The sequence below is a fragment of the Ohtaekwangia kribbensis genome, from assembly GCF_042676245.1.
In the GTDB taxonomy this organism is placed as follows: domain Bacteria; phylum Bacteroidota; class Bacteroidia; order Cytophagales; family Cyclobacteriaceae; genus Ohtaekwangia; species Ohtaekwangia kribbensis.
This window is the reverse complement of sequence record NZ_JBHTKA010000001.1, coordinates 807400-865070: the sequence shown is the minus strand read 5'-3', so window position 1 is coordinate 865070 and position 57671 is coordinate 807400. Positions and strand designations below refer to the sequence as shown.

The following is a 57671-nucleotide window of genomic DNA, read 5'->3' as shown; positions in this document are numbered from 1 at the left end:
TCAGTTTGTATCAACGCTGCAGAACGACAATGCAGAAGTAGTAAAGAATTACTTTCAGCTTTCTTCAACCGAGCAGAAAAAATATATTGAGGGACTACTCGTAGATTTTGCAAAATACCTGCAGCAACAACGCAACGATGACCTGCAACTGGTGCAAACACAGCTGAAAGCGCTGGAGCAGAACACCGACATTTTCAAGCAGGAAACCGAACAGATACTAACCAGTATCATTACCACGGTGAATGGTGCTGAAGTAAAAGAAACGAAGTATTGATGATCCGGTATATATACCGATAAAGAAAAAATGAACAGACAATTAGATAATTCAAGGAATATGAAATCGATTATTCAAGTATGGATGAGCAGTGTGTTGGTGCTGGTGATCGGGGCTCACGTTGCAACCGCGCAGAAGATTGATGACGAGCGCATGAGACGGGATATAAGCGTAGCTGAAAATGTGCTGGGTACATTGATCAAACAACAATTCAGCAATCAGCGTACATTCTTTCAGTTAGAGATAAAAGGAAATTACCAGCAGGGATACGGTGTGACTTTTTCACTGCCTGCGGATTATACTACTCCGATAGCCTTCACGCTCGGCTCTGGCAATGGTGTGGTGGTATATAGCGATGAGTTTGAAGAGCCCGCTACTATTGATATACGCGGTAGCGAAGATGGCAGTGACGACCGCGCAGTGGTGAACGGCAGAAACACCTATAAGCTGAAAGAGAAGACAAAGGGCAGAACCCGTGGTGTTGACATGGACAGCATCCGCGATGCATACAACCTGAAAGTGATTGAAGCTGCAAAAGAATTTATACTCGATTACAGTGACATGATCTCACAGCTTGGTCCTCAGGAAAGAATCGTAGTAACGAACCAGGGCAACCAGCCGCGCGCATGGGTAGGTCAGTACTTCAACGCACCGAACCGTACGCACCTTTCCATTGAAGCATTGAAGTCAGATATAGCACAGTATAAAGCCGGCAAGCTGACGCGTGTACAGGCTGACGCGAAGATTAAAGTGGTGAATACAGAATCAACCAATGCGGTTGAACCTGATCTGGAACTACTGTCAAGTATATTCTCGCGCCTTTACCGTGTGGATCTGTCCAAAACATATTTCACCGAAGAGAATATATACTACGAACGGTTGAAAGATTACGGAGTGATCTACTACATGCAGGTATATAGCAGCAGCGAGCGCGACTACAAACGCTTCGATATGCCAACGCTGAACCTGCAGGATGTAGATCAGGCAACACGCAACAAGAAAGTAGGCGAGCTTTACCCGGCCTTTGAACGCGAGCTGAAAGAGAATGTATTGGAGTATGGTAAAACCGTAAAGAGTCTGAAAGATGACGAAGTGCTGATCTTCCAGGTGCGCCTTACACGCTGTGCAAGCTGTGGTATACCATCGTCACTCGAGATCTCTGTAAAAGGTTCTGTTCTGAAAGATGTGAATGCCGGTAAGCTGGATAAAAATGCAGCACTGGCGAAGCTTATCGTGAAGAAAGGCGAGAACCAGTAAGCAAGTTTACCATACCGTAATTTAAAATATAGTGTGCCGGCAGTACAATGTTATTACTTGCCGGCACGTTTGTTTCTTGCCGTTGATGTAGTTTTTTAAACCAATGGACTAATTATTGTAACCATCTGGCAAGAGTTGAGTACAGTTTAGAAAAGCGGATTGTGTAGTTGGGTGTGACCGGATATAGTGTTGAAGGGGTGTTAGAGGAGTAATCCGTTAATGATTTTTTTTACAAGCGAACCCTTTAACCTCTAATAACCTTCTGAAATGAAGAAAAAACTTCTAATCGGTGCAGGTGCATCTGCACTGTTACTCATTGTATTTTTTATCGTCCGCGGCAACAAGGCCAACGAAGTTGCAGACGTGATCGCTGACGTAAAGCGAGGTCCTTTCAAAGTCGAGATCGAAACAACAGGCGAACTGGAAGCCAAGAACTCAGTTAAGATTCTCGGTCCGTCTCAACTGCGTGACTTTCGTATCTGGAATGTTACCATCCAGAATATCATTGATGAAGGCACCGTTGTAAAGAAAGGTGATTGGGTTGCAACACTCGATCGCTCCGAGTTCCAGAATCGCTTTAATGAAAAACAGATCGAGCTTGAAAAGGCAAATTCAAAATTTGTACAGACACAACTCGATACAACACTCACCATGCGCCAGTCGCGCGATGAACTTATCAACCTTCGCTATGGGCGTGACGAGAAGCAGATCATCCTTGATCAGTCCAAGTTTGAACCACCGGCGACCATCAAACAAAATGAAATAAACCTCGAGAAAGCAGTTCGCGCGTTGGAACAGGCAGAGGAGAATAACAAGATCAAAAAGAAACAGAACATCGAGAAGATGCGCGAAGTATCAGCCGAACTGCGCAAAGTACAAAATGAATTTACGTCCATGACCAAAGTAATGGAATCGTTCAATGTAACGGCTCCGGAAGATGGTATGGTGATCTATGAAAAAGGCTGGGATGGTAAACCGATCAAAGCAGGCTCACAAATAAACATGTGGGAACCAACGGTAGCTACACTACCGGATCTTACCAAGATGATGTCCAAAACGTATGTCAATGAAGTAGATGTACGCAAAGTAAAAGCAGGGCAGGATGTTAGCATTGGTCTTGATGCATATCCTGATAAGAAGTTAACCGGTAAAGTAATTCGTGTGGCCAACGTAGGTGAGCAACGTCCGAACTCCGATGCAAAAGTATTTGAAGTAGCCGTTGAGATCAACGGTACGGATCCTACGCTGCGTCCTTCCATGACTACCAGCAATCGCATCATCGCGAGTGTAATTGATAAAGCGATGTTTATACCCTTGGAGTGTCTGCACAGCCAGGCTGATACCGTAACGTATGTATATAAAAAGGACGGTATAAATATAGTGAAGCAGGAAGTGATGGTAGGACAGACCAACGCCAACGATGTGGTTATACTGGGCGGTCTTGCTGAAAGTGACCGGGTATATCTTTCAATACCTCCGGGAACAGACGATGATGCCATCACACTACTCAAGGAGATGAACGGCAAGCGCAAGAAGAAAGAACAGGAAGAAAAACCTGAGGCACCGGCCAAGGCTATACCGACAGCTTCGAACCATTAATCTGTTCATTGTATGATTCCACCACGAATATTGGCAAACCTCTCCATTGCTATAGGGGCGGTTATTTCCAACAAAGTGCGCTCCTTGCTTACAGCGCTGGGTATAATCTTTGGTGTGGCGGCTGTTATTGCCATGCTCGCCATAGGGAACGGAGCTCAACGTGAAATTCTTGACCAGATAAAACTGGTAGGTGTAAACAACATCGTGATCAAACCAATTGTTGAACAGAAAGAAGAAAAGATCGAAGAGCAGACAGGGCAGAAGGATAAAAAGAAATTTTCGCCCGGCCTTACCATGCGCGATGTCAGCAACATCAAGCAGACCATTCCCGGTATAGCAAGTATATCTCCGGAAATAATTCTGGATACGTATGTGATTCGCAGCGGTCTGAGACGTTCCGCCAAACTGGTAGGTGTGGAGCCGGTATATTTCACGATCTATAATTTTGAAATGCTCGATGGCAAACCCTTTACGCAAGAGCAGGAACGATTAGGCTCACCGGTTTGTGTTATTGGTAGTTCTATAAAAGCAAAGTTCTTCCCGACTGAAAATCCAATCGGTAAAACCATCAAGGTAGGACAGCACTGGTTAACCATTGTTGGCGTGTTGAAAGAACGCGCGGTGTCTGAATCGAGCATCAGTAAACTGGGTATACGCGATTTTAATATGGATGTGTATACACCTATACAATCTATACTGATTCGCTATAAGAACCGCGATAAAATTACCGGTGAACAACTTCGGTTAGAGTCTATGCGCAGCCGCGGCATGGTGTTCTCCAACAACCAGAACAATGGTGAACAAAGTGAGGCGGAGCGGAAAAATTACCACCAGCTCGACCGACTGGTTATACAGGTAAATGAAACGAGTCAGCTCACACCAACGGCAGAGATACTCTCCCGATTACTCAAACGCAGACACTACGAAGTAGTGGATTATGAAATTGAGATTCCGGAAATGTTACTCAAGCAACAGCAACGCACTAATGATATATTCAACTACGTGCTCGGAGCCATTGCCGGTATATCTTTATTGGTAGGTGGTATAGGCATCATGAACATTATGCTCGCTTCTGTATTGGAGCGCATCAAAGAGATCGGTCTGCGATTATCCATAGGTGCCAAGAAGAGCGATGTTATACAACAGTTCCTGTTCGAGGCTATCATGATCAGCGTTACCGGTGGTATCATTGGTGTTATACTCGGTGTAACCCTGGCATACCTGGTCTCCAAGTTTGCCGGTATACCTACCATCATCAGTTTTACATCCATCGTGTTATCATTCGGTGTGGCCGCTACAGTCGGGTTGATTTTCGGAATTGCCCCGGCCCGTAAAGCTGCTAACCAGGACCCCATCACATCCTTACGATATGAATAAAGTATATTCTTCTCTACCTGTTTTTGTATTCTTTTTTCTCATCACTTCTTTTTCATACGCCCAGAATGTATTCACGCTGGATGATATCATTTTGCGTTCAAAAGGACAATCGCCTGCTTCCAAACAGGCAGAGACACGAAAAGAAAACCGCTACTGGCAATACCGGTTCTATAAATCAAACTATAATCCGCAACTGCGCCTCGAAGGGAGTTTACCCAGCTACTATAAACGGGTAAACCAGATACCGCAGCAGGATGGTACCTTTCGATATATACCGGTAGAGCAAACCAATAACTATGTAAACCTCGGTCTGCAACAACCACTTCAGTGGACGGGCGGTGTGATCTCTGCCAACAGCAGTCTTGGATACTTTAAAGATTTCAATGACCCTACATCCTTAGCGGAGCAGTGGAGTGGAACGGTGATGAATATACAACTCAATCAACCGCTCTTCTCATTCAATACACTTCGCTGGGATCGCAAGACTGAACCCTTGCGTTATGAAGAATCCAAACGCGAATATGTAGAGCAAATGGAATTTATATCGCGCGAAGCTGTCAGTCGTTTCTTTAATGTATTGCAGGCGCAGATCAATTTGCAGATCGCTACATTCAACCTGGCCAACAACGATACGATCTATAAGATTGAACAAGGCCGCTATAACATCGGTACAACTTCGCAGGATAAATTGCTTCAGGTAGAATTGCAGTTGCTGCGCTCGCGCCAGGATGTAGCACAGGCAACACTCGACCAGGAAACAGCACGATTACAACTGCGTACCTATATAAGTCTTACCGAGGGTGAAACATTTGCACTTAGCTTACCGGAATTCATTCCATCCTTTGATGTTACCGTAGATGAAGCACTTGAACATGCGCGCAAGAATCGCGCGGCCTATATAGCATTCGAACGAAGGCGCATTGAAGCCGATCGCGAAGTAGCGGAGGCGCGTGGTCAGCGTTTTCAAACAGAGCTCACCGCTGCATTTGGTTTGAATAACAATGGTTTGATGTTGAATGATGTATATACCGATCCTTCGGAACTGCAGCAATTTAACCTGACGCTGAGTGTGCCGGTACTTGACTGGGGGCGAAACAAATCGCGGATGCGCACCGCCATCGCCAATAAAAAACTGAACGACTATATCATTGCACAGGATGAGATAAACTTCGAGCAGGAGGTAATGACACAGGTGCGTCAATTCGAAATGCTGAGACTTCAGATTGAGATCACGAAGAAAGCAGACGAAGTTGCTACGGAGCGTTATAATGTAGCACAGAACCGTTACCTGATCGGCAAGATCGATATCACCAACCTGAATATAGCCTTGACCGAGAAAGATGACGCAAAGCGAAGCTATATCCAGGCGCTGAAATCTTTCTGGACAGCTTATTATGATCTGCGCAGATTAACACTATACGATTTTTCTACCAAGCAGCTTTTGTACAAGCCTGAGTAGCGTCTCGCAAGTATAATTATACATTAAAACAAAGAGGAGGTATATAAAGCATATACCTCCTCTTTTGTTTTTTTTTCGCAGGCTACTATATACCTGTGTACGTGAAAGGTGTGATCGCCTTCAGACGTTCTTTCAATGCAGGCTTCACATTTAGTGTATCGATGAAATCAGCGATGCTTTGCTGTGTCATCTTTTCATTTTTGCGGGTAAGGGCTTTCAACGCTTCATACGGATTCGGATATCCTTCTTTGCGGAGTATAGTTTGAATGGCTTCCGCCACCACAGCCCAGTTGTCATCAAGATCGCGGTTGATCGCAGCCTGATTCAGTTCCAGTTTGCTGATACCCTTCAGTAAAGATTGCATGGCTATATAGGTATGCGCAAGCGGCACACCTATATTTCGTAACACCGTAGAATCTGTGAGGTCGCGCTGCAGGCGGGATATTGGTAATTTCCCGGAAAGGTGTTCAAAGATCGCATTCGCGAATCCTAAATTACCTTCTGCATTTTCAAAGTCGATCGGGTTTACTTTATGCGGCATAGCCGATGAACCAATCTCGCCTTCCTTGATCTTTTGTTTGAAATACTCCATCGAAATATACTGCCATACATCACGGCTGAAGTCGATGAGAATGGTATTGATACGTTTCAGGTTGTCGAACAACGCTGCTATATTATCATAGTGCTCGATCTGTGTTGTCGGGTAACTTCTTACAAGTCCTAAATGATGGCAGAACTCATCACCGAATTTATTCCAGTCCGTGCCCGGGTAGGCTATAGCATGCGCGTTGAAATTACCGGTGGCACCGCCAAATTTACCGGCATGCGGCACGGTGCGCAGTTGGTTGAGTTGTTTCTCCAGGCGCGCAGCAAACACCATAATCTCTTTACCCAAACGTGTTGGCGATGCAGGTTGGCCGTGTGTAAATGCCAGCATCGGAATATCTTTCCACTCAATGGCCAGCACGTTGAGTTTGCTCAGCAACATCTCGGCAGAGATCAGGTATTCACGTTCAATGAACTCTTTCAACAACAAAGGTATAGCCGTGTTGTTAATGTCTTGAGACGTTAACCCGAAGTGAATAAACTCTTTGAAGTGATCCAGTTTCAGGCGTTCAAATTCTTTCTTGATAAAGTATTCAACAGCCTTTACATCGTGGTTGGTTGTTTTTTCGATCAGCTTGATCTCGCCCGCATGGAATTCAGTAAAATTCTTGTAGATCTTTCGCAGGTCGTTCAGCATGTGTACCGGAAAGTCTTCAAGCTCCGCGATGGTGGCAGACATCGCGATGAAATATTCGATCTCTACCTGTACACGGTACCGCATTAATCCGAATTCAGAGAAATAAGGGGCCAGAGGCTTAACAGTTTCAAAATACCGGCCGTCAACGGGCGATATAGCGGTGAGTGGATTTAATTGCACGATGTCAGTGTTAAAGCTCAAAATTAATCGCTTATGGCTATACACCCAAATCTTGCCGATAATGGCTTTACGATCTGTGTTTTAAACCGTTGAGGTACATTTTAGCTGTTTTACAGGCAATTAAGGCGCTTGAAATGCGTTCGCTGTGTACTTTGATACACGGTTTACCTTTTTACAAAGAAGAATCCTAACTACTTTTGTGGTGAAGGAATTATATTTTAAGAATTATATTTTATCGCTGCCTGGGTCTTCAAAAGGCCGGGTATAACTACATAACTGATTAAGAGAATGGCGTTTAGTTTTTTTAAGAAATCCAAGCAGGAACCGAAGAAGGAAGAAACCACACACAGCGGACCGCACTACTACGACCTCAAGGTCAAGTCGATCATTAACGAAACGAAGGATGCCATCACTATTGTATTCGAGCAACCTTCGGGAAAAAATATAGGGTATAAGTCAGGGCAGTTTTTAACGCTGATCGCCAACGTACAAGGCAAGGAAGTGCGCAGGGCCTATTCATTGTGCAGCTCACCGTTTGTAGATGAAGACCTGGCCGTAACGGTAAAACGTGTGGAGCAGGGATTGATGTCGAACTGGTTGCCGGATAATCTGAAAGAAGGGCAGACGCTGAAGGTGATGGAACCGATGGGACAATTCACAACAGAGTACGATGTAAAAGGCAAGCGCCACATCGTAATGTTCTCCGGTGGCTCCGGTATAACTCCGATGATCTCCATCATCAAGAGTATACTTTCACAAGAGCCTGACAGCATTGTGTCGTTGATCTATTGCAACCGCGATATAGACAGCATCATCTTCCGCGATGAACTTGATAAATGGCAGACGAAATATGAAGGTCGCCTGCATGTTATACATGTACTCGACAACGCTCCGATGAACTGGCAGGGATATTCGGGTTTACTGAACCACGAGATGCTTGTAAAATTATTCGAGCGTGTTCCGAACTGGGGCATCGACAAAACTACATACCTGATGTGCGGACCGGAAGGCATGATGAAGAATGTCGAGACATTACTGGATGTACATAAGATTCCAAAAGAGAAAATTTTCAAAGAGAGCTTTGTGCAAGGTATACTTGATAAAAAAGAGGAGAAGCCCGCGGCCACCGGTGATGTCAAAGCACGCGAAGTAACCATTCGCTACGATGGCCAGGAATACAAAGTACAGGTAGAGCCCAACAATACTATACTTCAAAGCGCGCTCGACCAGGGAATCGATCTTCCATATTCATGTCAGAGCGGCTTGTGTACAGCTTGCCGCGGTAAAGCATTAAGCGGGCAGGTAAAACTCGATGAAGAAGAGGGACTCTCACAATCCGAACGTGCCGAAGGCTACGTACTCACCTGCGTAGGCCACCCGTTGACGGATGATGTAGTCATTGAGATTGGATAATGAGAAATAGCTGCGAGCTTTGAGCTGTGACTCGCGCGAGAGACAAAGGAAAGGTCGCTGGCTACAAGGTGCTGGTTGCAGGAGGAGTATCTTAATTTAGAGTTGTTGGTACCCCGGTAATAAGTGAGTATATATCGTCATTAGGAGTAAACACGATAGCAGTTTTACTCTACCTTGAAGCCAGCAGCTTGCAGCCAGTAAGCCTTCTGGCAGCTCGTAGCTCACGGGTCGCAGCTCTCTTTCAAAGAGTGCTTCTTATTCTCCGAGATATTCTCCACCGTCCAGGTGATCTTTTTTACGAAGTTGTGTTGGCGTACGGGGCAGTCGCCTTTGTCGCAGATGGGACATGAGGTCTTGAGACAGCCATCGGTGTGGATGAAGAATTCAACGGAGCTGCCGAAACGATCGCGTACCAGTCCGGTGAGTTTATCAATTTCAAGGTGAGCTTCGTTTACGTTGAGGTACCACGGCACAGTAAGGTGACAATCCATGTGCAGCTGGTTGCCATATTTGATGATGCGCATGTTGTGCAGATCGATCCAGTTCCAGTTACGATTACTGTTCAGCAATCCTACCATTTTTATTAACAGATCACGATCCGTTTCATCCATGATACCCGCCAGCGAGCTGCGCAGAATTTTATACCCGGTACGCATGATGATGAGGGCAAACACAATCGCCACTACACTATCGAGCCAGAGTATATTTGTGAAATACACTACGATCAATCCGGCTGTTATACCCAGCGTTGTATAGGTGTCTGACTGTAAATGTTTACCGCTGGCATGCAGGGCCATGGAATTGTTGCGCTTGCCGATACGAATACAGATCATTCCCATGATATAGTTGAGCAAGGCTGTTATGCAGATCAGGCCCATACCGATGTCGAGCTTGTGAAGTTCCCTGGGGTGAATCAGGTTGATGATCGCACTGTAGATAATGAAAATGCCGGCGACAAAAATGAGACTGCCCTCCAGGGCAGCCGATATAAATTCAACTTTGCCGTGTCCGTACGGATGATCTTCGTCCTGGGGCTTGGCTGCAACGTAGAGGCTATACAAACCAATAAAGCCGGCCACGATGTTAACAATACCTTCCAGTGCATCGGTGAGAATGGCTACCGAATGCGTAAGGTAATAGGCGATCACTTTGACAATCAGGAGAGATACCGAAAGTACCGCCACCCATTTCTGAACTTGAATATTTTTCTTTGCTGCCTCCACGATCTATAACCCAGGATGGGGCGCAAATAACAATTATCTTTTTGATTTTCGAAGCAATTTTATGACTGCGGGAATGGCAATAATAACCCACACCACGTTGATGAACGTATTGGCAAACGCACCTTTATAAATAGAATAGATAATGAGCAGTAAACCTCCCGTGATGTTCAGAAAATAGAACAGGAACGTGTCGGACCGCAACCGTTGATAACTGTTTAGTCCATAAGCAATAATAACTTCAAACGAGCCGATCCAGCCCAGTATTTCGATTAGCGTTTCCATCGTGTGACAAAATACAAAGATGTTTGTGAGAACGTTCGAACGTTCAGAATTTTATGCGTGTCTGAAATTTCAGATCGCTGCGCACAGAGCCGTCCGTCTTATCAACCCCCGAACCAATCGCATCACGGTCGGTATACTGTGTGTCTGCATAGCGGACCCAGAAACTTACGTACGAATTGAGTTTATACTCCAGTAGTATATACCGGCGGATGCCTCTGCCATAATAGGCTGGCAATGAAAACGCGAGCCACACATCATTCTCATATACATATTGCCGGTTGTCGTAGTCATCGGTATCAAACAACGCATACCGCGCAGTAACTTCGAGTTTTCGCATGTTGAAACGAATGTCTTGTATCAACACCATGCCGCGGGTTGTCTGGTGATGAATGGAGTAAGAACTGAATTGCAACCGTGTTTTAAAACGAACATGATCGGATGCACCAATGTCACTGCTGATCCAGTAATTATACTTTCTGCCCCGATCAGTTGTGTAAAGCGTTGATGCCGGTGATGCTATATTCCGAACCTTTGCCTCTTCACGAATTTGTGCGAACAGCGTAGTCTTTCGTGAAGGTTGGTAATTGACCCGCACCAACCACTCATGCCCGTCAGAGGGAGTATAGATGCGATAGCGTAGCCACGCAAACTGAAACAGGTCTATATAGCCGGTAACATTAAGCCTGCGGTGAAAGGTATATTTCCAACCCCAGTATGTGCCGCGTTCATTCTGTGTCGTACTCCCTTCAGCAAATGCGTTGGAATAGAACGCATGGTACGCCCGATCGAAATTCCGGTAGAGTAAAGCGAGATCAACACGCGGAGCCATATTCCAGAGAACACCCGCTACATACGCGCTGCCGCCATGAAGCGAATGTGAAAACTCACTGAAGAACGCTGCGTTACGAAGTGTATAATTCAGATAGCTCCCTATATTTTCATTGCGCGTTCCGCTGAATATAAACTGGTTATAGCGTGTGGCAGTCTTTGCTACGGCATGGTCATACACAATCTGGTTGTAGAGTATACCGGCATCCATTCGCTGGGTTTTGTATTGGATAACGCTTCCTAAATTCTGTTCACCTGTCGCAGCTCGTTTCGCCAGTTCTTTTTCGTTTCGGTGTAGTCCGGTAGTGATCAGCGAAGATATGATCGATGTTTCCTGTATACTATCACTAACCTGTGCATCGCGTTTGGTGCTCGAGAAGAACCCTGACCAGTATATATTTCGGGAAACTTCCAATGTAGCAGCGATGCCGCGCAGGTTACCTGCTTCGGAAAACGATGTATAGGGTAAATGGCCGATGTTGCTTCTGCGTACAGTCGTGATGGTTTCTCCCCCTTTCCCCATCCCAAATATACCTCCGATCATCAGTCCTTGTCCAAACTGGCTTTGAAAGTCTCCGATAACAAGGTTCTTCAGCCTGCCTTTGTTTTGCAACTGCGCATGAAAAGATATATAGTCAAATCCATATTGATGTCGCGATTGATTCCAGGTCATTTGTTCACCAGCATCTTTCTCGGCTGAAAATCCAAAACTGAAATCACCCGGCCTGCTTGAACGGAAGCGAACCGAGAGTTTATCAGGCGATCCTTTAAAATGATTATCGGCATCTGTCTCCGATCGAAAGCCTGCTTTGGTTTGTAACATGCGTTCATAGCGCATGATGAAGTAATTATCAGATTCATCTTTTACCCGTTGCCAAAGCGAGCGGTTAATGGTGGAGGCCGGATCCCGAACCTGTATATAAGGAGTTATCTTTTGAATGGTAACCAGATCGAATCCCGGCACAGCCTGCAATTCATAGACTGAAAGTAAATATCCGTTTATAAGCCGGTACTCCAGCAGGTTTTTAATTTGCTCTTCACTCAGGATTTTGAGAAAGCGAAGTTCTTCATCCGTGGCTTCGTTAACATCAAGCGGGTGGGCGAGAAGCTGTGCAAGATTATCGTAGAGATCTTCGTAATTCAGGTCAAGATCTTGTGCACCGTAGAGGTCGTCTGCGATCTTTTGAAAAACATTTTCACCATCAACAGCGTCCTGCGCGAACACAAGTAGCGTTCCCGACATAAACAACATTAGCAGTAAATATCTCATGGACGTTTCGCTTTCAAACGGTAAGCAACGGTAGCCTGGTGACGTGCTCCCTGTTCGGTGTTTTGCATAAAGGCATAGTCAATGCGAAACTTCTCGGGCTTGAAGCCGAGTCCGACAAACGCAGCATTGGGTTTCAGGTTAACCCCGGTACGAAACCAGAATTTTTTATAGAACTCATATTCAAGTCCGGCTTTCCACACCGGGGTATACTCCAGGTCTTTCTCCAGCTCGGATGTTACCAGCAGTTTATCAGTAGGCGTAAAAGCTATACCTACCGTGAGTGTTGTGGGGAGCCGCTCATCGTCTTCCGAAAGTGTCGGCTGGTTAATGTTGGAAATATAGGCTCCGACCGAGAACGCTGACGATAAGGTTGCAATACCACCAAACCCTAAACTCAATACACCTTTATTTCCAAAACCTTCTGCATGGTATTGTATATAGTTTAAACGTATACCGAGCGAAGCCAGACCAAACGTGTTGCTGAAACCGGCCGTGACAACTTGTTCGTTATAGAGGTCATCGCCAAAACGAAATATACCTATACCGGTAACTCCGAAGGATACCGGTAATATAGCAACAGCAGCCATGGTGTTAAATGCCGCTATACCGGGTCGCGCTTCGTATGTGCAGGCCGTTGTAATCTGATTTACTTTCGCAAGACCACCTATATTATTGAAAACAGACCATTCATCGGTGAGTGCGGCAGAAGCAAGGCCTAAGCCCTGCGCACGAGCACCCATTTGTGTAGAGGCACTTTGTGCGAATATAGTATAGGGTATACATGTCAGGCATGCTATAAGTACTGATTTTATCACAACGTTTTTAATTGATACCGGCTAAAAGTAGCGGGTTGTAAAGCATTGCTCCAAGCGAATGGAAGAAGATATTAATGCGGTATCAGGACGAAATATAGCGTCCCTGTTATAGAATGAAATCGTTCGGTTGTTATGTACTATATATAGTACTATATATACTTGAAGAGGCGAAATATACCGGATAAATCCGGTGCGTAGAGAGAATGTTACTCTACGCTGATCTCTTTGGCAAGACCCATCGCGTTAAAGCGAATGGCCAGTCTCAAAGCACTGTCAGAATGTTGCTCGCACTCGGGTGCAGGTTGCAGATAATAGTAGTAGAATTTCTGGTTACGCTTGTAGAGTTCGTTACGATCAGGTTTACCCAGAACCTGTACAATTTCCATTTCACTCAGGCCGAGCAATGCAGCCTTCTGTTCTTTCAGTGTTTCGATGGAGGTAACACGGGCACCGCTGCATCCGTTCTTGTCATTCATCCATACTTCCGTTTCAATACCTTTCAATTCCGGTAACGGCTTTCTGCACGACAGGCACATCAGGCATACCAGCAGACAACCAACACTAAGACTTCTCATGCGTACAAATAAAATAAAACCAGCTTGCTGAAATTATAAAATATAGCGCACCCACACCGTACAGCCACACAGGCCATGTATTAAGGTACACCGCTACTATCAGAAGGGCTGGGTATAAAACGATGCGGAACCACTCGGTCCGCTTTACCCACGCTCGTCCTTCAAATAACACGCTGCAATTTACAACCACAACCGAGATGAGGATAGTAATAAACAGATTTTCTGTTGTTGTAAAACGATCACTTCCATCGGCCTGCTTCTGACTGAATAGAAACAACGCAGTGCCCGCCAGGCAAAGTACATATTGAAAGAGCACATAGCTGGTTAATAACAGACCGGAAGGAGTTTCGTATTTCCGGTACGCGGCTTTATCAACAGCCGGTGCTGCGCGGTAGCCACCAAGATAGTCGGGGAGCCACCCCGGTTTTTTAAAGAGGTAGCGGATGCGGTCGCTCCATTTCGGAATGCGCTGCAGATCTTTTTGCATATCAACATAATGACTCACGTTGGCAAACACGGCATTCCAGCTGTTAAGCGGTTTGGTAATGCCGTAGGTGGGCTTCTCTTCTTCAGCCTGAAAGGTGCCAAACATCCGGTCCCAAATGATGAGCGACCCTGCGTGGTTCTTGTCGATATACTTCGGATCACGACCGTGATGCACGCGATGATGAGACGGTGTGTTAAAGATATATTCGAACCATCCGAGTTTACCGATCGTCTCGGTGTGTATCCAGAATTGGTAGAGTGTGTTGAGTGAAGAGATCAATACAAAGTCGAGTGTTTCAAATCCAAAGAAGGCAATGGGAAGACTGAAGCCGAACGTCCACACTACTTGCAATGAACTTTGACGGAGCGCTACCGACAAGTTATACTCCTCGCTCTGATGATGCACAACATGACCACCCCAGAACAGATTTACCTCGTGGCTCATACGATGAGCCCAGTAATAAGAGAGGTCAACCAGCAGGAAAAGTACAAGCCAGTATAGTGCGTTACGCTCCCAGGTGAAGAGCGTGTAGTGTTCAAATAAATACTGGTAAGCGCCAACTGCGAATATCTTCAGAAACAACCCGGAGAGTTGCTGGGTAATGCCGCAGCTCAGGTTGGCAATGGTATCGGGCAGGCGGTAAAGTTTTTGATGCGTAAAGCGTTCGATCAGCAATTCAATGCCGATCAATAAAAAGAAGATCGGGATGGATAGTACAATTGGGTTTGGGCTCATGGTGGTTTAGGTTGTAGCGAGTTATGGCTGTCTATGTTTTCATACGAGCAGAAGGGAAGGTGAAAGTTCTAAAAACAAAAAGCGATAGTAGGAGATACCATCGCTCTTCTGATTTTTTCAGGATAAAGATCAATTACCGCTGAAGAGATTTTTTTGGGCGTCATCAACTTTGTTTTCAGCAGCTTCTTTTACTTCGGCTGCTTTCTCTTCAATAGCGCTGACAACAGATGATACTTTTTCTACTACTGCATCTTTAAGCTCTACAGCTTTTTCTACAGCAGCAGCAGATAAGTCTGCAGCCTTCTCGGTTACAGCTTTCTTAACGGCCTTCGCCTTGGTTGCTACTTTGCTGGTAAATGATTTTTTAGCTGCCTTCTTCGGAGTTTTTTTAGCGGCTTTCTTAACAGCCTTCACTGCTTTTTTAGCAGCTTTCTTCGGAGCCTTCGCAGCTTTTTTAGCGCTCTTTTTTGCCGCCTTTGTTGCCTTCTTGGCAACTTTTTTAGCGGCTTTCTTAACAGCTTTCTTCGCTGTTTTTTTAGCAGCTTTCTTAGATGTTTTCTTTGCTTTTTTTGCCATAGCGGTGAATGTTATGTATTAGGTACCGAAAAGTTAGTTAATAATCTTTTTACTTCTGAAGGAATATATAGATTTTATTCAAAATATATCTCTTCATGTAGCATGGTGTATACCTTGCAGCAGGTATGGATATGCGCTATAGCGGTGCGTTTTACTTCGGTTATCCATGCCGGTAAATACATTCAGCGGAACAAGACTATAGTTCGTTACTCGCACGTCTTCCTGCGTACGCTGCGTGTATAGATCGCGTTAATATAGCTGAAAATAAAGCTTTTGGCCATGTTGTATGCTCGCAGACATCAACAGATATAGCATCGTTCAGCTACACCAGTACACCGGTAGAACGATCGGCAGAAGCTTCCGGTATACCCGTTGCACATTTCTTTACATCATGCATGCGCGGAATGTTGTGGCGGATCATTTCTTTCTCCGCCCAATCGCTTAACAGCTTGATGAACGGTATAAGCTCATGACCACTGCCGGTAAGTTGATACTCCACCCGTGGCGGAAGTTCTATATACTCATGGCGTGTTATCAGTCCGTCATCTTCCAGTTCCCGTAAGGCTTGCGTCAGCATTTTGGGTGTTATACCGGTAACGGCTTTTCGCAGCTGGCCATAGCGCAGCAACCCTTCGCCCAGGTGCCAGAGAATCCGGCCCTTATGTTTACCTCCGATGCGTTGAAAACCATAGTCAACCGAGCATTGAGGTGCAGTGTCTTTTTGCTTCTTCATATACCTGAAAATTTTTTCTGACTGATTATCACCGTTAGTATCCTTTTGGTGCGCAGGGTACCAAAAAGTGCATACTTGATAGCGGCTTCACCGTCATGTTAGTTTGCTTCATTATGTAACGCAATTTTTATGAAGACCATTCAATCAGACAAATTTGGAATTGAAAATTTAAAAATCACATCCACTCCGAAACCAACGCCCGGCCCTCATGAAGTGCTGGTAAAGATAGAAGCTGCATCGTTAAATTACCTCGACCTGATGGTGATCAACGGGCAGTATAATCCTCAACTTCCGTTGCCACACGTTCCTTGTTCCGATGGCTCGGGCACCGTGGAAACTACCGGAAGCAACGTAACCCGTTGGAAAAAAGGTGATCGTGTCACTACACATTTCATTCAGCAATGGATCAGCGGAAGCAAAACACCTGAGTTATTCTTAAGTCGCACCGGTCTCGAACATCCCGGTGTACTGCGAGAGTATATTTCCATTCCTGAAACTGCGCTCGTGCGTACACCCGATATACTTTCAGCAGAGGAAGCATCTACATTGCCGATAGCAGCACTCACAGCCTGGACCGGACTATTCGAATACGCGCGATTAAAACCCGGACAAACACTGCTGACACAAGGGTCTGGTGGTGTATCGATCTTTGCCCTGCAGCTCGCTAAAGCAGCCGGGGCGCGGGTTATTGCGCTGTCCGGTTCACCTGCAAAACTGGAGAAGCTTCGCGCGCTCGGAGCCGATGAAGTGATCAACTATCGCGAGACTCCCGACTGGCATGTTGAAGCAAGGCGTTTGACGGATAGGGAGGGCGTTGACGCTATTCTCGATGTAGTAGGAACGGACACGCTTACCAAATCTATTTACGCGATTAAAGCCGATGGATTTATAGGCCTTACGGGAAATCTCTCCGGTGCTGTAGTACCGTTTAATATATATGACACGGTGCCGGCCAACGCAACCCTGCGCGGTATATCAGTGGGAAGTGTTGAGAATTTCAGAGCACTGCTGAAAGCTGTTGAGACTGTAAAGCTGAAACCTGTTATTGATTCGGTATTCCCGATGGATAGGATACAGGAAGCGTACCGATACATGCAGCAAGGCACGTTCTTTGGGAAGATTGTGATCAAGATAGATTGAGGGGAAGGCTGCTGGCTGCAGGATGGTAGCGGTGAGGTTACGAGGGGAGCTATAATTCGTTAATCCACCTATATGATCTATATGTAAAGAGAGAGTCGTTGTATTGAAACGCTCTCTCTTTATAAATAGCAATGACAGGTAAGATCGTTGCTTTTATATTCTGGCCTGATAGGTATATAGTTCGAAGTACCGGCCTTTCTTTTCAATAAGTTGTTCGTGTTTGCCGAGCTCTTGTATCTCGCCTCCTTCAATTACCAGGATCTGATCGGCCTGGCGGATGGTGCTTAACCGGTGCGCGATCACAAAGGTTGTGCGGCCTTTCATCAGTCTGCTGAGACTGTCCTGTATTAACGATTCTGATTCGGTGTCAAGATTAGATGTCGCTTCATCGAGAATGAGAACGCGCGGGTTGGCCAGTATAGCACGTGCAATAGCAACACGTTGGCGCTGTCCACCGGAGAGTTTTACACCCCGTTCGCCAATAACCGTATCGAGTCCTTTCTCGAATGAATCCGTGAACTGATCGACATTGGCAGCACGAACTGCCTGCAGCAATTCTTCTTCAGAAGCGCCCGGGCGTGGGAAGAGTATATTTTCACGAATCGTTCCTTCGAACAGAAAGTCGTCCTGTAATACAACTCCCAACTGACTCCGGTAACTGTCCAGCGAAACTTTCGCGAGATCAACACCATCTACCGTAATAGTACCGCTCTCCGGATTCAGGAAGGAAGCAGCGAGTCCGGCAATGGTTGTCTTGCCTGAACCTGATGTACCCACCAGGGCCGTAACGGTACCGTTAGGCGCAGAGAAACTGATGTTTCTCAAAACAGATTTACCTTCGTCATACGCAAACGACACGTTGTTAAAAGCTATATCGCCTTTGATCGTGCCGATCTTCATGGTGCGCGTGATGCCATCGTCTTCCGGTGTCATGTTCATGATCTCTTCCGTACGATCGAGCCCGGCAAACGCTTCGGTCAATTGACTGCCGATGTTACTCATCTGCACAATAGGAGCGATCATAAAACCAAGGTACAGCGTGAAGGAAAGAAAGTCTCCGAAGGTCATGTTACCATGGATGATCATATACCCACCAATCCCCATAATACCTGTGCTGGCGAGTCCTAAGAGAAACGTTGCTGAACTAGTAACGAGACTCGTAGAAGTGAGACTTTGTTTTACATTGAGGAAAAGTTTTTCAACGCCTGCCTCAAATGTTTTGATCTCCTGTGCTTCGGCATTGAAACCTTTGATAACGCGAACACCGTTGAGTGTTTCCGTTAAGCGACCGGTAACTTCTGCGTTGAGTTTGCCGCGTTCGCGAAATATAGGGCGTATCTTGTTAAACGCCTGCAGGGATATAAATCCAAATATGGCAACGGGCAATAATACATACAGCGTCATCATCGGGCTGATGTTGATCAACAGCACCAGGCAGATTACTGCGCTGAGCAATCCACCCACGAGTTGTACCAGGCCGGTACCCACCAGGTTGCGTACGCCTTCTACATCCGTCATGATGCGCGATACGAGCGCACCCGATTTGCTGTTGTCGAAGAAACGCACCGGTAGTCTGAGAATCTGTTTCTGAACTTTTACCCGTAACACCGATATAAGGTGCTGCGCTTCAACACTCAGTAACTTGGTGAGCAGAAAAGATGTTACTGCTTGTATTATGATAGCACCCACTACACCGCCCAGCAGATAATATAGCATGGTGATGTTCTTCTTGGCGATCACTTCGTCAACCAGGTATTTACTCGCCCACGGTAGAACAAGGCCGGAGATGCGGCTGATAACAATGAGGATAAGACCAACAAACAAAAGATTTCTGCGGGGCCATACAATGGTTTTAAAAACATGGCCAATAGTAACTTTCGGTTTCGACATTGAACGTTTGATTTGAGGTACGCAGAGAACAAGACGGAAGACAGATTAGTTTTATTCTTCCCGCCCATAAAATAAACGTATTTTTTCATTTGTGCTGTCCGGAATTTACCGGCATGTCAAATTCGATGTTGAGATCTACTTTAGCGTAATTATAGTGTATAGCCTCCTGTTCATTGGGCAGGAGGCTGTGTTGATGAGTATATAATATATTCTAAATGATTAAAAGCCGTTTACGCAGTATAGGCGATCATAGTTTGATTTTTATAGCATCGCCTTTGTAACTCACCACCTTGTTATACTTTTCTGATAGTGCGGGACCTGTTCCTTTACCAGGCAACACCGTGATAAGATTGAATGTTCGATTGGTAAGCATACCCGGGAACGAACCCTTTCTTTTTGAAATGGTTAAAACTTTTTGCTTATCGTTCCAGTGAAATGTTACTTCAGAATACTGCCCTTTTTCATAGTTGTAGTTGTCGCCTTCATCTTCATACAAGGTAAACTCACCATCGGCTCCGGTATATATTCTTATCTCGAGATTGTCCCATTTTTTCTCTTCAGCATATTGAACGCGCGGACCCCATGGAAGAATAGAACCAGTCTTTATATAGAGCGGTATAATATCCAGAGGAGTTTCTTTTTGGAGGGATTGACCTCCTGCTATTTTTTCGCCAGTCCAGAAGTCATACCAGTCGTTGCCAGCAGGAAGATAGAGCGCTCTCGATTTGATTGTGCTGAAATCTTCGACACGGGTTGTATCACGTTCGCTTACAGCAATTTTGGAATACATAGGTTTAATAACCGGTGCAACCAGGATAGACTTCCCGAACATATAGGCATCGTTCCGGTCAATCGCGTTTTTATCATTCGGAAAATCCATAACAAACGCTCGCATCGGAGTTGAGTTCTTGTTGGTAACATCCCACGAAGTTGAATAGATATAGGGGAGTAGTGAGTATCGCAGGTTAATATACTTTTCGATCGCATCATAATAGCGGTTGCCTTTTTTGCCGAATTGATAAATCTCGCGTGGAGCATCCGTGCCATGCGAACGCATCATCGGACAGAACGTACCGAATTGTAGCCAGCGCACATATAGTTCGCGGTAGTCGGCATCATTTAATTTAGCCGGATATTCCAGAAGGAAAAATCCTCCTATATCCGAGTTCCAGTAGGGTATACCACAAAGTGTGAAATTTAATCCGGAAGTAATCTGATTGTGCAGTGCTTTCCACGAAGAGACTACATCTCCCGACCATGTGTTGGCACCGTAACGTTGCTGTCCGGCAAACGCAGAACGTGTAAGTATAAATACACGTTTGTCTGAAGTAGTAGCACGTTGATGATCCGATACACCGCCAACCGTCATCAGCGGGTAAGCGTTTCTAACCTTGCGAAAAGAACCGAGATAGGTTTTGGTATCGAAATCTTCTTTTTTTAAATCAAGATGATCGGGCTCTGTTGAATCCATCCACCAGCCATCTATACCCAGCGAAAATATACCTTTGCTGGCGTAGCGCCAGTAAATATCGCGTGCTTCCGGATTATAGGCATCATAAACCCGTACACCGGATGGATATCGCATATCCGGAGGCCACACATCAAGACCTGACATCGGCCACGTGGTAATGTTGAATAGCATTCCTTTTTTGTCGAGCTCTTTATATGGCAATGTCTCCGGACCAAACGATGACCAGATCGAAATGATCATGTGTGCATTCAGCGCATGTATATCATCAACCATCTTCTTCGGTTTCGGAAATTCAGGATTTAAAAACTCCATGGCATTCCACAGGTAGTTGTTACCCCAGTACTGCCAGTCTTGTATGATGCCGTCAAGCGGCACATGCAGCTCGCGATATTTTTTTACTACACCTGTAATCTCATCTTCACTTTTATAGCGCTCTTTGCTTTGCCAAAAACCAAATGTCCACAACGGGAACATGGGAGCTTTACCGGTAAGCCCGCGCATTTGTGAAATAACTCCGTCTGCATTTTTGCCATACATAAAATAATAGTCAGCGCATTCTCCCACCTCAGATTTAAAATACGTTTCCGTATAATTATCGGAAAAGGTGGTAGGAGAATAATTATCCCAGAATATACCATAGCCTTTCACGGAAAGAAAAAATGGAATGACATCTTCCAGGTTTCCCTGCACCAGGTATTTAGTCTGATGACGTTGATTCATTTTCCCATCATGAAATTGTCCTAAGCCATAGATCGATTCGGCAGAGTCTAACAAAAATGACTGCGATACACTAAAGGTTTTATTTCCGGCATCGTTGAAATCTTCAAATATAGCCGTCTTGCCTTCTTTCAATAGTTTCTCTCCGGAGGTGCTCCGGAAGTTAAGCGTGCCTTTTTGTAAATCGAGATCAACAACAATAACTCCCGAAGAAAGTGTAACAATATTTTTTTCATTCTTTACTTCGGTCTTAACATTCTCCGGAGTCTTAATTACGGACAGACTTTTTGTTTGGGCAACTGCTCCCGCAGGCGTCTTCACGACTCTTAAAACAGAAGGGGTATAAAAAGTCAATTCGATGGTATGCACGTTGGTGGTGCCGACCGTTGCCCGGATACCGGAGGGAATTCGCTCGTACTTTTGAGCATTTGCAAATGTTGCAACTACGATGAGTGCAACAACAAGGATAATGTCTTTTAACATCTTGGCGTGGGTTAGAGTTTACAAAGTCACATTCCTGCATGAGCAAGAAGATCACGCAGGAGGAACATCATTTTAATTTATAAATGTAATAAATACATTTATAAATATATGGCAGCTTCTTGCAGCATTCTGTTTGAGAATTGCATAAACCGGAAATTCAGACTGCGTATACAGTTCTTTGGGACTATTGTGACTTTGAAATGTAGAGGTTTACTATACGTAGACTTTTGCATACCATAAACCCGTTCGCAGCTTTGTTTTGACCACTATTTTGTCGTCTGCTTCTTATTTATCCGCGCGAAACGGGTGGCTATACTTGCCTTGAAATTTGCGCTGGAGAATAACTGCGCAATTCCCCCACCATTGTACTGCCCAAATACGCGAAGGCATTTGGCAATTCGAATCTTTATTATACCAAGCATCCGGTTTGAGAACCATGATAGCCGATGATCGGGATCTTAAGCGCACATAATTATATAGTCATGAAAATAGTATCATTTGTAAGAAAAAAAAGCATTGTAGCGGTAGTCACCATTGTATCGCTGTTGCTCGTAATCAATGCAGTGCTGGTCTATCACAACAAAAATATTATAATAAGGAACACTGCTATCATTCATAAATCGGATGAAATCTCCAATCTTGTTGACCAACTGCTATCAGTGATGTTACACAACCTTGAAATGGGTATACGCGGATACGGTGTTACAAAAGATGTAAACATCCTTAGCCCGGCTTTGGACGCCATAAATGTGAAGGATAAAAGGTTCGATGCTATAAAAATAGCACTGGATAGTCAGCAGTATGATACGGCTCCGCTTGAAGAATTACGCAACGCGTATAGTGATTATATGGACTTTGTTCTGGAAATGAAGAAAATGATTGACCTGGACAGCACGCAGCGAGTTAAGGAAATGATGAAAGAGGATCGGGGACTACAGGTATTTCTGAAGTGGTGGGACGTAGGAAGAAAGATTCAGACCTACGAAAGAACTATAAAGGCTCAGGCAAACAGTGACTACAAGTCTGCTGTAAATAATAATTTATACCTGCAGGCATTTATTCTGTTGATTGGTTTGCCTACACTTGGCTATGTAGTCTACAAGTTACAAAGCGATGAACGACAGCGGCAGGCGTTGCTGCTGAACCTGGAGGAGAATAACCGCAAGTATATATTTGATCCCGGCACAACCATAGCAGCCGCTGATGCTGAACAGGTTATCGAGAACTCTATTGTAAATCTTCAGCAAGCGAGTCGGTTTATTGAAAACATAGCCGAAGGTAAATATACTGCCGAATGGGCGGGACTTAATGAAGCAAACGAGGATCTTAACAAAACAAGCCTTGCCGGAAGACTTTCCAACATGCGTGCGCAACTGGAACAGATGAAGCGTGAAGAAGAGCGCAGGTTATGGAGCAATGAAGGACTCACCAGATTTTCGGAGATCGTGCGCAATCATCAAAGTAATTTAGCAGAATTGACGAACGAGGTAATTCGCTTTCTTACGCAATACCTGGAAGCACAACAGGGTGGGCTGTTTGCGTTGCGCGAAGATGCAGCAGGTTCGTATCTGGAACTTTCTGCCTGCTATGCCTTCGATAAAAAGAAGTTTGTAGAACGCCGAATAGATATTGGTGTAGGACTTGTCGGACAGGCATACCTGGAGGGAGAAACAATGTTGCTCACAAAATTACCGCAGGGATATACCTATATAACATCCGGTATGGGCGAAGCAACACCAGGCTGCCTGGTAATTGTTCCGATGAAGCATAACGATAAAATTGAGGCGATTGTAGAAGTAGCGAGTCTCACAAAGTTAGAGGACTATAAAATAACATTTCTTGAAAAAGCAGGTGAGTTTGTAGCGTCAGCCTTGCAGGGAGTACGTACTACAGAGAAGATGCAGGAGTTGCTTTTGACTTCTCAACGACAAGCCGAAGAGATGCGTGCTACCGAAGAAGAATTGCGTCAAAACCTGGAAGAGCTGCAGGCAACACAAGAGGCCATGATTCGTAAACAGGAAGAACTGGACCGCGAAGAGTAAGCAGAGACAAATACCTTTTCCAAAATCGACTCTTCAACGATGATGGGACTCGTAAAAACGGACGCTGCCGATATATACTTTGATAAGAAGAATAAACGCATTATTCAACCCTGCCTTCGCGATGGTGCTATTTTGCAGTATTTGATCAAGTAGGACTGCTGACGATAGCTTTTATGTCAGGAAGTATGTTACAGCGGGATGAGGTATAGTATATAGGCTTGTATATTTCTCAAATTCAAAGCCGTCATTACGTTCGCTTTGAGGCTTTGAATTTGAGTTAGATGTCAGCAATAATTCATTTCAATTAAATTGTCTCCATCTACAGCCCAGCACCGAATGTTATATTTTAACATCAGCGGGATAAATGAATCAGGATTAAATAATCCTGGCAATTCATAGCTATATTTATATTATATGTTGTTAACCCTTAATAAAAAAGCAGTTGTTATAATCACAACTGCTTTTTTATAGAATAAATTGTATCCTGTCTATTCCACTCTCTTATTAAGCACAGGCTTTTTGCGCGGCTGTTCTTCTTTCGATTTTCCATCTTTCGATAGTGACCCCGGTGTGTAAATTTCTTCCACCGTGGTTTCATCAGCAAGATTTTCCTCACTTCTTGCAATCTGTTCATCAATTACAGGCGAAGTGTTGAGTGTATTATCGGGGCTGAACGCCCGTGTGGTTGTTCTTCTTGTAGTTCTCATGATGTTCTATATTTGTTTGTACAGAATAGGGCAAAAAATTATGCCTTGAGTGGATGATGGTATTAAATTTATAACACGTATTTGTTCTCACTATAAAATTATAACGTCATGAGTGACTGGATCAATCTCGTTCAGGACAAGCTACTGCGCTGGTGGGTATATCTCATCAAGATGTTGCCAAACTTTGCACTGGCTGTTATTGTACTGCTGCTGTTTATTTTTGCTGCACGTCTGGCGCAGCGGTTATCTCATAAATTTTTTATGAGCGTCTCCAAGAGTGAATCCATCAGTGGACTGGTATCCGGTATACTATATTCACTGGTAATCATCTTTGGAATCATGACGGCCCTGCAGATCATGCAACTTGACAAGGCGGTGTCTTCATTGTTGGCGGGTGTTGGCATTATCGGACTTGCTCTTGGTTTTGCCTTCCAGGATCTGACAGCCAACTTTATATCCGGTGCGTTCATCGCGTTCAAGCGACCGTTTGATATAGGACATACCATTGAGACCAACGGTTTTACCGGAACGATACAGGAGATTCGCCTGCGGTCTACGACACTGCGTACCTACGCGGGCCTGCACGTGATCATCCCAAACAAAGATATATTTCAGAAGCCTATCATTAATTACTCGCTTACTGAAGAACGAAAGGTAGAGCTGGAGTTTCAGATTGTGAATACGATTGATCTTGATTTTATATCCAATCGTATTAAAGATGCGTTGGAGAAAGCGGCTTCAGGCGATACGATCCGTAACATCGAAGTATATTTTTCAGCAATAGCCGATCCGAAGATACAGGTGTATATATCGTTCTGGACAAGCAATAATCATCCGCAGGAATTTATGAAGGCCAGACACCACGCGATACTGGCCATCTACAACGTGTTTGCAGAAAGTAAAATATATACCGTTCAGTTCCCGGACAAAAAAAGCGGTGAACCGGTGAAACAGCCGGCATCATGAATTGGAGACTACAACAGGGGATTTTTCGTGAACGACAGCTTCGCGGGTTTCCACCGGAAGTGATACCATAAATGTAGAGCCTTCACCGGCTTTACTGAGCACAGATATATTTCCTTTGTGGTGCTCGGCTATTTTCTTGCAGAGCGCCAGACCTATACCTGTACCTTCGAGTTTTGCTTCGGTGTGAAGGCGCTTGAACATGCCGAATACTTCTTCCGCATATTTCTGATCGAAGCCCATGCCATTGTCTTTTACCAGTATGCGGCAATACTTATGGTAGGGCGGTACACTAGGCTGTCCGTTGGTTGCCCAGTCGAAGGAGATGGTAATTACAGGAGGTACATCTTTCTTGCAATACTTCAGCGCATTGTTGATGAGGTTGTGAAAGAGCAAGCGGATAAGCCCCGGATTACCATAAAGCAATGGATATTTATCAGTGGTAATCTGGGCGTGTTTGTTTCGTATCTCTTCGTCCAGTTCGCCCAGAATATCACTGATGATAATGTTTATATCCGTGGATGTAAACTCGCGTGTATCTTCTGAAATCTTCGAGAAGGTAAGTATATCACGGATGAGCGATTGCATGTGCTCGGCTGATTTCTGAATGCGTTCAAAATCAGCTTTACCACTGTCATCCAGTGAATCTTTATACTTCATGAAAAGCTTGTTGGCAAAGAGCCTGATCTTGCGCAGTGGTTCCTGCAAGTCGTGAGACGCCATGAATGCAAAACGATCCAGTTCCTTATTCACAGACTGAAGCCGTTCTATATTTACCAGTAGCTCCTGGTTCAGTTGCTTTACTTTTTCCTCGGAGGCTATACGTTCCTTTACTTCATTCTCCAGGCTCTTGTTGGTGGCAATCAGTTTCTGTTCCTGTACTTTCAGCTCGTGTGTTTTTTTATACAAGTCTACGAGCACGGAAACCTTCGCGCGCAGTACATCTGCATTGATGGGTTTGAAAAGATAGTCTACAGCACCAGCCTGGTAACCTTTGTACATGTTCTCATCACCGAAGTTGTTGGCCGTTATAAAGATGATGGGTATATGCTTCAGTCTATCACGCTCATAGATGAGTGATGCCGTTTCAAAACCATTCAGGTTCGGCATCTTCACATCCATGAGTATCATGGCGAAATCAAATTCAGAGAGCAGTATCTTCAGTGCTTCTCTTCCAGACCTGGCCTTGACAAAATGATAACCATTGGGTTCCAATATACTTTCAATAGAAAGCAGGTTGTCCTCGCGATCATCAACGAGTAAGATCTTTGGTTGCATGGAGCAAAAATATTTACCAATATAAAAAATTACTTACAGAACCATAATCGCATCAGTGACAGCAGTTGATCGATCTTCACAGGCTTTGTAATGTAATCGGAAGCTCCTGCCTCAATACATTTCTGCCGATCGCCTTTCATGGCTTTTGCAGTAACAGCAATGATCGGCAACGAACTGTTCTTGTGTTCGCGTCTGATCTTTTGCGTTGTCTCATAGCCATCCATTTCCGGCATCATAATATCCATCAGCACCATTTCTATTTTCGGGTTGTCATTCAAAATCTGAATAGCATCCTTACCACTTTCGGCCGTGATTACGTTTATATTGTAGCGCTCAAATACGGTAGTCAATGCAAACAGGTTTCGTACGTCATCATCTACTACCAGTATATTTCGTCCGCTCAGTATATCTTCTTTGTTACGGATGTTTTCGACAATGCGTTTTTTCTCACGCGACAGATCTTTGTGATTAATGTGCAGGTGCGCGATTGTTTCTTCCAGTAATTGCTCGATGGAATTAGCGCTCTTCAGAATTACAGCATTTGAATTCTGATTGAGCTGATTCATCTCAGACTTCGAGAATTCCCGTGCGGAGTAAACGATCATCGGTGTGAGTTTCTTTTTCGTCTGCGTTATCTTACTCACAATTTCCGGTCCTGATATATCCGGCAATGTATAGTCCAGGATAATGCAATCCGGATCTTCCGCCTTGATCATTTCCAGCGCAGCTGTACCGGTGGAAGCGATGCTTACCTGCATGTTAACATCCTGAACAATCTTGGCAATCTGTGAAGAGTCGATCTCGTTGTCTTCCACCACCAGTATTCGCTTGATATCGCGCTGGTTATAGGTAGCGATATCCTTGAACAAGTCGTCCAGAGCTGTGTTGTCCAATGGCTTCAGCAGGAAACTGCGGGCACCACGTTTCAATGCCAGTGCTTTATTTTCTTCACCGGAGATTACGTGGATTGGTATATGACGATAGTTGAGATCATTGCGTAACAGGTCGAGCACTTTCCATCCGCTCGTTGCCGGTAATTTTACATCCAACGTAATGGCTACTGGCGCAAAGCGGTTGATGAAGTCGAACACCTCCAGGTAGTTCGTGGCAATAATTCCTTTCAAGCCAACTTCGTGTGCTTTGTCAATGATGATCTTTCCGAAACGGTAATCATCTTCCACAATCAACACCACTTTATCATTGGGTTGAACATGCGTACGGTCGTCACCGGCCTCGTTGATCATCTCATTTACAATCTCCATACCGCCTCCGCGATTATCAACACCATCTTTGGTTACGCGCAATGTGCTGAGTAATGAATCAATGTTACCATCATTATCACTCAATTGCATTTGCTCGATGGCCTTGAGGTTCTTGGAAGTTTCGAGGGTTGCTATATTTGGAACGCTGTCTACCGGCAGGAACAAAGTAAATGTACTTCCTCTGCCCGGTGAACTGTCGAGTTCAATGGTACCGCCTAAGAGTTCGGCAAGACCACGGCTGATGGACAATCCCAAACCGGTTCCACCATATTTACGACTGGTAGAACCTTCTGCCTGCTGGAAGGCTTCGAAGATGATCATCTGTTTCTCCTGCGGTATACCTATACCGGTATCACTGATGGAGAAAGCAATAACTTTTTTCGCATTGTCCAGATTCTGGTTGCCCGGTTTCCAATTGCGTTTCGCATCATATATACTCAGGCTTACTTCACCTTTCTCGGTAAACTTGAATGCATTGGACAACAGGTTTTTCAGGATCTGGTTGAGTCGTTGTATATCCGTTTCCATCGCACTCGGCAACGCTGAATCCATTTCAATTCTGAATTTAAGGTTGCGTGCTTCGGATATAGGCTTAAATGTAGTTTCAACAAAGGACGCAATTTCCCCAAGCGGAACAGGGGAGATGTTGGTTGAAATAAATCCTGATTCGATTTTGGAAAGGTCGAGAATATCGTTGATCAACTGGATCAAGTCATCACCACACGAGTGAATTGTCTTCGCATAACGAATCTGTTTCTCGTTCAGGTTACCTTCTGCATTTTCATAGAGTTGCTGTGCAAGAATGAGCAAGCTGTTGAGCGGTGTACGCAACTCGTGCGACATGTTCGCGAGAAATTCGGATTTGTATTTCGAAGTAAGTGTAAGCTGCTCTGCTTTTTCTTCGAGCGACTTGCGGGCTTCTTCTACTTCCTTGTTCTTCGCTTCCACTTCTTCTTTCTGTTTTACCAGCAGCAATGCTTTATCCTGGAGCTCATCGTTTGTTCTGCGCAACTCGCCTTGCTGTACTTTCAATTCACTCGCCAGGGATTGCGACTGGGTAAGAAGTTCTTCCGTACGTGTATTCGCTTCGATCGTGTTCAACACGATACCGATACTTTCGGTTACCTGTTCCAGGAAGTCGATGTGGGTTTCATTGAATGCTTCGAGTGATGCGAGCTCGATTACCGCTTTCACATCGTTCTCGAACAACACCGGCAGGATGATCAGGTTGGAAGGTTTCGCTTTACCCAAACCGGAACTGATCTTGATATACCCTTGTGGTATATTGGTAAGTAATATTTTTTCTTTTTCAAATGCGCATTGCCCTACAAGACCTTCCCCTATGGCAAATTCTTTCGGCACTGTTTTTTCATCTTTATAGGCATACGCAGAGAAGAGCTGCAATTTCACATTTGAAGTTTCCTCATCCTGTTTCAGAATATAGAATGCACCGAAGTGAGCATTCACCACTTGCGCCAATTCGGAAAGTATACGTTTCGATACCGTATCGAGATCGCGTTGTCCCTGCAACATCTGCGTAAACTTCGCGAGGTTTGATTTGAGCCAGTCCTGATCCTGGTTACGCAATGTAGTTTCGCGCAGGTTGGTGATCATCTGGTTGATCGTATCTTTCAACGCCTCGAGTTCACCTTTCGCATCCACACGAATGGTTCGCGTCAAGTCACCTTTCGTTACGGCTGATGCCACTTCCGATATAGAACGCACCTGTGTAGTAAGATTCGCTGCGAGCTGGTTAACGTTCTCGGTCAAATCTTTCCATGTACCCGATGCACCCGGTACACTTGCCTGACCACCGAGTCGCCCTTCAACACCCACTTCGCGCGCCACCGTTGTTACCTGGTCTGCGAACACCGCGAGTGTATCAATCATCTCGTTGATCGTATCGGTCAACTGTGCTAATTCTCCCAATGCGTTGATGGAAAGTTTCTGCTTCAAATTACCTTTCGCAACAGACGTCACAACTTTTGCTATACCACGCACCTGGCCGGTAAGGTTCGATGCCATCTGGTTTACAGAGTCTGTCAAATCTTTCCATGTACCCGCCACACCACGTACTTCAGCCTGTCCTCCAAGTTTACCTTCGGTACCAACTTCACGTGCCACACGCGTTACTTCAAATGCAAATGAGTTGAGCTGCTCCACCATCGTGTTCACCGTATTCTTCAACTCCAACATTTCACCGCGCACGTCCACGGTAATTTTTTTGGACAAGTCTCCGTTCGCCACCGCGGTTGTTACACCCGCTATATTTCGCACCTGGTCAGTGAGGTTACCGGCCATCTGGTTTACGGAGTCAGTCAAATCTTTCCATGTACCTGCTACACCGGGCACGAATGCCTGTCCACCCAGTTTACCTTCAGTACCCACTTCACGCGCCACACGCGTTACCTCTGATGCAAAACCACGAAGCTGGTCCACCATGGTGTTCAGCGTTTCTTTCAACTGCAAAATTTCTCCGCGTACGTCCACGGTAATTTTCTTGGACAAGTCACCGTTCGCTACGGCCACCGCTACGTTCGCTATATTTCGGATCTGTGCAGTAAGGTTACCCGCCATTTGATTCACAGAGTCAGTCAAACCTTTCCATACACCACCAACACCTTTCACCGTTGCCTGTCCACCCAGTTTACCTTCGGAACCCACCTCACTCGCCACACGCGTTACCTCGGATGCGAATGAGTTTAGCTGATCCACCATCGTGTTGATGGTGTTCTTCAACTCCAACATTTCACCTTTCACGTCCACGGTAATTTTCTTGGACAAGTCTCCTTTCGCCACCGCGGTTGTTACCTCTGCTATATTTCGCACCTGGTTTGTCAGGTTATCCGCCATCTTGTTTACCGAATCTGTCAAGTCTTTCCACGTACCACCTACACCAGGTACATCGGCCTGACCACCGAGCTGACCTTCGGAACCTACTTCGCGTGCCACACGCGTTACTTCCGAACCGAAGGAGTTGAGCTGATCCACCATGGTATTGATAGTGTTCTTCAACTCCAACATTTCTCCGCGTACATCCACCGCGATCTTTTTGGACAAGTCTCCTTTTGCCACCGCGGTTGTTACCTCTGCTATATTTCGCACCTGGTTGGTAAGGTTCGATGCCATCTGGTTCACGGAGTCCGTCAAATCTTTCCATGTACCACCAACACCCGGTACGTTTGCTTGTCCACCGAGCTGCCCTTCAGAACCCACTTCACGCGCCACACGTGTTACCTCGGAAGAGAATGAGTTGAGCTGATCCACCATGGTATTTATAGTGTTTTTCAACTCCAACAATTCTCCCTTCGCATCCACGGTAATTTTCTTGGACAAGTCACCGTTCGCCACCGCAGTTGTTACCCCCGCTATATTTCGCACCTGACCTGTTAAGTTCGATGCCATCTGGTTTACCGAATCGGTGAGATCTTTCCATACACCACCGACACCTTTCACCGTTGCCTGTCCACCCAGTTTACCTTCCGTACCTACTTCAAGTGCCACACGTGTTACTTCCGAACCGAACGAGTTGAGCTGATCCACCATGGTATTTATAGTGTTCTTCAACTCCAACATTTCACCGCGCACGTCCACGGTAATTTTCTTGGACAAGTCACCGTTCGCCACCGCGGTTGTTACCCCCGCTATATTTCGCACCTGACCTGTTAAGTTCGATGCCATCTGGTTTACGGAGTCAGTAAGATCTTTCCATATACCCCCTACACCTTTTACTGTTGCCTGTCCACCGAGTTTACCTTCCGTACCAACTTCAAGCGCCACACGTGTTACTTCCGAACCGAAGGAGTTGAGCTGATCCACCATGGTATTTATAGTGTTCTTCAACTCCAACATTTCTCCACGCACGTCCACCGTAATTTTTTTGGACAAGTCACCGTTCGCCACAGCAGTAGTTACACCGGCTATATTTCGCACCTGGTTGGTAAGGTTACCCGCCATCTGGTTTACCGAGTCCGTCAAGTCTTTCCATGTACCACCTACACCGGGTACATCAGCCTGTCCACCGAGCTGCCCTTCCGAACCCACTTCACGCGCCACACGTGTTACCTCGGAAGAGAATGAGTTGAGCTGATCCACCATCGTGTTTATAGTGTTCTTCAACTCCAACAGTTCTCCTTTGGCATCCACAGTAATTTTCTTGGACAAGTCACCTTTCGCCACCGCGGTAGTTACCCCTGCTATATTTCGCACCTGGTTGGTAAGGTTACCCGCCATCTGGTTTACCGAGTCGGTGAGATCTTTCCATACACCACCAACACCACGCACCGTTGCTTGTCCACCGAGTCTTCCTTCCGTACCTACTTCAAGCGCCACACGCGTTACCTCGGAAGAGAAAGAGTTGAGCTGATCCACCATCGTGTTGATGGTGTTCTTCAGCTCCAACATTTCACCTTTCACATCCACAGTAATTTTCTTCGAGAGATTACCGCGTGCTATAGCTGTCGTTACTTCCGCTACATTTCGTACCTGGTTGGTAAGGTTACCGGCCATCTGGTTTACCGAGTCGGTGAGATCTTTCCACACGCCATCGACACCTTTTACTTTCGCCTGTCCACCAAGTTTACCTTCCGAACCCACTTCACGTGCCACACGCGTTACCTCCATGGAGAACAGGTTCAACTGCTTCACCATGTCGTTTACTTCTTTCGCGATGCGCGCAAATTCACCTTGCAATACGTGACCACCAATTTCCTGCGGCATCTCCTGCGAGAGATTTCCTTTTGCAACAGAACTGATTACGTGCGCGATTTCTATCGTTGGGTGTACAAGGTCGGAGATCAGGACATTGAGTGAGCTTACACCACTGGCCCATGAACCTTTTGCATTGGGTAAATCGATGCGTTGCGTAAGTTTACCTTGCTTACCGATAGTGTTACCGGCACGCATAAACTCCTGCATCATTTTTTCGTTCATCGAAATGATGTCGTTCAGTGTATCGCATATTTTACCACTGATACCAACCTGGTCGAACGGCATGCGCACTGAAAAATTTCCATTGCGTACTTCTGTTAATACACGAAGCAGTTCACGATTATCGAGGATACCCATGAACTGTTGGTATTGATCTTCATTTATAGTATAGCGTGTAGGAGCTTTCTTTTTCCCGGCAGATTTAGGAGGGGAAATTACAGCAACATCATCACCATTCTTCGAAGATGAATGAGTTGTCTTCGTTTTTTTGCCCATGAGGTAGAAATTTTGAAATAACAATTTACTGGAGAAATCTTCACAAATACACGCGTGTAGAAATTAAAAAAAAGAATTTGTTAAAAAAATTATATGAACGTGCATAACGATGCGGAATAACTTCTACAGGGTATAGTGAAATGTATATTTAAAAAAGCATGCCAATGCGGAGTATAGTATATCGTGCTATAGTGGTAGCGTTGTGTGGAGATGTAAGCTATGAGCTACGAGGAAGGTTAGCTGCTGGCTTCTGGCTACAAGAGGTGTTATCTGCTTGTTGCATTTTTTCCTGTAGCCAGTAGCCAGAAGCCCTATATATGCCTCGCGCAGCTCATAACTCAAAGCTCGCAGCTATTCCTGGTGTACACCTTCTGCGAATTCTTCTACCATTTTTCGACAGAATGCAGGTAGGTCCTTTGGGCTCCTGCTGGTAACTAAACCGTTGTCAACTACCACTTCTTTGTCAACCCAGTTGGCACCGGCATTGATGAGATCGGTGCGGATAGAAGGGTAGGATGTTACTTCCCGTCCTTCCAAGAGACCTGTCTCAATCAACGTCCACGGACCGTGACATATAGCTGCTATAGGTTTATGCTCCTGCAGAAATGCAGTTACAAAATTTACAGCATCCTTGTTTACACGAAGCTGATCCGGATTGAGTACACCGCCTGGTAACACCAGGGCATCATACGACTGCGCGTTTACTTCGCTTACAGTTTTATTGACATCATATTCTTTGCCCCAGTTTTTTTCAGCCCATGCCTTGATCTTTCCTTTTTGCAATGAGACAACATCCACGTGCGCACCAGCTTCTTTCAAGGCTTTGATCGGTTCTGTAAATTCGGATTCCTCAAAACCATTTGTTGCGAGCACAGCTACTCTTTTATCTCCCAGTTTTGTCGCCATAATTTTTTTGGTTTTAGTGAAGCTGTGCGTGGACGAAAAAACTATACCGGAGGGAGGGGTGATGCAATGGAACAGGCGTGCAGACGCAACGTTTAAAACAGCCGCTAGCTGTAGTTTGATTCCCGTAGCGAAACCGTTTTTGCTGGCAGCGCTATATTCTCTTAGCTTGTAACGCGTGGCGAGTTTTTCATGCAGCTAGCAGCCTGTAGCCCTTGTATTGCTTCTCGAAGCTCAAAGCTCGCGGCTCGCAACTGTTTTTGGACAATCATTTCTACAAACCCAAACCCCGCCTTCAGCATTATCGCTCTAAACGGTGTAAAACTCTCGGGCACGAAATTTTACGGTATGCTTCGCTACAACCCTCGCTAATTTATGCATACACTTTGGACAGGAACTCTGGAATTTGGCCTGGTTAATATTCCTTTTAAAATTGGTTCAGTAAGTTTCAGTCCGGGTGCTGATTCTCCGGCACTCGCCAAGGGAAATATAATTCGCATTGAAGACTTTTTGCTGAAAGATGAAGTGCATCTTCCTTCGCCTTCGTCCGATACTACTTTTCAGATACAACCGGAAGATACGGGACTGCATGCCTTTGATATCTTTCGTCATGGCCTCATTCGCAATAATAAAGTGGCCTTTGGGACTTTCAATGCATTGGACAACAATCGCGCCTGTTGGTTGCACGCTACCGATACTACGGTTTGGTTTCACCTCGGTGATGAGGTGCGCGATGCAGAACAGTTGAACCGGTATATCAATTTCAGAAAGAGAATCAAGCAAAAACAACTTCCTAAAAAAACTTTCAATTCTACGGTGAGACAGCTACTCGCGGGACAGATCAGAATTTTCTGAGGTATATAATTCTTTAAAGCAAACAATCCATTATCCCCCCTCTCAGGAGCAGGACGCAAGTCCTCTCCGAGAGGGGTATATTTTTTATGCTGGCACATTATTTATAACACTGTGTGCAGAAGCTATGCACGTACGTACTATTGTACGTGCGCGTAGCATCAGCATGTATCATCAAACCCGTTTTAAAATGAAAGCAATATGGACAGGTGCTATAGGTTTTGGTCTGGTAAATATACCTGTAAAATTATATAGTGCCACACAGCAAAGTGATCTGGATCTTGATCTGCTTGACAAGAAAGATCACGCCAATATAAAATTCCAGCGCGTTAATAAAGAAACCGGTAAAGAGGTAACGTGGGCCAATATCGTGAAGGGCTATAAATACAAAGGTGAATACGTTGTACTCGATGATAAAGACTTTGAGCGGGCGAGTCCGAGGAAAAGCAGGATGATCGAGATCACTGACTTTGTACAGGAAGATGAGATCGACCCGGTATATTATGAGACACCGTATTACCTGGAGCCGGAGCGTTCGGGGTCCCGCGCGTATAGCCTGTTGCATGACGCACTTGTAAAAAGTGAAAAGGCTGCCGTGGGAAGTTTTGTATTGCGAAGTAAAGAACACTTGTGTGTATTGCGCGCCAGCGATAAAGTAATTGTATTGAACCGGATACGTTTCGCTGAGGAGATTCGCGATACATCCGAGCTGAAATTACCAGCCGGCAGGCCTAAGGCAGCAGAGTTGAAGATGGCACTTTCGCTGATCGACCAGCTTACAGGTCCGTTCAAAATAGATAAGTTTAAAGATACCTATACCGGTGAATTGCGTAAATTGATCAAGGCAAAAGCTACCGGTAAGAAAGCAGACTACCCGAAACTGAAAGTAACACATCGTAAATCGACAGACCTGATGTCGCAGCTTAAGGCGAGTCTTAAACGTGCATCATAATGAGTCTACAGGTATATACCCGCAAGCGTAATTTCGCGCATACACCCGAGCCTTCCGGCAAAGCAAAAAAGAAATCTGCTGCGCTTACTTTTGTCGTGCAGCGACATGATGCTTCGCGACTTCACTATGATTTTCGATTGCAGGTTAACGGTGTCTTAAAAAGCTGGGCTGTACCGAAAGGTCCTTCGATGAATCCCAATGACAAGCGACTTGCAGTTATGGTGGAAGATCATCCGCTGGCCTATGGAAATTTTGAAGGCGAAATTCCTGAAGGTAATTATGGTGCCGGTACCGTAGAGATATGGGATCATGGCACATACCAACCGGAAGAAGAAGCATCGGATCTCGATAAAACAATGATGCAGGAGTTGAAGAATGGCTCCCTGAAATTTATACTCTATGGCGAAAGGCTGAAAGGTTCTTTTGCATTGGTAAAGATGAAGAATGGTGATGGCAAGAACTGGCTGCTCATCAAGCATCGCGATGAGTATGCAACGGATGAGTATGATATAGAACAAGAGTCTAAAGTAAAACGTAAATCCAGGAGCAGTAAAGATAAAAGCACTTCATCTGATATATCGGTGCCGCGTTCTGTACGATCCTCAAAGGAGAAGGTAACAGACTATATTAAGCCCACCATGGCCTATACGCGTGAGGAGCCTTTTAATGATGAAGACTGGATCTTTGAAATTAAATGGGACGGTTATCGCGCAGTAGCAGAAGTGGGTAAGAAGAACATCAGGTTCTATTCGCGGAACGGTTTGTCATTCGAAAGACTATATCCCGCGATAGCAGAAGAGTTGAAAAAGATTAAAGATGATGTTGTGCTGGACGGTGAGGTTGTTGTGCTTGATAAGAATGATCGTCCGAGTTTTCAAAAGCTGCAGCACTATAGTGAGAATCGTTCATTGCCGTTGGTATATTACGTGTTTGATTGCCTGCGGTATAAAGGAAAAGATATAACGGACCTGCCGTTGCTTGAGCGGAAGAAGATAGCCGCACAGGTGTTGCCGCCAGGTAATGTATTGAAATATTCCGACCATGTTGCTGCCGATGGAAAGGCTTTCTTTGAACATGCTGTGAAGCTCGGCCTCGAAGGTATAATCGCGAAACGCGCAGAAAGTACATATGCCGTTGGAAGAAGAACGTACGACTGGCTCAAGATAAAAAATCACAATACACAAGAGGCTGTTATAGCGGGCTATACCGAGCCGCGCGGCAGCAGAAGTTATTTCGGTGCGTTGGTGCTGGCCATGTATCAGAAAGGTAAATTGAAATATATAGGACACACCGGCACAGGCTTTACTGAGAAGATACTGAAGGATGTGTTCAAAACGCTGCAACCGGATGTTCGCAAGACATCCCCGTTCGATACGAAAGTACCCATCAATGCACCGGTAACGTGGGTGGATCCTAAGCACGTATGTGCTATCAAATATACCGAAGTAACGGATGATGGAATTTTGAGACACCCTGTGTTCATGGGATTACGGATTGATAAGAAAGCTAAAGAAGTAGATCACCTGGACGTGGAAGTAGCATCAGACAAAAACACAAAGACAAAAGTGAAAAAGACAGTTGCCCGGAAGCCAGCAGCTAAGAAAGTTGCCAGGCGGAAAGCAAGTGGTAAGCCAGAAGCCGACAGCGGTATAGTAAAGGTGCAGGGACACGAACTGAAGTTTACACACCTCGATAAAATATACTGGCCAGACGAAGGTATTACCAAAGGGGAAGTGATTGAATATTATAACAGCATTCATAAATACATTCTTCCTTACCTGAAGGACAGACCGCAATCACTCAAACGAAATCCCAATGGTATAGCGGATAAAGGCTTCTTTCATAAAGATGCCGGTGATGCCGCTCCGGAATGGGTGGATAGTATAGAACTATATTCAGAGAGTGCCGACAAGGAGATTGACTATATCCTCTGCAACAACAAGGCAACGTTGTTATACCTGAATAATCTCGGTTGCATTGAAATCAATCCGTGGAATTCGCGTGTAAAGAGTTTGGACAATCCTGACTATCTCATCATGGATATAGATCCTTCTGAAAAAAGTACGTTTGACGAGGTGATTGATGCGGCCCGGGTTATTAAAGATATACTGACCAAAGCCGGTGCGGCTTCGTTTTGTAAAACGTCTGGTGCATCGGGTCTGCATGTATACGTACCGTTGGGCGCGAAGTATGATTATGAACAGGCGCGTTCGTTCGCGGAGATTGTTGCCACACTGACGATGGAGCAATTGCCCGACACGACTACGATGGAACGTTCACTCAATAAACGCAAGAATAAAATATACCTGGATTACCTGCAGAACAAACGCGGACAAACACTGGCTTCGGTATATAGTCTGCGTCCGGTGCCGGGTGCGACTATATCTACACCGCTCGATTGGAAAGAAGTAAAGCGTGGATTGTCACCTGCACAGTTTACCATGAAGACGCTACCGAAGCGATTGGACAAAAAAGGCGATCTGTTCAAAGGCGTGTTGAAGAAAGGGATTGATATGGCGAAGTGCCTGAAGAAACTGGAAGGTTGACGTGTCTATGTGGGTACGTGTGTTGGTGTTTAGGTTAGGAGTTGAAGAGTCGCCCAGACGCCCGCACCAAAGAAGATGTGTCCGACAAGGATGGATGGGATATAGTCTTTCAACGGTACGGCTGGTGGGTTGGGGTGGATGGCGAAAAAGATGCGCCATACGATAATGCCGACAATGCCGCTGATGAAGCCATAGAGTACACAGGTTATGAAATCTGGTTTTCCGATTCCATTTGTCCAGAGTAAATAGTAGATCACAGAGAATATAATACCCACCAGGTAATGTCCCAAAATCCCAACCACAACAGCAGAGCTGTGTTCGGAGGTTTCTTTATCGGGAGTAGTTTGAAATGTAAGCATGGTGCCCAATATCTTTACCACTTTCAATCGCTTGTGTGTAATGTACGACACCAGGTATATAAATGCTGTCATCAAGGCTGTTCCTCCGATACCCGCTACTATAGCGGTTAATATATTCATGTTCTGTTGCATTATGTATATAGTTTTTGGCAGATGTCACAGTAGAAGGTTCTTCGATTTGTTTTTCCGAGGTATTCCTTTTTCAGTGGGACTTTATCTCTCGGACAAGTACGCTTGGTGTGTGCCAGCCAGTGTTTCTTCAATTCAAACTTTTTCTTCCATTCCAGGAAATCAAAGCTATAGTTTACCACTTCGGTAACCAGTAACTTCTTTTTAGCGGGCGGTAATTTTCCGATGTAGCTTAGAGGATGAATGCGCGTACGGAACAATACTTCATTCTTGATGATGTTCCCGGAACCTGAAAATATACTTTGATCCAGCAGCGCATCGCATGCCAGCATTTTGGGATTTGCCTTCAGTTTGTTCAGGGCCTGATCAGCATCCCAATGTTCATTCATTACATCGGCTGTCCAATCGTATACTTCGTTCAGCGGTGCTTCGATGAGGTCGAGTGCGCAGGCGTAGAAGTTTAATTCTCCCCTGGAAAACTGAAGGTGCAGACGCGGGGTAGCATCTTTCTGTTCGTTGATCCGATAGCTGCCAAAGAGCAGAAAATGTACTCTGACTGTGAACCTGGGAAAGCAAATTAAAAAGTGTTTGCCCCAGCTTTTAAAGTCTGTAATCTTTTTTCCTTTCAGACGTGAGGCATCAAACTTTCGCGTGCTGCCATTGACGTCAGTAACTTTCTTCCCTTTAAATGCCTGAACGGCTTCTTTCAAAATAACGATGGATGGTCCTTCCGGCATTGTCGAAGTATATATACCATGCGGTATAACTCATTACGAGTATACTGCATAGAAGTGCGTTGCTTACTTTTCTTTTTCGGAGAGTGTACGAAGCTCAACCGGCTCCAGGTCACGCGTGGCCGGGCCGGTAAATACTTTACCATCCGGAGAGTATCGTGCCCCGTGACATGGACAATCCCAGGTTTGTTCTGCGAGGTTCCAGGCTACACTACATTTCATGTGGGTGCAGGCCGGTGACACGGCATGCAGGGAACCATCGCTGTCTTTTGATACGGCAATCACTTCACCGTTAAACTTCACAACCTTACCTTCACCTTGCGCGAGGTCGGCCATGCTTTCCAGTTCCCCGGTGGTAAACCATTTGCCAATGAATTGTTTCGCTACATCGGTGTTGTGCTCAATGAAATCTGCAAAGCCAGCAATCGGCTTGATACGTGTAGGCGAGAACAGGTCGCCATATATACTTTCATTCTTTGTAACAAGCTCGTTTAATACGATGGCAGCCACACTGCTATAGGTCATGCCATTGCCGCCGAAACCGGTTGCTACATATACATTGTGCGAGTGTCCAGGAAGGTGACCGATGTACGGTAGCCCATCCGTTGATTCAAAATATTGTGATGACCATTGATAGCTGATTTCACTCACATCAAAATACCTTCTGACGTGACTCTCCAACTGTCGGAAACACTTTTCTGTGTTCGGCTCGTGACCGGTTTTGTGATCTTCTCCTCCGGCAATCAGGTATTTTTCACCATCAACTACCTGCGTGCGATAGTAATGGTAAGGATCATACAGATCATAGATGAGACCATCCGGATAGTTACCGCTCTTCAGCTTTATGGCCATGGCGTAGCTTCTCCAAGGGGAGCAGCGCAGGTGCAGTAAATTTATAGTAGGCGGTATATGTGTAGCGTAAATTAATTTCAATGCTTTGAATGATGCTGACTCTGCTTCGATCTGTATCATGTCATCATCTTCGTTTGCATGCGTTACACGGCAATATTGGACAATGGTTCCGCCCAGCGCTTCAAATTGTTTAGCCAGTGCATAAACATACTTCATCGGGTGGAATTTAGCCTGCTCTTCTACCCGGATAGCTTTTTCAAAAGGTATAGGAACGGGGATGCTAAAAATCGGCTCGAGTTTGAGACTTGCTTTTTCAGAAGCCTCTGCGATATCATCCAGTTCTTTGGATTGTTTGTCATCCTGCGAGAATAAGAAAGCAGATGCTTCTTCAAATTCACAATCAATCCGGTAATCCTGTATGTTTCGTTTGATCAGGTTGACAGCTTCACGGGTAGCCTGTACCACCAGTCGCGCGTTGTCCTCTCCGAAGTTTTTTGAAATCGTAGTATACGGGGTGTCAAGCAATGTGTTGATGTGAGCTGTTGTACCACCGGTTGTTCCAAACCCTATATTATGTGCCTCCAGTAGGAGGCAGTTTAAACCACTCTTCTGCAATAACAATCCGGTAGATATACCCGTGATTCCCCCACCCACAATCACAGCATCGTATATAAGTGTTGACGATGCTTTACGTTGTGTTTCATAAACCGGCATATCCTGCCACAGACTTACATAAGCTCCATCTCGTGTGATCATAACTTTATGGTTTTTAGCCAGAGTGAATAAATTTTGCTGCCAGCCGGATCGAAGTTTCATTGGGGATAATTTATACTGAACACGTTGTTGTATGAACTACCGTGGGGTATACACTCCCCAAAACGCAAATATTTTAAGTGGATCACATATAGCAGCGGAATGATTTTTGGACATGATACTTTACTCATTGATCATTAACAACGTTGATGCTAAACCAAAACAATATGAGAGATTATGACACGGTCCTGATTACAGGAGCCACGAGTGGCATCGGGTATGAGCTTGCCAAACTATTTGCAGCGGATAAATATAACCTGGTAGTGGTGTCGCGATTTGAACGTACACTGCATGAAGTCGCAGAACAATTTCATGCGCTGGGAGCACCGAACGTTTTTCCTGTTGTGGCCGATTTGTCTATAGCAGGCGCTGCTGCGAATATATACCAGCAAACCAGGTTGCAGGGTATGGAGGTAAATATACTGATCAATAATGCAGGAGCAGGCGAACACGGTTTGTTTTGTGAGACAAGCATTGAACGCGATCTGTCCATCGTTCAGTTAAATGTTTCTTCCATGATACACCTGACGAAATTATATGCATGTGATATGTTGCGACAGAAACGCGGACGCATTCTTCAACTCGCTTCGATTGCATCCTATCAGCCTACACCATTACTGTCGGTATATGCTGCTACCAAAGCTTTTATACTTTCGTTTACGGATTCGCTCATTAATGAACTGGAGGGAACCGGTGTAACAGTTACGGCTCTGATACCGGACCCAACGCGTACAGACTTTTTCAGAAAAGCTCATGCGGCCCAGACGAAGGTGGCTCAGAATGATCTTGCTGACCCTGCAGATATCGCGCGTATCGGGTATGAAGCTTTGCTGCAAGGTAAACATCATGCAGTAACCGGATCATCGGTAAAGGCTGATGTTATTATGAGTAATATACTTTCCCGTGAATCGGTTGCTTCGCGCGCAAGAAAGCAAATGGAAATAGTGTCGTAGTGATAGTATAGATATAGGGTAACGCGAAGCTGATAAAAATCAGAATAGCTTTAACTGCTGATTCTTTTTGGGAGGGGGAGGCACGGCTTTACCAAATACGGTGCGACCTTCGTATTTCCACGATTCTTCACGTTCTTTCTCGATCACTGCATCCAGGTTTGTATTCGGTATAAAGTCTTTCTCGGCACGAATCGAAAGATCCGAAAGACTTTTTATGGCCTGTTGTTTATCGCTTTCTCCAAGCTTGGCCTTATCAACCGCTGTTCGGAGTGTCGCGATAGTCTCATCGTATACTTTTACAGGTACAGGAAATGGATGACCATCTTTACCACCATGCGCAAATGAAAAACGAGCCGGATCTTTAAAACGTGAAGGCGTTCCATAAATAACTTCGCTCACTAATGTTAATGACTGCAGTGTCCGCGGGCCAAGTCCTTCGAGTAACAATAATTCTTCAAAATCTTTGGGTTGCTTTTCATGCGCGAGCCAAAGTATACTTCCCAGTCGTTTAATGTCTACATCTTTTGCTTTTACTTCATGATGCGAAGGCATTATGAGCTGACGTATTTCTTTCAGCATGCGCTCAGGTGATTCATGCGCCATCTCCATCAGGCTCGAACGCGTAGGAGAAGCTTCGCGTGCCACCATGTTCAGTATATTTCCCTGGTTCTCTCCGCAGATCGATGCATGCGGCTCTTCGACAAAAGAAGTAAGTGAAGCCGAATGCCAATGATACCTTCGCGCAGTTGTACTCATCGGACTCATGCCTTGTTGTACCACAGCCCATTGTCCTTCGCTGCTCACGATAAAATTATGAAGATATAGTTGAAAACCATCCTGCACAGCGGTGTTATCAACCTTTGCACTAAGCTTGCTGCAGCGTGCGAGGAAGTCACCATCAAGCCCGGTATATTCTCCAACCTTTAACAATTCAGCAGGTGTCTCACGCGAGGTTTTCCCTTTACCACCACATATATAGATTCCCAGTTCTTTCGCATGCGGATTTATAGCACGCTTCAATGCACCCATCACCGAAGTAGTTATACCGGAAGAATGCCAGTCCATTCCCATCACGCAACCCAGACTCTGAAACCAGAACGGATCACTAAGTCTTCGCAGTACTTCCGCTTTACCATACTCAGTTATAATTGCTTCCGTAATCGCGAGACCAAGTCTGCCCATACGCTCCGCGAGCCACCGCGGAACATGTCCGTAATGTAAAGGAAGATCTGCCGTACCCGAACGCCTCAAGCTCATGGAGAATTGTAAAATTGGAAGATTACAAGATTACAAAATTAGAAATTGAAACATGGCTATACCGGAAACTAATCTTCCAATTTTAAAATTTTTCAATCTTCCAATCCACCCGAACGGCACGGATTTTTAGCCCCGAGAATCTAAAAAAAACGCTATGGCAAAATACTCAAAGTCCGCGCAGAAAAAAGTGGCGAAAGTAATGCGCGAGAAAAAAGCAGGCACGTTGAAGAGCGGCCGCAGTGGAAGGAAAGTAACCAGTCGCAAACAAGCAATTGCCATTGGTTTATCAGAAGCGAGACGAGCAGGTGCTAAAGTTCCGAAGAAAGGAGCAAAGAAGGCGGGCAGGAAAGCAGCAAAAAAAGGAGCGAAGAAATCAGCGCGCAAAGGCGCTAAGAAAACGGCAAAGAAAAGCAGAAAGCGATGAGATAAGGTTTACAAATACGTTGTGTATAACCGAGTTGTTTGATAGGATCCTGGACATTACGCCCAGGATTTTTTTGTATTGTCTCATTTCTTTTTGAATGTGACTGAAATCTTTTTTTGTCACGAACTGTCACACCTTTGATAGAGCTGCATCCAATCCTCTTAAAAAATATCCAAAATCTATGAAGAGGATTTTACAGATTGTATTGCTGGGCCTCTGCGCACTGGCTGGTGGTACCAGCGTTGCGCAAGACCGGACTGTTACCGGAAAGGTAACATCCGCAGAAGATGGCCAGGGAGTGCCCGGAGTAAATGTACTGGTGAAAGGTACAACCGTTGGCTCTGTTACTGATACCGATGGTAACTATACCATTGCGTTGCCTGCCGGAAATACCGTATTGGTATTTTCATTTATTGGTTTTAAGTCGCAGGAGATTGAAGTGGGCGATCGTACGGCAATAGACGTACCGTTGCAACCCGATTTTCAGCAACTGTCGGAAGTGGTTGTTACTGCGCTGGGTATTGAGCGTAATGAAAAATCATTGTCCTATTCGGCACAGCAGGTAAAGGCGGATGAAAAACTTCGCATCACGCGCGATGCAGATCTCAACTCAACGCTGGCCGGTAAAGTTGCCGGTGTACAGGTGTTGAATCAATCCGGGGCAAAGCTCGGTTCTGCTGCTACCATTCGTATTCGCGGTTCGGCTTCTCTTACCGAGAAGAGTCCGCTCTATGTAATTGACGGAACCCCCGTGAATAATTTTGAGCGCGGTGCCCGTGGTGTTTCTCCGGTTGATCTCGGTATAAATATGGATGATGTAGAGTCCATTTCAATTCTGAAAGGCCCCAACGCTACAGCACTTTATGGACAACGTGGTGATGCCGGTGTTGTACAGATCACCACCAAGCGTGGTCGTAAAACCAAAGGTATAGGACTTGAACTGAACAGTACAACAACCTTTGAAGAAGTAAATATACTACCGAGTTATCAGAATACGTACGGTGGCGGAGGTAGTTCTGATTTCAGAACATTTACTTATAACGCGGGTGTGCACCCGGCAGAATGGGCTGCGCTCGATGGCAAGAAATATCACGATTATTCAGACGATGCTTCGTGGGGACCGAAGATTGATGGCTCTGAATATATACCCTGGTATGCATGGTATCCCGGTACAGCGTATTCTTTCAAAACAGCCAGGTATACTGCACAGCCTGATAACGTACGTGACTACTATGAAACCGGTAAAACATTCAATAATAATATAAACTTCAGTAAATCCGGTGAAGGATATTCTGTACGTGTATCCTATACCAACCTGAAGCAAACCGGTATACTTCCCAATACAAGCCTGGATCGTAACTATATATCTACACAAAATTCGGCAGACCTCGGTCGCTATGTTACCATTGGCTCGAATATCAATTATACAAACGAAGTGGTGTTCGGTAATTTTGATGATGATTACTCCAACTATAGCGGAGCAGGTTCTTTTAACCAATGGTTTCATCGCGACCTGGATATGAGCAAACTCAAAGAGTTGCGTAATTTCAAAACGCCTACGGGAGCACTGGCAAGCTGGAATCACACCAATCCGACTTCGTCCACAACATTTTCGTCTCTGAATTTTAACCGTGGTAATTACTGGTATAATCCATATTCCTATATGGACTATATTAACTTCACCACCAAGCGCGATCGCTTATTCGGAGATGTAAATCTGACGGTTAAACTTAACGAACATTTCCGTGTGCAGGGTTTCTTCCGCAGAAATCAGTTGTCTTCAAACTATGAAGATAAAACACCGGACATCATCGAGCGAAGTGTAGCACAGACAAATGCTCAGGCCGCCTATAGCACCGGCCAGACATCCAACATTGAAAATAACTATGAGTTCCTGGCTAGCTATAACCAGGTGGTAGGTGATTTTGATATCGATGTAAATATAGGGGGTAACATCCGGCAGAACTCCTATAAAGATGTGCGCATCGCGACCAACGGAGGTCTAGTTGTGCCCGATCTTTTCATTGTCTCAAACTCCAAAGGAGCGTTGAATTACTATAACTACCGCCAGAATAAAACGGTGAGAAGTTTGTACGGAAGAGCATCCGTTGGCTATAAAGATTTTGCCTTCCTGGAATTCACAGCGCGCAACGACTGGAGCTCTGCATTGCCGGCCGATAACAACTCATACTTTTATCCTTCGGTGGGTGGATCGTTTGTGTTCAGCGAACTTACCCAAACTGTGCTTCCATTTCTCTCATATGGTAAGCTTCGCGGCAGCTGGGCACAGGTTGGCTCAGACATGGATCCCTACCAGCTATACTTAACGTACCCGGTAGATCAGATCCAGTTCGATGGAAATATACTCATGACAACTCCGGACTTGTTAACGAACGCTAACATCAAACCTTCACTTTCGTCTGCGTATGAAATGGGTTTTGATCTGAAGTTCCTGAACAACCGTGCCGGTGTCAGCTTTACATACTATAAAGAAGTAAAGAAGAATGAAATCCTGAATGTAGACATCAGTACTGCCAGTGGATTCTCTGACAAGGTGATCAACGCAGGTCGTGTAGAGCGTAATGGTATTGAGATTCTCCTTGAAGGAACTCCGGTAAGTACACGTTCATTTGAATGGAATATAGGTATAAATCTGGCGCGCAATAACTCGCGAGTGATTGAACTGGCAGACGGTATAAATACCATCAATGCTACCACTCCTGGATACGATGTGTCCGATTACTTTGATTTTGTATACCTCGTGAACAAGACGGATTACGATGGAGGCAGCAATAAATGGGGACAACTGCGCGGTACGGGTATACGCAAGATCAACGGTCAGCCGGTACTGAATGACAATGGTACTTATCAGACAGAGAACGATGTGTTCTTCGGTTCCGTGCTTCCCGATTTCACGGGTGGTATCGTTAATAATTTTACCTATAAGGATTTCTCACTGGCCGTAGCGATCGACTTTCAACGCGGTGGTAAATATTTCTCATTGTCTAATCTGTGGGGTGAGTATTCAGGATTGCTGTCTCAAACCGCAGCAACTAACAGCAACGGTAAGAATGTGCGGGATGCAGTTGCAGAAGGCGGTGGTGTACATGTAACCGGTGTAAATGAAAACGGTGAGCCTGTGGCGTACGATGTAGAGGGCTATAATTACTTCCACCAGTTTGTCGATCACAGTATACTGGACAATTCTGTATTCGATGCTTCGTATGTGAAGTTACGTGAGATAAGTCTGGGCTATAAAGTGCCGCTCAAGAGCCGCGTGTTGCAGAACCTTACGTTCTCGGTGGTAGCGCGTAATCCATGGCTTATTTATTTGTCCAACCGGAACATCGATACGTCCGAACTTTCACAGCGCTGGGGCGAGAATGGACAGCAGCCAGGTACACGTTCACTCGGTTTTAATATCAAAGCATCGTTCTGATACAATCATATTATATAATCAAGCATTATGGCATTAAGTATAGTTAAAAAAAGGTGGGCAGCAGTTGCCTTGCTGTTGCTCGGAGCAGGCTGCTCGGACTTTGGTGATACCAATGAAAATCCGAATGCAGCACGTGTACCCGTACCGTTTGCATTGCTGACGGAAGCGATCACAGGAGTGCCCGCTACGCAAGCGGGATATACACTGCGCGGAGGTATAGCAGGTATTCAAACCGTGGGTGCACCGGAACCGATGTTGTATGTACAGTATTGGTCCGAGAGTCAATATCCGGAAGATTCGCAGTATGCTACAACGTTTGCCCTATGGGACAATTACTATGCTGTGTCCTTACAGGATTTACAAACGATCATCGACCTCAATACAAAAGATGAAACTCGTGAGCAAATGGTGAAGTTTGCATCAATCAATAATCAGCTCGCAGTAGCACGTATTCTCAGAGCATATTTATTCTGGGTGGTAACTGATCGCTGGGGCGATGTGCCGTATTTTGAAGCGTTGAAACAGAATACATTACCAGCCTATACTTCGCAGCAGGAAATATATACCGATCTCCTGAAAGAACTGCGTGAGTCTGTAGACCAGTTTGATAATGGAAGGATGCTGGATGGAGATATACTTTTTCATGGCGATGCATCACGGTGGAAGAAATTTGCAAACTCACTGCGCATGCTCATGGCGCTTCGTCTTTCGAATGTTGAACCAGCTACAGCGCGCGATGAATTTATCAGTGCGTATGAACATCCGGCAGGGCACGTTGCTTCCAATGACGATAATGTGTTTGTAGGTTTTCTCGATGATGATAAACTACGCAACCCGGTAAATGTACTCTTTGACGGAAGGGATGATTACGGTGTGAGTGAAACGTTGATGAATACATTAACGAATCTCAACGACCCGCGCATTGAAGTATTTGCCGACCGGAACCAGGACGAGGAATTTGTAGGATTGCCATACGGATTAACCCGCTCGCTGCTCATCGACTGGACAAACGAAAATGATTACTCACGCCCGGGTATAGCGATCCGTGAGACAACAACACGCGGATATATAGTGACGGCTTCTCAAGTGCAACTTGCAAAAGCAGAAGCTGCCGTACGAAACTGGATTGGCGATGATGCCGCTGATCTGTATTACGATGCCATTCGCGCATCGTGGGAGCAGCACGAAGTTTTTGACCAGGATATATTCGAAGTATATACCGGTCATGCAGATGTAGAATTCTCCGGCACAGACGAAGAAAAACTTTCGAAGATCGGAACACAGCGATGGCTCGCGCTATATCCGAACGGAACTGAAGCGTGGTTTGAGTGGAGACGAACCGGGTATCCGGATTTACAACCCACACCCTATGCGCTGAACGAGAGTGGTGAGATTCCAAGACGGTATGCATACCCGAATGTAGAGGCCACCCTGAACAAGATTAATTACGAAGCTGCCTCTGCCCGGATCAGCGGAGGAGATAAGCACCATAGTCGGGTGTGGTGGGACATAGACTGACGTGGGATGTTTGATCCAAAAGAAAGTGTCCCGGTAAGGTAAATACTACCGGGCACTTTAAAAAACTTTAACCAGTATAGACGCAATTACTATGAAACGATTTTTGGATACGTGGGAAATTAACAACCGGATCAATTTACTGCTGCTGGATTCTTTTGCAGATGAAAATTTTCGCAGGGCACTGTCTTCAAACCGTGCTTCGAATTTACTCGAGCAATTTGTACACATGCACAACACACGACTGTTGTGGATTGAAGAGAATGAACCTTCCCTTGCCAGTGGTTTGGTAAAACTCAAAGACCGCGGCCTTGAAAAAGAAACACTGAAACAGGCGCTCGACAAGACAGCCGATGCCATTACTCAACTCATTCGTAAAACGATGCGCGAAGGTAAGGTTCGAAACTTTCGCACGCCGTATGAATTTCTGGTCTTCATGATTTCGCACGAAGCACAGTGCCGCAACAAGATTGTGATGACTTCCATTGCCATGCAGAACTGATGCGTGGTATAGAAGTGCTCGCACGATGGAGTAGGGATGATGGGTATATTTCAGTATAAAACCTCCTTATTCAAAGAACAAAGGGCTCCATCTCAGGCTATCAAAGCTACATTTCAGTACAGTCTCGCATTTTTTTCAATATAACATCGGTGATTTTTGGTGAAAAGACTAACGAACCCTTTCGCTATGAAGATCACCCTAAATCCCCGTGTTGAAAGACACTCCGATGGTATAGCCAGTGTCCGGTTTCAGGCGCGGCAACCGGTTGTTGTGGAGGCACTCTCGTTTCACAGTAGTGGTGCCGTTGTGTTGCAGGTTAAAACCCCTTTATCCGATCGTGTGCTGTGGTTTGGACTGGGCTTTCTCATATCGCGCGAGCTTTCACGTGATATAACCCAGATCCGTATTCAGCCAACGCTGGTCACTCCGCCAATTCACCACGAGGTTATACCTGCGGATGTTTTTGCAGAATTGGAAGTACTATGTGCGGAGACCAAAACTTTCTTTACGCAGGCAACAGCCGTTCACTGGAACTGCGCAGAGCATGAGTGTATAATAAGACGCGGTAACGTGCAGTGGCCCGCCCGGCAGTTATCTATCGGGTTTGATGATCTGGTGGATATGATCGCGGATAAAGAGCATGCTGCAAAGTGTGCATAACCCTACCGTTGTATGCGTTTGGATTTACTCCGTTATAATGATGAAGAACTGGTTGCTGTTGCAGGAAGAGGCGACCATAAAGCAGCAGAGGTATTGTTTGCGCGCCATACCGGTTTTGTGATGCGGCTGGTAAAACAGTTAGGTCGCAATGCCGCTGAAGCTGAAGATGCAACGCAGGATATATGGGCGATTGTGTGGGAGCACCTTCCGCAATTCAAGCAGCAAAGTTCGTTTACTACATGGTTATACCGTATCACCGTAAATCATGTTTTACAACAGATGCGCAGGGAGCGATCACTCCAGCGTCAACAGGCATTTGCCGCTGCGGATGACACACTGGCTGAAGAGACTATATTTCCGGATAACTTCCTGAATGATTACTTCTCGGGCGTATTGCTGTGTCTCAGTGAAGACCAGCGTATGACGCTGGTACTGGCCGATATATTTCGAATGGACCACCAGGCTGCTGCACGAGTGTTGAAAATAACTCCCGATAATTACCGCCAGAAACTATCACGCTCTCGAAAAGACCTGCGTAACTGGATGGCCGGTAAATGTAGTTTGCTGCGATCGGGACAAGCCTGTCAGTGTCCGCGTAAAAAACAATGCTTCATTGATGACGGTCGCGTCAATGCGCAAACCGGTAAATTTGATACTGCACGCATCCGCAAAGTACAGGAATATATAGCGTCACAATTGCAACAGGCAGATTATGCTGCGATCGCTAGTGCTCAAATACATTGAAGCTCTCTTTCATCTCACGGAGCCGGTTGCGTGAAATCGTAAATTCTGTTTTCTGCTCATCCTTCATGCGAATGATATACTTGTGATTCTCCCAGAAGGAATAATTGTTCATCGCATCCATGTTGATGATCACCGTGCGATTGATGCGGAAGAAGCGGCCCCGCGGCAATGATTCCTCCAGTTCGGTCATATTCTGGCGCACGCGGTAATTACCTTTCTCCGTAAAGGCATGATATGATTTGCCATCCTTCTGAAACCATTGAATATTGTCCAGGTTGATGATCTTCATGCCTTGCCCGTTAATCACCTCCAGGTGTACCCTATCCGGTAGGGTAGCCTGTCCGTTGTTTTCGGGTTGTGATGGTATAGGTATATCTATAGCAGGTGATGGCGTTTCGTCAACCGGAGTCCCGGGTACTTCCGTTATTTCTGTTTGATGCGGATGCTTTGCCTTTCGCAGAAATATAAACCCGATGGATGCTGTACAGATCACAGCGAAACTTAACCAGGGCCAGTAATCGTTCGTGGCACCCGGTGCTGAAGCAAGTGCTGGTTTATCCTTAAGCTCTGCAACTTCATCGGCTGCTTTGCGTTCAGCTTCAGCCAACGAATCTTTATATATACTATGTTTTTGCTGGTAGTGCAGCGCCTGCTTCAGCTCGCCCATCTTTTCGCAAACAAAAGCAAGCTGCTGGTATAGTTCACCTTTTACGTGCGACAGGTTATGTTTATCAGCAAGGCTGCTGGCTTGCAAGGCAAAGCTTTTGGCTTCTTTCAGCTTGTGAGTATGCTCACATTCATACGCCAGGTATTGCAGGGCATGTATATAGTTTTTATGCAGGGAATATTTTTTTGCAATGCCCATCGCTTCGCGCACATGTACTTCCGCTTGTTCATGTTCGTTGTTCATGCAGCATGCTCCTGCAAGTCCAAGCAATGTCCACGAAATACCTTTGGGATTTTCAAGTATTTTCTCAATCTCCAGGCTTCTTGCATAGTATTCTTTACTCTTTGCATATTCTTTCTTTGAATCGAGCAATGTAGCAATGTTGTTCAGCGTAGTGCTCATGCGCGGCAGGTCGTTATACTTTACCTGCAAGCTATAGGCTGTTTCGTATAGTGCGAGGGCTTCATCTAATTTGCCGGTTCGTAGTTTCAGCGAGCCGAGGTTGGTAAGCGGAAGCGCCAGGTTAACAGAATCGTGTTGCAGGTACGCACGCGCCTTGCCGAAGTAATAGGCAGACCACGTAACGTGATTCAGGTTGAACAGGTATACTCCGCCCATGCCGTTGTAGGTAAGTCCGATCTGCGTAGAGTCATTCAGTTTTTCAAACAAGCGAAGAGCATGCTGGTAAGCGTTCAGTGACTCGGTATAGTTGTTTACTTCTTTGTAAAGAATGCCGAGCATGAGTGACGATCGCGCTTCACCATCCATACTGCGTGCTTCCTGTGCATGGCGGTACGCGCGCTTGGTGAGACAGAGGGCTTTGTCAACATCTGTTTTGTATATCTTTTTGGAAAATCCGAGCAATATGTTGACCGAGTCTTTGCCCGTCAGGGGTTGCAACGATTGGGCAGCTACACTATGAAGCGATACAACGTACAGGGTAAGCGCAAACAACAACAGTTTTTTCATACCACACAGGTTTAGAGTTTAAAAAATCACGATACGTCAATCTGCCAGAACTCTATTTCAACACCACACTACGATGGTTGAGTACCATGATGCATAAGCTTTCACATCTTAGAAACGATTTTTGCGTAAAAGGTTTGAAAACGACCGTGATTTTTATCCGATAAATAGAATAAACCTGCATGTTCATGTGGCAGGCTTATGAATATTAGCGGATCGTTGTACGGCATCGTACACACGACAGGTAAAAAGAAAAGACCCTCTCTTTTCTTTTAATGTCTAGGTTGGCCGGCAGGGATGGATTCGAAAGAGTCTCCCTGCCTTTTTTAAATGAGACACTGTAATCATCATAACGATGAAGTATATACTTTCAATTTTTCTGCTGTGGTGTATAGGCACGACAGCATGGGCACAACAGGTGAAGGAAGCCGAGGTACCTGCGAATATCCGTACCGTTGTAACACAGCAAAGCGACAAGCATCCCATTACGCTGTGGGTACTTGACAAGAACCGGAAGAAGTACATCGCTTCCATCATTCATGTACCGGTACTTCGCAACATCGAAGTAAGCCTGGATGGTAAATGGTTGCGAACAACAGATGCTTTATCGCCCGATCAGTTTCCGCCTGCAGTGATGCGCGTGGTGCGCGAAAGTTATCTTGATAAAGGATATGACGGCAGCAACTACATCTATATACAGGAGCCCGGCAATAAACGTTATGCAGTAGATCTGTCGTCTGATGATGAAGACCTGCACGTGGTTCTTGATCCCGCTGGCAAAGTTCTCAGCAAAGAAGCGCGTTAGTACACACAGCGTTACGTTTTTGCCACAGATGGCGCACACTGGCGGATAATCGTTGTATCGCACTATTTTTATATCTTTCTATGGTTCATGATGACTGTTAACTATGGAAGGTAACTACGTTGCGCGTTGGTCCCGTTTTTTTTCAGTGGCTGTTCTGCTTATAGCGTTGCTGGGACTGGCGGGCTGGCAATTCAATATAGAGCTTCTCAGGCGACCGTTACCCGGCACCATGCCAATGAGCCCTTTAACGGCATTGATGTTGATATTGGCTATTTGTGTGTTAGCACTCTTTGTTCGGAAAGAAAGGACGGTAGTGCAGCAACGATTGGCCTATATTCTGATCGCCATTATGGTCTTTGTCTCAACGTACAAAATCATACAGGTCGTATTCGGTCTTGACTTTGTACTGGATACATTTTTATATACCGATCGAGTGCTGGCCGAAAAGAACGAGAACCGCGAAGGTATGCCGCTGGTTACGGCTGTTAATTTTCTACTCATCATAATTATACTGCTTACTGTTTTTTCAAAGAAGAACAGAACCGTGGCATTGGCCCAGTGCTGCGCGCTCATCGTGATGCTGAACGCATTGTTCTTTCTGCTGGGCTATATGTACCGCGTGCCCGAGTTTTACTTGTCGCGGTATTATTATCCCATGGCCGCATTAACCTCGGTGAGTTTTCTGTTTCTATCGGTAGCCTTGTTGCTGGCCCATGCCGATAAAGGACTGATGAAGCAATTTACCAGTCCCTATGCCGGTAGTGTTATTGCGCGTGTACTCATACCGTTGGTAATTATACTGCCGTTGCTTATAGGCTATATACGGTTATGGGCGCACTGGTATAATATGCTTTCCACCGAGTTGGGAGTAACCAGTATTGTCCTCAGTTTCATTATTGTTTTTGCCTTGCTGATTCTGTTCAATACCAATTCACTGAACCGAAAAGATCTGCAGCAAAAGATGAACGCCAACCGGCTGCAATATGTAAACCGCGAGTTGCAGGCTTCCAATCATGAAACAGCCGCTGCCAACGAAGAGTTGCGCGCTGCACTGGAAGAACTGACTACTACCAATGAAGAACTCATTACCTCCAATGAAAACCTGGTCGAGCTGAATGACAAGCTTGAACATGCAAAGGCAACGATCCGCGATCAGGCCGAAGAAATTATCCGGCAGAAAGACGAGTTGCTAAGCGAATACAGGCGCAACCTCGATATCATTTTCTCCAATACACAAGAAGGTATATTGTTGCTCGATGCCAATAATACCGTTGTACTTTTTAATAAAACGTTCGAGACATTTATTGGCGGTGCCGCAGGTATTAAACCCAAGCGCGGCATGCGGCTTACTGATGTGGTGGTGAAAGAGCGGAGAGACCTGGCATTGCAGCTATATATACAGGCGCTGAATGGTGAAGCCGTTGTTACCGAAGCCTATATTTCAACACCCGAGCGTGAAGTTGTTCACTTGCTGCGGTATGAACCCGTGCGACAGTTCGGCAAGGTAACGCATGTTATCATTATGTCGATGGACATTACGGAGAAGAAGGCACGCGAGAAAATTGTGCAGCAATCGGAAGCCAACCTGCGGGCTATTTTTAACAGTACACCGGATGCCTATATATTGCTCGCAAAAGACTATCACATCATTGCGTATAACCGTGCATACGAAGAGCGTATGATGTACTATTTTCAGCGTGAACCGGAAGTAGGCGCCAATATAGCGGACTATATCCAGGAAGAGCGGAGAGAGCCTTTTATGGGGATGCTCGAACGTGCGCGGCAGGGCGAACTAGTGCAATATGAAGTGCAATCCACTGCCAGCGGGGGGACTTTGTACTGGGTAGCTGTTACCATTACACTGGTGAACGATGAAGCCGGGCAGTTGATAGGCTACTGTATAAATCTTCGCGATACTACGGCTGTGAAGACTGCCGAAATTGCTCTGCGTGAAAGTGAGGAGAAATTCAGGGCGGTAGTAGAATATAGCGATGATGTATTTGCACTCGTAGACCTGGAAGGAAATATATTCTATGCCAGTCCGAGCTTTACACGTAAGCTGGGATATACATGGGAAGAGATCCGCGAGATCAAAGGACATGACTTCGTTCATCCCGATGATTTTGAACAGTATGCGCGCGAGTGGACCGTTGTTATGGAGAACCCGGGCAAGCTGGTGTCCATTACATGCCGCGCACGTCATAAGGATGGAGGCTGGATCTGGATGCAGGGTACGTCCATCAACCTCTCGCATATACCGAGTGTAAAAGGTATCGTTTCCACCTACCGGGATATAGGATCGCAGAAAGCATACGAAAATAAAATTACCAGTATAGCCAAGGAGTTGTCTGTTCTCATTGAAACATCCAATGTTCCTATTTTCGGTTTGGATCAGAACGGGTATATAAATGAGTGGAATGATGTAACAGCAGAAGTAATGCAGTACAGCAAAGCAGATGCATACGGTAAAAAGTGGATTGATGAATTTGTTGAGAAACCTTACCGCGAAACGGTAGATCATTTACTGACGCGCGTTTTACACGGCCACTCCCTTACCAATTTCGAGTTACCGGTGATAACCAAGAACAACGAATCGATTATACTGTTGCTGAGCGCTTCGCCACGCTATGATGCGCAGGACCAGATCAGAGGTATAATTATCGTGGCGCAGAATATTACCGAGCTCATCGACTATCGGAAAGGACTGGAGAAAATGGTGCAGGACCGTACGCGTGAATTGAACGATGCCCTGCAGAAAGAGAAAGAACTGGCAGATCTGAAGACAAAATTTGTTTCCATGGCTTCGCATGAATTCAGGACACCGCTCTCTACAATATCACTCGCTACCGGTTTCATCAGGCGCTATAAAGCGAAAATTACTCCCGAAGATGTAGACAAGAAACTTGATGACATTGTGCGGCAGGTAGAACACATGAATTACCTGCTGGAAGATGTACTGACCGTAGGTAAAGCAGAGTCAGGTAAGGTGCAGGTAAATGTAGCACCGATCGAAATGCCGGCCTTCTTCGAAAAGATAGCCAGCGAAGTATACGAGAGCACCGGACGCACGCATCACATTCACATGGCGTTGGGCTGCGATCAGAAAACTATTGCAAGCGATCCGCGCATGATGCGCATCATCCTGGTAAATTTGCTTACCAACGCAATCAAGTTCTCACCCGGCAAGAATATAGTATGGGTAACGATCAGTTGCGCTACCAATACCCTGCAACTGAAAGTAAAGGACGAAGGGCTGGGTATACCGGATGAAGACCGCGAAAAATTATTTCATTCGTTTCATCGTGCTTCCAATGCCGGTGCCATACAAGGTACGGGACTTGGATTGTCGATTGTTAGAAAAACGGTAGATTTACTGGACGGAGTAATACAGGTTGAGAGTAAATTAAATGAAGGAACAACCTTTACAATATCCATACCCATCGATGGAAGGCAAGAGAATACTGGTAGTTGATGATACCGCTGATCTTCTGAAAAGTATAGTCCAGGTACTGGCCATGGAAGGGTATGAAACGATGGCTGCCGTAAATGGTCAGGATGCCGTGGACAAGGTACGCGAGGCTGTGCCGGATTTGGTGATAACGGATTTATTGATGCCAGTTATGGATGGCTATATGCTGATCGAAACACTGAAGGCGAATACATTGTGGCAAAATATACCCGTTATTGTATTCTCTGCAAAACCCGAACAGGAGAGTAAAGATAAAGTGCTGGCGATGGGAGCGGTAAAATTTATTCGGAAACCCGGCACGATCGAAACAATATTGGACACAATACACGAAGTACTTGCCGGAATTTGATTTTTGAAGTATATATACCGTTGCAAACATACAGCTTATTGAACTAAACTGTTAGAGATGATTAAAGTAGCAATTGCAGATGATCATGGACTGATGCGTGAGGGGATTGCTTCCATGCTGGAGAACGTACCGGATATAACCGTAATCGGTATGGTGCAGGGAGGAGAGGAGGCGGTTAACCTGACCAACACCGTACTACCTGATGTTTTTTTAATGGATATCAAGATGCGGGGTATGTCGGGCATTGAAGCCACGCGCTGGATCACGGATATAAATCCTGACATCCGTATCATTTTA

Annotated in this window: 44 protein-coding genes (2 of these 44 only partly in view); 24 read left to right on the top strand and 20 right to left on the bottom strand. The window is 45.4% G+C overall.

The annotated features are described in order from the left end of the window. From ACFQ21_RS03435 to ACFQ21_RS03415, 5 genes are all read left to right on the top strand, one after another. A protein-coding gene (locus tag ACFQ21_RS03435) for an anti-sigma factor family protein (protein ID WP_377574880.1) crosses the window boundary here: on the top strand, positions 1 to 274 show its 3' portion. It extends 575 nt beyond the left edge of the window; only the last 274 of its 849 coding nucleotides appear in the window; its start codon lies off the left edge, out of view; it ends in the stop codon at positions 272 to 274. 60 nt (positions 275 to 334) lie between these two features. Then, positions 335 to 1531: a hypothetical protein gene (locus ACFQ21_RS03430; RefSeq protein ID WP_377574877.1), complete on the top strand. Its 1197-nt coding sequence runs from the start codon at positions 335 to 337 to the stop codon at positions 1529 to 1531. Between the two features lie 267 nt (positions 1532 to 1798). Continuing rightward, positions 1799 to 3130 carry an efflux RND transporter periplasmic adaptor subunit gene (locus ACFQ21_RS03425; RefSeq protein ID WP_377574875.1) on the top strand — a complete coding sequence of 444 codons (1332 nt, stop codon included), beginning with the start codon at positions 1799 to 1801 and terminating at the stop codon, positions 3128 to 3130. A gap of 12 nt (positions 3131 to 3142) precedes the next feature. Continuing rightward, a complete protein-coding gene (locus ACFQ21_RS03420; RefSeq protein WP_377574872.1) occupies positions 3143 to 4507 on the top strand; it encodes an ABC transporter permease in 1365 nt (454 codons plus the stop codon). Further along, entirely contained in the window at positions 4500 to 5966 is a 1467-nt protein-coding gene (locus ACFQ21_RS03415) for a TolC family protein (protein ID WP_377574869.1), read from the top strand. Before ACFQ21_RS03420 ends, ACFQ21_RS03415 begins: the two co-directional genes overlap by 8 nt. Before the next feature lie 85 nt (positions 5967 to 6051). Here ACFQ21_RS03415 and purB read toward each other — a convergent pair whose 3' ends face one another. Beyond that, complete coding sequence (purB, locus tag ACFQ21_RS03410) at positions 6052 to 7389, bottom strand: adenylosuccinate lyase (RefSeq protein WP_377574866.1); 1338 nt, start codon at positions 7387 to 7389, stop codon at positions 6052 to 6054. Between the two features lie 288 nt (positions 7390 to 7677). Between purB and ACFQ21_RS03405 the strand changes: the two genes are divergently transcribed. Continuing rightward, entirely contained in the window at positions 7678 to 8802 is a 1125-nt protein-coding gene (locus tag ACFQ21_RS03405; RefSeq protein WP_377574863.1) for a 2Fe-2S iron-sulfur cluster-binding protein, read from the top strand. A gap of 221 nt (positions 8803 to 9023) precedes the next feature. Here the strand turns inward: ACFQ21_RS03405 and ACFQ21_RS03400 are convergent, their stop codons facing one another. The 7 genes from ACFQ21_RS03400 to ACFQ21_RS03370 all read right to left on the bottom strand — a co-directional run bounded on the left by ACFQ21_RS03400 (position 9024) and on the right by ACFQ21_RS03370 (position 15593). Beyond that, the gene (locus ACFQ21_RS03400; protein WP_377574860.1) at positions 9024 to 10025 is read right to left on the bottom strand and encodes a cation diffusion facilitator family transporter; all 1002 of its coding nucleotides are present in this window, start codon (positions 10023 to 10025) and stop codon (positions 9024 to 9026) included. Between the two features lie 33 nt (positions 10026 to 10058). Beyond that, complete coding sequence (locus ACFQ21_RS03395) at positions 10059 to 10307, bottom strand: CBU_0592 family membrane protein (RefSeq protein ID WP_377574857.1); 249 nt, start codon at positions 10305 to 10307, stop codon at positions 10059 to 10061. Positions 10308 to 10350: 43 nt separating this feature from the next. Beyond that, positions 10351 to 12405: a ComEA family DNA-binding protein gene (locus tag ACFQ21_RS03390; protein ID WP_377574854.1), complete on the bottom strand. Its 2055-nt coding sequence runs from the start codon at positions 12403 to 12405 to the stop codon at positions 10351 to 10353. Then, positions 12402 to 13220 carry a hypothetical protein gene (locus tag ACFQ21_RS03385; protein WP_377574851.1) on the bottom strand — a complete coding sequence of 273 codons (819 nt, stop codon included), beginning with the start codon at positions 13218 to 13220 and terminating at the stop codon, positions 12402 to 12404. Before ACFQ21_RS03385 ends, ACFQ21_RS03390 begins: the two co-directional genes overlap by 4 nt. A gap of 206 nt (positions 13221 to 13426) precedes the next feature. Next, positions 13427 to 13795, bottom strand: a complete 369-nt coding sequence (locus tag ACFQ21_RS03380; RefSeq protein WP_377574848.1) for a hypothetical protein — start codon at positions 13793 to 13795, stop codon at positions 13427 to 13429. Next, positions 13782 to 15017, bottom strand: a complete 1236-nt coding sequence (locus tag ACFQ21_RS03375) for a sterol desaturase family protein (protein WP_377574845.1) — start codon at positions 15015 to 15017, stop codon at positions 13782 to 13784. Before ACFQ21_RS03375 ends, ACFQ21_RS03380 begins: the two co-directional genes overlap by 14 nt. 129 nt (positions 15018 to 15146) lie before the next feature. Continuing rightward, positions 15147 to 15593 (bottom strand): hypothetical protein, encoded by a 447-nt coding sequence (locus ACFQ21_RS03370; RefSeq protein WP_377574843.1) that lies wholly within the window; start codon positions 15591 to 15593, stop codon positions 15147 to 15149. A 102-nt stretch (positions 15594 to 15695) separates the two neighbouring features. Between ACFQ21_RS03370 and ACFQ21_RS03365 the strand changes: the two genes are divergently transcribed. Next, positions 15696 to 15836 carry a hypothetical protein gene (locus ACFQ21_RS03365; RefSeq protein ID WP_377574840.1) on the top strand — a complete coding sequence of 47 codons (141 nt, stop codon included), beginning with the start codon at positions 15696 to 15698 and terminating at the stop codon, positions 15834 to 15836. Positions 15837 to 15915: 79 nt separating this feature from the next. Here the strand turns inward: ACFQ21_RS03365 and ACFQ21_RS03360 are convergent, their stop codons facing one another. Next, positions 15916 to 16326 (bottom strand): winged helix-turn-helix transcriptional regulator, encoded by a 411-nt coding sequence (locus ACFQ21_RS03360; protein ID WP_377574837.1) that lies wholly within the window; start codon positions 16324 to 16326, stop codon positions 15916 to 15918. A gap of 129 nt (positions 16327 to 16455) precedes the next feature. Here ACFQ21_RS03360 and ACFQ21_RS03355 point away from each other — a divergent pair, with 129 nt between their 5' ends. Then, the gene (locus tag ACFQ21_RS03355) at positions 16456 to 17466 is read left to right on the top strand and encodes a zinc-dependent alcohol dehydrogenase family protein (RefSeq protein WP_377574834.1); all 1011 of its coding nucleotides are present in this window, start codon (positions 16456 to 16458) and stop codon (positions 17464 to 17466) included. A gap of 153 nt (positions 17467 to 17619) precedes the next feature. On the opposite strand, the gene ACFQ21_RS03350 is transcribed toward ACFQ21_RS03355, so the two are convergent. Together ACFQ21_RS03350 and ACFQ21_RS03345 are read right to left on the bottom strand one after the other, a co-directional pair. Next, entirely contained in the window at positions 17620 to 19356 is a 1737-nt protein-coding gene (locus ACFQ21_RS03350) for an ABC transporter ATP-binding protein (RefSeq protein WP_377574831.1), read from the bottom strand. 247 nt (positions 19357 to 19603) lie between these two features. Continuing rightward, positions 19604 to 22027 (bottom strand): glycoside hydrolase family 31 protein, encoded by a 2424-nt coding sequence (locus ACFQ21_RS03345; RefSeq protein WP_377574829.1) that lies wholly within the window; start codon positions 22025 to 22027, stop codon positions 19604 to 19606. A gap of 482 nt (positions 22028 to 22509) precedes the next feature. On the opposite strand from ACFQ21_RS03345, the gene ACFQ21_RS03340 reads away from it, so the two are divergent. Next, positions 22510 to 24069, top strand: coding sequence for a GAF domain-containing protein (locus ACFQ21_RS03340; RefSeq protein ID WP_377574826.1), 1560 nt, complete (start codon positions 22510 to 22512; stop codon positions 24067 to 24069). Between the two features lie 488 nt (positions 24070 to 24557). Here ACFQ21_RS03340 and ACFQ21_RS03335 read toward each other — a convergent pair whose 3' ends face one another. After that, positions 24558 to 24776: a hypothetical protein gene (locus ACFQ21_RS03335; protein WP_377574823.1), complete on the bottom strand. Its 219-nt coding sequence runs from the start codon at positions 24774 to 24776 to the stop codon at positions 24558 to 24560. A gap of 108 nt (positions 24777 to 24884) precedes the next feature. Between ACFQ21_RS03335 and ACFQ21_RS03330 the strand changes: the two genes are divergently transcribed. After that, positions 24885 to 25742, top strand: coding sequence for a mechanosensitive ion channel family protein (locus tag ACFQ21_RS03330; protein WP_377574820.1), 858 nt, complete (start codon positions 24885 to 24887; stop codon positions 25740 to 25742). On the opposite strand, the gene ACFQ21_RS03325 is transcribed toward ACFQ21_RS03330, so the two are convergent. The 3 genes from ACFQ21_RS03325 to ACFQ21_RS03315 all read right to left on the bottom strand — a co-directional run bounded on the left by ACFQ21_RS03325 (position 25737) and on the right by ACFQ21_RS03315 (position 34390). Continuing rightward, entirely contained in the window at positions 25737 to 27017 is a 1281-nt protein-coding gene (locus ACFQ21_RS03325; protein ID WP_377574817.1) for a response regulator, read from the bottom strand. The two genes, ACFQ21_RS03330 and ACFQ21_RS03325, sit on opposite strands and share 6 nt — an antisense overlap. Positions 27018 to 27046: 29 nt before the next feature. Then, the gene (locus ACFQ21_RS03320) at positions 27047 to 33484 is read right to left on the bottom strand and encodes a HAMP domain-containing protein (protein WP_377574815.1); all 6438 of its coding nucleotides are present in this window, start codon (positions 33482 to 33484) and stop codon (positions 27047 to 27049) included. A 351-nt stretch (positions 33485 to 33835) separates the two neighbouring features. Next, positions 33836 to 34390, bottom strand: coding sequence for a type 1 glutamine amidotransferase domain-containing protein (locus ACFQ21_RS03315; protein WP_377574813.1), 555 nt, complete (start codon positions 34388 to 34390; stop codon positions 33836 to 33838). A gap of 372 nt (positions 34391 to 34762) precedes the next feature. Here ACFQ21_RS03315 and ACFQ21_RS03310 point away from each other — a divergent pair, with 372 nt between their 5' ends. From ACFQ21_RS03310 to ligD, 3 genes are all read left to right on the top strand, one after another. Next, positions 34763 to 35242, top strand: coding sequence for a hypothetical protein (locus ACFQ21_RS03310; RefSeq protein ID WP_377574810.1), 480 nt, complete (start codon positions 34763 to 34765; stop codon positions 35240 to 35242). A 187-nt stretch (positions 35243 to 35429) separates the two neighbouring features. Beyond that, positions 35430 to 36191 carry a non-homologous end joining protein Ku gene (gene ku, locus ACFQ21_RS03305; RefSeq protein WP_377574806.1) on the top strand — a complete coding sequence of 254 codons (762 nt, stop codon included), beginning with the start codon at positions 35430 to 35432 and terminating at the stop codon, positions 36189 to 36191. Next, a complete protein-coding gene (gene ligD / locus ACFQ21_RS03300; protein ID WP_377574803.1) occupies positions 36191 to 38737 on the top strand; it encodes a DNA ligase D in 2547 nt (848 codons plus the stop codon). Before ku ends, ligD begins: the two co-directional genes overlap by 1 nt. 29 nt (positions 38738 to 38766) lie before the next feature. Here the strand turns inward: ligD and ACFQ21_RS03295 are convergent, their stop codons facing one another. From ACFQ21_RS03295 to ACFQ21_RS03285, 3 genes are all read right to left on the bottom strand, one after another. Continuing rightward, positions 38767 to 39228, bottom strand: a complete 462-nt coding sequence (locus tag ACFQ21_RS03295; protein WP_377574801.1) for a hypothetical protein — start codon at positions 39226 to 39228, stop codon at positions 38767 to 38769. Continuing rightward, positions 39228 to 39962 carry a DNA-formamidopyrimidine glycosylase family protein gene (locus tag ACFQ21_RS03290; RefSeq protein ID WP_377574798.1) on the bottom strand — a complete coding sequence of 245 codons (735 nt, stop codon included), beginning with the start codon at positions 39960 to 39962 and terminating at the stop codon, positions 39228 to 39230. The genes ACFQ21_RS03295 and ACFQ21_RS03290 overlap by 1 nt, the downstream gene beginning before the upstream one ends. Before the next feature lie 63 nt (positions 39963 to 40025). After that, complete coding sequence (locus tag ACFQ21_RS03285) at positions 40026 to 41567, bottom strand: FAD-dependent oxidoreductase (protein WP_377574795.1); 1542 nt, start codon at positions 41565 to 41567, stop codon at positions 40026 to 40028. 224 nt (positions 41568 to 41791) lie between these two features. Here ACFQ21_RS03285 and ACFQ21_RS03280 point away from each other — a divergent pair, with 224 nt between their 5' ends. After that, entirely contained in the window at positions 41792 to 42577 is a 786-nt protein-coding gene (locus tag ACFQ21_RS03280) for an SDR family NAD(P)-dependent oxidoreductase (protein WP_377574791.1), read from the top strand. A gap of 39 nt (positions 42578 to 42616) precedes the next feature. Here ACFQ21_RS03280 and ACFQ21_RS03275 read toward each other — a convergent pair whose 3' ends face one another. Beyond that, positions 42617 to 43834 carry a DUF763 domain-containing protein gene (locus ACFQ21_RS03275; RefSeq protein ID WP_377574788.1) on the bottom strand — a complete coding sequence of 406 codons (1218 nt, stop codon included), beginning with the start codon at positions 43832 to 43834 and terminating at the stop codon, positions 42617 to 42619. A gap of 154 nt (positions 43835 to 43988) precedes the next feature. On the opposite strand from ACFQ21_RS03275, the gene ACFQ21_RS03270 reads away from it, so the two are divergent. The 6 genes from ACFQ21_RS03270 (at position 43989) to ACFQ21_RS03245 (ending at position 51118) form a co-directional block, all read left to right on the top strand. Beyond that, a complete protein-coding gene (locus ACFQ21_RS03270; RefSeq protein WP_377574786.1) occupies positions 43989 to 44258 on the top strand; it encodes a DUF6496 domain-containing protein in 270 nt (89 codons plus the stop codon). A 181-nt stretch (positions 44259 to 44439) separates the two neighbouring features. Continuing rightward, positions 44440 to 47697 (top strand): SusC/RagA family TonB-linked outer membrane protein, encoded by a 3258-nt coding sequence (locus tag ACFQ21_RS03265; RefSeq protein WP_377574784.1) that lies wholly within the window; start codon positions 44440 to 44442, stop codon positions 47695 to 47697. A 27-nt stretch (positions 47698 to 47724) separates the two neighbouring features. After that, the gene (locus ACFQ21_RS03260) at positions 47725 to 49215 is read left to right on the top strand and encodes a SusD/RagB family nutrient-binding outer membrane lipoprotein (RefSeq protein ID WP_377574781.1); all 1491 of its coding nucleotides are present in this window, start codon (positions 47725 to 47727) and stop codon (positions 49213 to 49215) included. A 91-nt stretch (positions 49216 to 49306) separates the two neighbouring features. Continuing rightward, positions 49307 to 49714 carry a hypothetical protein gene (locus tag ACFQ21_RS03255; protein WP_377574778.1) on the top strand — a complete coding sequence of 136 codons (408 nt, stop codon included), beginning with the start codon at positions 49307 to 49309 and terminating at the stop codon, positions 49712 to 49714. Between the two features lie 186 nt (positions 49715 to 49900). Then, a complete protein-coding gene (locus ACFQ21_RS03250) occupies positions 49901 to 50374 on the top strand; it encodes a hypothetical protein (RefSeq protein ID WP_377574775.1) in 474 nt (157 codons plus the stop codon). A 12-nt stretch (positions 50375 to 50386) separates the two neighbouring features. Further along, a complete protein-coding gene (locus tag ACFQ21_RS03245; RefSeq protein ID WP_377574772.1) occupies positions 50387 to 51118 on the top strand; it encodes an RNA polymerase sigma factor in 732 nt (243 codons plus the stop codon). On the opposite strand, the gene ACFQ21_RS03240 is transcribed toward ACFQ21_RS03245, so the two are convergent. Further along, complete coding sequence (locus ACFQ21_RS03240) at positions 51099 to 52754, bottom strand: tetratricopeptide repeat protein (protein ID WP_377574769.1); 1656 nt, start codon at positions 52752 to 52754, stop codon at positions 51099 to 51101. The genes ACFQ21_RS03245 and ACFQ21_RS03240 overlap by 20 nt on opposite strands. A 352-nt stretch (positions 52755 to 53106) precedes the next feature. Between ACFQ21_RS03240 and ACFQ21_RS03235 the strand changes: the two genes are divergently transcribed. From ACFQ21_RS03235 to ACFQ21_RS03220, 4 genes are all read left to right on the top strand, one after another. Continuing rightward, on the top strand, positions 53107 to 53556 hold the full coding sequence (locus ACFQ21_RS03235) for a PepSY-like domain-containing protein (RefSeq protein WP_377574766.1): 450 nt from the start codon (positions 53107 to 53109) through the stop codon (positions 53554 to 53556). Positions 53557 to 53659: 103 nt separating this feature from the next. Further along, on the top strand, positions 53660 to 57028 hold the full coding sequence (locus tag ACFQ21_RS03230; RefSeq protein ID WP_377574763.1) for a PAS domain S-box protein: 3369 nt from the start codon (positions 53660 to 53662) through the stop codon (positions 57026 to 57028). Beyond that, positions 57000 to 57374 (top strand): response regulator, encoded by a 375-nt coding sequence (locus ACFQ21_RS03225; protein ID WP_377574760.1) that lies wholly within the window; start codon positions 57000 to 57002, stop codon positions 57372 to 57374. The genes ACFQ21_RS03230 and ACFQ21_RS03225 overlap by 29 nt, the downstream gene beginning before the upstream one ends. Positions 57375 to 57431: 57 nt before the next feature. Continuing rightward, positions 57432 to 57671, top strand: partial view of a response regulator gene (locus ACFQ21_RS03220; protein ID WP_377574757.1) — the 5' end (the start) only. 417 nt of this gene lie beyond the right edge of the window; 240 of the gene's 657 nt are visible here — the first part of the coding sequence; its start codon is at positions 57432 to 57434; its stop codon lies off the right edge, out of view.

Coding starts and splice junctions, on each gene's coding strand:
- ACFQ21_RS03390 (WP_377574854.1), bottom strand. CDS start 12,405: ATGAGATATTTACTGCTAATGTTGTTTATGTCGGGAACGCTACTTGTG.
- ACFQ21_RS03370 (WP_377574843.1), bottom strand. CDS start 15,593: ATGGCAAAAAAAGCAAAGAAAACATCTAAGAAAGCTGCTAAAAAAACA.
- ACFQ21_RS03290 (WP_377574798.1), bottom strand. CDS start 39,962: ATGCCGGAAGGACCATCCATCGTTATTTTGAAAGAAGCCGTTCAGGCA.
- ACFQ21_RS03365 (WP_377574840.1), top strand. CDS start 15,696: ATGGTGTATACCTTGCAGCAGGTATGGATATGCGCTATAGCGGTGCGT.
- ligD (WP_377574803.1), top strand. CDS start 36,191: ATGAGTCTACAGGTATATACCCGCAAGCGTAATTTCGCGCATACACCC.
- ku (WP_377574806.1), top strand. CDS start 35,430: ATGAAAGCAATATGGACAGGTGCTATAGGTTTTGGTCTGGTAAATATA.
- ACFQ21_RS03275 (WP_377574788.1), bottom strand. CDS start 43,834: ATGAGCTTGAGGCGTTCGGGTACGGCAGATCTTCCTTTACATTACGGA.
- ACFQ21_RS03270 (WP_377574786.1), top strand. CDS start 43,989: ATGGCAAAATACTCAAAGTCCGCGCAGAAAAAAGTGGCGAAAGTAATG.
- ACFQ21_RS03330 (WP_377574820.1), top strand. CDS start 24,885: ATGAGTGACTGGATCAATCTCGTTCAGGACAAGCTACTGCGCTGGTGG.
- ACFQ21_RS03425 (WP_377574875.1), top strand. CDS start 1,799: ATGAAGAAAAAACTTCTAATCGGTGCAGGTGCATCTGCACTGTTACTC.
- ACFQ21_RS03320 (WP_377574815.1), bottom strand. CDS start 33,484: ATGGGCAAAAAAACGAAGACAACTCATTCATCTTCGAAGAATGGTGAT.
- ACFQ21_RS03420 (WP_377574872.1), top strand. CDS start 3,143: ATGATTCCACCACGAATATTGGCAAACCTCTCCATTGCTATAGGGGCG.
- ACFQ21_RS03350 (WP_377574831.1), bottom strand. CDS start 19,356: ATGTCGAAACCGAAAGTTACTATTGGCCATGTTTTTAAAACCATTGTA.
- ACFQ21_RS03325 (WP_377574817.1), bottom strand. CDS start 27,017: ATGCAACCAAAGATCTTACTCGTTGATGATCGCGAGGACAACCTGCTT.
- ACFQ21_RS03235 (WP_377574766.1), top strand. CDS start 53,107: ATGAAGTATATACTTTCAATTTTTCTGCTGTGGTGTATAGGCACGACA.
- ACFQ21_RS03285 (WP_377574795.1), bottom strand. CDS start 41,567: ATGATCACACGAGATGGAGCTTATGTAAGTCTGTGGCAGGATATGCCG.
- ACFQ21_RS03255 (WP_377574778.1), top strand. CDS start 49,307: ATGAAACGATTTTTGGATACGTGGGAAATTAACAACCGGATCAATTTA.
- ACFQ21_RS03265 (WP_377574784.1), top strand. CDS start 44,440: ATGAAGAGGATTTTACAGATTGTATTGCTGGGCCTCTGCGCACTGGCT.
- ACFQ21_RS03395 (WP_377574857.1), bottom strand. CDS start 10,307: ATGGAAACGCTAATCGAAATACTGGGCTGGATCGGCTCGTTTGAAGTT.
- ACFQ21_RS03240 (WP_377574769.1), bottom strand. CDS start 52,754: ATGAAAAAACTGTTGTTGTTTGCGCTTACCCTGTACGTTGTATCGCTT.
- ACFQ21_RS03335 (WP_377574823.1), bottom strand. CDS start 24,776: ATGAGAACTACAAGAAGAACAACCACACGGGCGTTCAGCCCCGATAAT.
- ACFQ21_RS03345 (WP_377574829.1), bottom strand. CDS start 22,027: ATGTTAAAAGACATTATCCTTGTTGTTGCACTCATCGTAGTTGCAACA.
- ACFQ21_RS03245 (WP_377574772.1), top strand. CDS start 50,387: ATGCGTTTGGATTTACTCCGTTATAATGATGAAGAACTGGTTGCTGTT.
- ACFQ21_RS03355 (WP_377574834.1), top strand. CDS start 16,456: ATGAAGACCATTCAATCAGACAAATTTGGAATTGAAAATTTAAAAATC.
- ACFQ21_RS03295 (WP_377574801.1), bottom strand. CDS start 39,228: ATGCAACAGAACATGAATATATTAACCGCTATAGTAGCGGGTATCGGA.
- ACFQ21_RS03415 (WP_377574869.1), top strand. CDS start 4,500: ATGAATAAAGTATATTCTTCTCTACCTGTTTTTGTATTCTTTTTTCTC.
- ACFQ21_RS03375 (WP_377574845.1), bottom strand. CDS start 15,017: ATGAGCCCAAACCCAATTGTACTATCCATCCCGATCTTCTTTTTATTG.
- ACFQ21_RS03280 (WP_377574791.1), top strand. CDS start 41,792: ATGAGAGATTATGACACGGTCCTGATTACAGGAGCCACGAGTGGCATC.
- ACFQ21_RS03225 (WP_377574760.1), top strand. CDS start 57,000: ATGGAAGGCAAGAGAATACTGGTAGTTGATGATACCGCTGATCTTCTG.
- ACFQ21_RS03340 (WP_377574826.1), top strand. CDS start 22,510: ATGAAAATAGTATCATTTGTAAGAAAAAAAAGCATTGTAGCGGTAGTC.
- ACFQ21_RS03360 (WP_377574837.1), bottom strand. CDS start 16,326: ATGAAGAAGCAAAAAGACACTGCACCTCAATGCTCGGTTGACTATGGT.
- ACFQ21_RS03380 (WP_377574848.1), bottom strand. CDS start 13,795: ATGAGAAGTCTTAGTGTTGGTTGTCTGCTGGTATGCCTGATGTGCCTG.
- ACFQ21_RS03405 (WP_377574863.1), top strand. CDS start 7,678: ATGGCGTTTAGTTTTTTTAAGAAATCCAAGCAGGAACCGAAGAAGGAA.
- ACFQ21_RS03250 (WP_377574775.1), top strand. CDS start 49,901: ATGAAGATCACCCTAAATCCCCGTGTTGAAAGACACTCCGATGGTATA.
- ACFQ21_RS03230 (WP_377574763.1), top strand. CDS start 53,660: ATGGAAGGTAACTACGTTGCGCGTTGGTCCCGTTTTTTTTCAGTGGCT.
- ACFQ21_RS03315 (WP_377574813.1), bottom strand. CDS start 34,390: ATGGCGACAAAACTGGGAGATAAAAGAGTAGCTGTGCTCGCAACAAAT.
- ACFQ21_RS03310 (WP_377574810.1), top strand. CDS start 34,763: ATGCATACACTTTGGACAGGAACTCTGGAATTTGGCCTGGTTAATATT.
- ACFQ21_RS03430 (WP_377574877.1), top strand. CDS start 335: ATGAAATCGATTATTCAAGTATGGATGAGCAGTGTGTTGGTGCTGGTG.
- ACFQ21_RS03260 (WP_377574781.1), top strand. CDS start 47,725: ATGGCATTAAGTATAGTTAAAAAAAGGTGGGCAGCAGTTGCCTTGCTG.